The sequence below is a fragment of the Halosubterraneus shenae genome, assembly GCF_050510935.1.
Lineage (GTDB): Archaea > Halobacteriota > Halobacteria > Halobacteriales > Haloferacaceae > JBDGPU01.
Genome location: NZ_JBNLVO010000001.1, coordinates 619153 through 672447, shown reverse-complemented (window position 1 = coordinate 672447; position 53295 = coordinate 619153). Strand labels below are relative to the sequence as shown.

Annotated in this window: 63 protein-coding genes, 3 tRNA genes and 1 pseudogene (2 of these 67 cut by a window edge); 19 read left to right on the top strand and 48 right to left on the bottom strand. The window is 66.9% G+C overall.

Annotated features, from left to right (window positions below; translation table 11 throughout):
- A protein-coding gene (locus ACQE3M_RS03190; RefSeq protein ID WP_430504018.1) for a sensor histidine kinase crosses the window boundary here: on the top strand, positions 1-1165 show its 3' portion. It extends 422 nt beyond the left edge of the window; only the last 1165 of its 1587 coding nucleotides appear in the window; its start codon lies beyond the left edge, outside the window; it ends in the stop codon at positions 1163-1165.
- Between the two features lie 129 nt (positions 1166-1294).
- On the opposite strand, the gene secY is transcribed toward ACQE3M_RS03190, so the two are convergent.
- Genes secY through ACQE3M_RS03065 form a run of 25 tightly spaced genes read right to left on the bottom strand, consistent with a single transcriptional unit; the run spans position 1295 to position 15694 of the window.
- Positions 1295-2761, bottom strand: coding sequence for a preprotein translocase subunit SecY (secY, locus tag ACQE3M_RS03185; RefSeq protein WP_430504017.1), 1467 nt, complete (start codon positions 2759-2761; stop codon positions 1295-1297).
- Positions 2762-2763: 2 nt separating this feature from the next.
- Positions 2764-3258, bottom strand: coding sequence for an uL15m family ribosomal protein (locus ACQE3M_RS03180; RefSeq protein ID WP_430504016.1), 495 nt, complete (start codon positions 3256-3258; stop codon positions 2764-2766).
- Positions 3255-3719 (bottom strand): 50S ribosomal protein L30, encoded by a 465-nt coding sequence (gene rpmD, locus ACQE3M_RS03175; protein ID WP_430504015.1) that lies wholly within the window; start codon positions 3717-3719, stop codon positions 3255-3257. Before rpmD ends, ACQE3M_RS03180 begins: the two co-directional genes overlap by 4 nt.
- Positions 3719-4363: a 30S ribosomal protein S5 gene (locus tag ACQE3M_RS03170; RefSeq protein WP_430504014.1), complete on the bottom strand. Its 645-nt coding sequence runs from the start codon at positions 4361-4363 to the stop codon at positions 3719-3721. The genes rpmD and ACQE3M_RS03170 overlap by 1 nt, the downstream gene beginning before the upstream one ends.
- Positions 4356-4913: a 50S ribosomal protein L18 gene (locus tag ACQE3M_RS03165; RefSeq protein WP_430504013.1), complete on the bottom strand. Its 558-nt coding sequence runs from the start codon at positions 4911-4913 to the stop codon at positions 4356-4358. Before ACQE3M_RS03165 ends, ACQE3M_RS03170 begins: the two co-directional genes overlap by 8 nt.
- A complete protein-coding gene (locus tag ACQE3M_RS03160) occupies positions 4913-5374 on the bottom strand; it encodes a 50S ribosomal protein L19e (RefSeq protein ID WP_430504012.1) in 462 nt (153 codons plus the stop codon). Before ACQE3M_RS03160 ends, ACQE3M_RS03165 begins: the two co-directional genes overlap by 1 nt.
- A complete protein-coding gene (locus ACQE3M_RS03155; protein ID WP_430504011.1) occupies positions 5371-6075 on the bottom strand; it encodes a 50S ribosomal protein L32e in 705 nt (234 codons plus the stop codon). The genes ACQE3M_RS03160 and ACQE3M_RS03155 overlap by 4 nt, the downstream gene beginning before the upstream one ends.
- Positions 6076-6612, bottom strand: coding sequence for a 50S ribosomal protein L6 (locus ACQE3M_RS03150; protein ID WP_430504010.1), 537 nt, complete (start codon positions 6610-6612; stop codon positions 6076-6078).
- Positions 6613-6614: 2 nt separating this feature from the next.
- Complete coding sequence (locus ACQE3M_RS03145) at positions 6615-7007, bottom strand: 30S ribosomal protein S8 (protein WP_430504009.1); 393 nt, start codon at positions 7005-7007, stop codon at positions 6615-6617.
- A gap of 2 nt (positions 7008-7009) precedes the next feature.
- Positions 7010-7186 carry a 30S ribosomal protein S14 gene (locus ACQE3M_RS03140; RefSeq protein ID WP_430504008.1) on the bottom strand — a complete coding sequence of 59 codons (177 nt, stop codon included), beginning with the start codon at positions 7184-7186 and terminating at the stop codon, positions 7010-7012.
- Positions 7183-7707 carry a 50S ribosomal protein L5 gene (locus ACQE3M_RS03135; protein WP_430504007.1) on the bottom strand — a complete coding sequence of 175 codons (525 nt, stop codon included), beginning with the start codon at positions 7705-7707 and terminating at the stop codon, positions 7183-7185. The genes ACQE3M_RS03140 and ACQE3M_RS03135 overlap by 4 nt, the downstream gene beginning before the upstream one ends.
- Positions 7704-8411, bottom strand: coding sequence for a 30S ribosomal protein S4e (locus tag ACQE3M_RS03130; RefSeq protein ID WP_430504006.1), 708 nt, complete (start codon positions 8409-8411; stop codon positions 7704-7706). Before ACQE3M_RS03130 ends, ACQE3M_RS03135 begins: the two co-directional genes overlap by 4 nt.
- Positions 8408-8764, bottom strand: a complete 357-nt coding sequence (gene rplX / locus ACQE3M_RS03125; protein ID WP_430504005.1) for a 50S ribosomal protein L24 — start codon at positions 8762-8764, stop codon at positions 8408-8410. Before rplX ends, ACQE3M_RS03130 begins: the two co-directional genes overlap by 4 nt.
- A 3-nt stretch (positions 8765-8767) precedes the next feature.
- Positions 8768-9166, bottom strand: a complete 399-nt coding sequence (locus ACQE3M_RS03120; RefSeq protein ID WP_430504004.1) for a 50S ribosomal protein L14 — start codon at positions 9164-9166, stop codon at positions 8768-8770.
- On the bottom strand, positions 9166-9510 hold the full coding sequence (locus ACQE3M_RS03115; protein ID WP_430504003.1) for a 30S ribosomal protein S17: 345 nt from the start codon (positions 9508-9510) through the stop codon (positions 9166-9168). The genes ACQE3M_RS03120 and ACQE3M_RS03115 overlap by 1 nt, the downstream gene beginning before the upstream one ends.
- Complete coding sequence (locus ACQE3M_RS03110) at positions 9501-9971, bottom strand: ribonuclease P protein component 1 (protein ID WP_430504002.1); 471 nt, start codon at positions 9969-9971, stop codon at positions 9501-9503. Before ACQE3M_RS03110 ends, ACQE3M_RS03115 begins: the two co-directional genes overlap by 10 nt.
- 2 nt (positions 9972-9973) lie before the next feature.
- Positions 9974-10195 (bottom strand): 50S ribosomal protein L29, encoded by a 222-nt coding sequence (gene rpmC, locus ACQE3M_RS03105; RefSeq protein WP_430504001.1) that lies wholly within the window; start codon positions 10193-10195, stop codon positions 9974-9976.
- Positions 10196-10198: 3 nt separating this feature from the next.
- The gene (locus ACQE3M_RS03100) at positions 10199-11203 is read right to left on the bottom strand and encodes a 30S ribosomal protein S3 (RefSeq protein WP_430504000.1); all 1005 of its coding nucleotides are present in this window, start codon (positions 11201-11203) and stop codon (positions 10199-10201) included.
- On the bottom strand, positions 11203-11670 hold the full coding sequence (locus ACQE3M_RS03095; RefSeq protein WP_430503999.1) for a 50S ribosomal protein L22: 468 nt from the start codon (positions 11668-11670) through the stop codon (positions 11203-11205). Before ACQE3M_RS03095 ends, ACQE3M_RS03100 begins: the two co-directional genes overlap by 1 nt.
- Positions 11671-11673: 3 nt before the next feature.
- Positions 11674-12099 carry a 30S ribosomal protein S19 gene (locus ACQE3M_RS03090; RefSeq protein ID WP_430503998.1) on the bottom strand — a complete coding sequence of 142 codons (426 nt, stop codon included), beginning with the start codon at positions 12097-12099 and terminating at the stop codon, positions 11674-11676.
- The gene (locus tag ACQE3M_RS03085; protein WP_430503997.1) at positions 12096-12818 is read right to left on the bottom strand and encodes a 50S ribosomal protein L2; all 723 of its coding nucleotides are present in this window, start codon (positions 12816-12818) and stop codon (positions 12096-12098) included. Before ACQE3M_RS03085 ends, ACQE3M_RS03090 begins: the two co-directional genes overlap by 4 nt.
- Before the next feature lie 2 nt (positions 12819-12820).
- Positions 12821-13075: a 50S ribosomal protein L23 gene (locus tag ACQE3M_RS03080; protein WP_430503996.1), complete on the bottom strand. Its 255-nt coding sequence runs from the start codon at positions 13073-13075 to the stop codon at positions 12821-12823.
- On the bottom strand, positions 13072-13818 hold the full coding sequence (gene rpl4p / locus ACQE3M_RS03075; RefSeq protein ID WP_430503995.1) for a 50S ribosomal protein L4: 747 nt from the start codon (positions 13816-13818) through the stop codon (positions 13072-13074). The genes ACQE3M_RS03080 and rpl4p overlap by 4 nt, the downstream gene beginning before the upstream one ends.
- Positions 13819-13821: 3 nt before the next feature.
- Positions 13822-14838 (bottom strand): 50S ribosomal protein L3, encoded by a 1017-nt coding sequence (locus ACQE3M_RS03070; RefSeq protein ID WP_430503994.1) that lies wholly within the window; start codon positions 14836-14838, stop codon positions 13822-13824.
- A 4-nt stretch (positions 14839-14842) separates the two neighbouring features.
- Entirely contained in the window at positions 14843-15694 is an 852-nt protein-coding gene (locus ACQE3M_RS03065) for a putative RNA uridine N3 methyltransferase (RefSeq protein WP_430503993.1), read from the bottom strand.
- Positions 15695-16084: 390 nt separating this feature from the next.
- Between ACQE3M_RS03065 and ACQE3M_RS03060 the strand changes: the two genes are divergently transcribed.
- The 3 genes from ACQE3M_RS03060 (at position 16085) to ACQE3M_RS03050 (ending at position 17982) form a co-directional block, all read left to right on the top strand.
- Positions 16085-16155: transfer RNA gene (locus ACQE3M_RS03060), tRNA-Gly, on the top strand.
- Positions 16156-16251: 96 nt separating this feature from the next.
- Entirely contained in the window at positions 16252-16947 is a 696-nt protein-coding gene (locus tag ACQE3M_RS03055) for a DUF4382 domain-containing protein (protein WP_430503992.1), read from the top strand.
- A 964-nt stretch (positions 16948-17911) separates the two neighbouring features.
- Positions 17912-17982, top strand: a tRNA-Gly gene (locus tag ACQE3M_RS03050).
- Positions 17983-18086: 104 nt separating this feature from the next.
- Here ACQE3M_RS03050 and ACQE3M_RS03045 read toward each other — a convergent pair.
- The gene (locus ACQE3M_RS03045) at positions 18087-18419 is read right to left on the bottom strand and encodes a hypothetical protein (RefSeq protein WP_430503991.1); all 333 of its coding nucleotides are present in this window, start codon (positions 18417-18419) and stop codon (positions 18087-18089) included.
- A gap of 153 nt (positions 18420-18572) precedes the next feature.
- Here ACQE3M_RS03045 and cofH point away from each other — a divergent pair, with 153 nt between their 5' ends.
- The 3 genes from cofH (at position 18573) to ACQE3M_RS03030 (ending at position 21061) form a co-directional block, all read left to right on the top strand.
- Positions 18573-19961, top strand: coding sequence for a 7,8-didemethyl-8-hydroxy-5-deazariboflavin synthase subunit CofH (gene cofH / locus ACQE3M_RS03040; RefSeq protein ID WP_430503990.1), 1389 nt, complete (start codon positions 18573-18575; stop codon positions 19959-19961).
- A 151-nt stretch (positions 19962-20112) separates the two neighbouring features.
- A complete protein-coding gene (locus ACQE3M_RS03035; protein WP_430503989.1) occupies positions 20113-20670 on the top strand; it encodes a metal-dependent hydrolase in 558 nt (185 codons plus the stop codon).
- Positions 20671-20794: 124 nt separating this feature from the next.
- On the top strand, positions 20795-21061 hold the full coding sequence (locus tag ACQE3M_RS03030) for a DUF2250 domain-containing protein (RefSeq protein WP_430503988.1): 267 nt from the start codon (positions 20795-20797) through the stop codon (positions 21059-21061).
- Between the two features lie 55 nt (positions 21062-21116).
- On the opposite strand, the gene ACQE3M_RS03025 is transcribed toward ACQE3M_RS03030, so the two are convergent.
- A complete protein-coding gene (locus tag ACQE3M_RS03025; RefSeq protein WP_430503987.1) occupies positions 21117-21800 on the bottom strand; it encodes a pyroglutamyl-peptidase I in 684 nt (227 codons plus the stop codon).
- 131 nt (positions 21801-21931) lie between these two features.
- Here ACQE3M_RS03025 and ACQE3M_RS03020 point away from each other — a divergent pair, with 131 nt between their 5' ends.
- On the top strand, positions 21932-23353 hold the full coding sequence (locus tag ACQE3M_RS03020; RefSeq protein ID WP_430503986.1) for an NAD(P)/FAD-dependent oxidoreductase: 1422 nt from the start codon (positions 21932-21934) through the stop codon (positions 23351-23353).
- A 33-nt stretch (positions 23354-23386) separates the two neighbouring features.
- Here ACQE3M_RS03020 and ACQE3M_RS03015 read toward each other — a convergent pair whose 3' ends face one another.
- Positions 23387-24484 carry an AI-2E family transporter gene (locus ACQE3M_RS03015; protein ID WP_430503985.1) on the bottom strand — a complete coding sequence of 366 codons (1098 nt, stop codon included), beginning with the start codon at positions 24482-24484 and terminating at the stop codon, positions 23387-23389.
- A 297-nt stretch (positions 24485-24781) separates the two neighbouring features.
- A complete protein-coding gene (locus ACQE3M_RS03010) occupies positions 24782-25486 on the bottom strand; it encodes a helix-turn-helix domain-containing protein (protein ID WP_430503984.1) in 705 nt (234 codons plus the stop codon).
- Positions 25487-25640: 154 nt separating this feature from the next.
- Here ACQE3M_RS03010 and ACQE3M_RS03005 point away from each other — a divergent pair, with 154 nt between their 5' ends.
- Positions 25641-26156: a GNAT family N-acetyltransferase gene (locus ACQE3M_RS03005; protein ID WP_430503983.1), complete on the top strand. Its 516-nt coding sequence runs from the start codon at positions 25641-25643 to the stop codon at positions 26154-26156.
- 12 nt (positions 26157-26168) lie between these two features.
- Here the strand turns inward: ACQE3M_RS03005 and ACQE3M_RS03000 are convergent, their stop codons facing one another.
- The 10 genes from ACQE3M_RS03000 to ACQE3M_RS02955 all read right to left on the bottom strand — a co-directional run bounded on the left by ACQE3M_RS03000 (position 26169) and on the right by ACQE3M_RS02955 (position 35630).
- The gene (locus ACQE3M_RS03000; RefSeq protein WP_430503982.1) at positions 26169-26753 is read right to left on the bottom strand and encodes a DUF7978 family protein; all 585 of its coding nucleotides are present in this window, start codon (positions 26751-26753) and stop codon (positions 26169-26171) included.
- 55 nt (positions 26754-26808) lie between these two features.
- Entirely contained in the window at positions 26809-27423 is a 615-nt protein-coding gene (locus tag ACQE3M_RS02995) for a GNAT family N-acetyltransferase (RefSeq protein ID WP_430503981.1), read from the bottom strand.
- 76 nt (positions 27424-27499) lie between these two features.
- On the bottom strand, positions 27500-28420 hold the full coding sequence (locus ACQE3M_RS02990; protein WP_430503980.1) for a DMT family transporter: 921 nt from the start codon (positions 28418-28420) through the stop codon (positions 27500-27502).
- Positions 28421-28483: 63 nt separating this feature from the next.
- Complete coding sequence (locus tag ACQE3M_RS02985) at positions 28484-28975, bottom strand: CBS domain-containing protein (protein WP_430503979.1); 492 nt, start codon at positions 28973-28975, stop codon at positions 28484-28486.
- Positions 28976-29053: 78 nt separating this feature from the next.
- Positions 29054-30355: an ABC transporter ATP-binding protein gene (locus tag ACQE3M_RS02980; protein ID WP_430503978.1), complete on the bottom strand. Its 1302-nt coding sequence runs from the start codon at positions 30353-30355 to the stop codon at positions 29054-29056.
- A complete protein-coding gene (locus tag ACQE3M_RS02975) occupies positions 30348-31574 on the bottom strand; it encodes an ABC transporter ATP-binding protein (protein ID WP_430503977.1) in 1227 nt (408 codons plus the stop codon). Before ACQE3M_RS02975 ends, ACQE3M_RS02980 begins: the two co-directional genes overlap by 8 nt.
- Entirely contained in the window at positions 31574-32590 is a 1017-nt protein-coding gene (locus ACQE3M_RS02970) for an ABC transporter permease (RefSeq protein ID WP_430503976.1), read from the bottom strand. The genes ACQE3M_RS02975 and ACQE3M_RS02970 overlap by 1 nt, the downstream gene beginning before the upstream one ends.
- 58 nt (positions 32591-32648) lie before the next feature.
- A complete protein-coding gene (locus ACQE3M_RS02965) occupies positions 32649-33671 on the bottom strand; it encodes an ABC transporter permease (RefSeq protein ID WP_430503975.1) in 1023 nt (340 codons plus the stop codon).
- A gap of 6 nt (positions 33672-33677) precedes the next feature.
- A complete protein-coding gene (locus ACQE3M_RS02960) occupies positions 33678-35321 on the bottom strand; it encodes an ABC transporter substrate-binding protein (RefSeq protein WP_430503974.1) in 1644 nt (547 codons plus the stop codon).
- 183 nt (positions 35322-35504) lie between these two features.
- Complete coding sequence (locus tag ACQE3M_RS02955) at positions 35505-35630, bottom strand: hypothetical protein (RefSeq protein ID WP_430503973.1); 126 nt, start codon at positions 35628-35630, stop codon at positions 35505-35507.
- Positions 35631-36066: 436 nt separating this feature from the next.
- Here ACQE3M_RS02955 and ACQE3M_RS02950 point away from each other — a divergent pair, with 436 nt between their 5' ends.
- Both ACQE3M_RS02950 and ACQE3M_RS02945 read left to right on the top strand, forming a co-directional pair.
- The gene (locus ACQE3M_RS02950; RefSeq protein WP_430503972.1) at positions 36067-36507 is read left to right on the top strand and encodes a type IV pilin domain-containing protein; all 441 of its coding nucleotides are present in this window, start codon (positions 36067-36069) and stop codon (positions 36505-36507) included.
- 15 nt (positions 36508-36522) lie between these two features.
- Entirely contained in the window at positions 36523-36990 is a 468-nt protein-coding gene (locus ACQE3M_RS02945; protein WP_430503971.1) for a type IV pilin domain-containing protein, read from the top strand.
- Between the two features lie 47 nt (positions 36991-37037).
- On the opposite strand, the pseudogene ACQE3M_RS02940 reads toward ACQE3M_RS02945, so the two are convergent.
- The 7 genes and pseudogenes from ACQE3M_RS02940 to ACQE3M_RS02910 all read right to left on the bottom strand — a co-directional run bounded on the left by ACQE3M_RS02940 (position 37038) and on the right by ACQE3M_RS02910 (position 43054).
- A pseudogene (locus ACQE3M_RS02940) lies at positions 37038-37330 on the bottom strand (type II toxin-antitoxin system HicA family toxin).
- Complete coding sequence (locus ACQE3M_RS02935; RefSeq protein WP_430503970.1) at positions 37327-37626, bottom strand: type II toxin-antitoxin system HicB family antitoxin; 300 nt, start codon at positions 37624-37626, stop codon at positions 37327-37329. Before ACQE3M_RS02935 ends, ACQE3M_RS02940 begins: the two are co-directional and overlap by 4 nt.
- 112 nt (positions 37627-37738) lie before the next feature.
- Positions 37739-37990 (bottom strand): type II toxin-antitoxin system HicA family toxin, encoded by a 252-nt coding sequence (locus ACQE3M_RS02930; RefSeq protein ID WP_430503969.1) that lies wholly within the window; start codon positions 37988-37990, stop codon positions 37739-37741.
- A gap of 9 nt (positions 37991-37999) precedes the next feature.
- The gene (locus ACQE3M_RS02925) at positions 38000-38260 is read right to left on the bottom strand and encodes a type II toxin-antitoxin system HicB family antitoxin (protein ID WP_430503968.1); all 261 of its coding nucleotides are present in this window, start codon (positions 38258-38260) and stop codon (positions 38000-38002) included.
- A gap of 125 nt (positions 38261-38385) precedes the next feature.
- Positions 38386-40638 (bottom strand): NADP-dependent malic enzyme, encoded by a 2253-nt coding sequence (locus ACQE3M_RS02920; protein WP_430503967.1) that lies wholly within the window; start codon positions 40636-40638, stop codon positions 38386-38388.
- 120 nt (positions 40639-40758) lie between these two features.
- Positions 40759-41748: a DUF7544 domain-containing protein gene (locus ACQE3M_RS02915; RefSeq protein ID WP_430503966.1), complete on the bottom strand. Its 990-nt coding sequence runs from the start codon at positions 41746-41748 to the stop codon at positions 40759-40761.
- A gap of 133 nt (positions 41749-41881) precedes the next feature.
- A complete protein-coding gene (locus ACQE3M_RS02910) occupies positions 41882-43054 on the bottom strand; it encodes a M24 family metallopeptidase (protein ID WP_430503965.1) in 1173 nt (390 codons plus the stop codon).
- Positions 43055-43192: 138 nt separating this feature from the next.
- Between ACQE3M_RS02910 and ACQE3M_RS02905 the strand changes: the two genes are divergently transcribed.
- The 5 genes from ACQE3M_RS02905 (at position 43193) to ACQE3M_RS02885 (ending at position 48883) form a co-directional block, all read left to right on the top strand.
- A complete protein-coding gene (locus ACQE3M_RS02905) occupies positions 43193-44812 on the top strand; it encodes a hypothetical protein (protein WP_430503964.1) in 1620 nt (539 codons plus the stop codon).
- Between the two features lie 183 nt (positions 44813-44995).
- Positions 44996-45070: transfer RNA gene (locus ACQE3M_RS02900), tRNA-Val, on the top strand.
- Positions 45071-45354: 284 nt separating this feature from the next.
- On the top strand, positions 45355-46638 hold the full coding sequence (locus ACQE3M_RS02895) for a sodium:calcium antiporter (protein ID WP_430503963.1): 1284 nt from the start codon (positions 45355-45357) through the stop codon (positions 46636-46638).
- Positions 46639-46770: 132 nt separating this feature from the next.
- Positions 46771-48084 carry a histidinol dehydrogenase gene (gene hisD / locus ACQE3M_RS02890; protein WP_430503962.1) on the top strand — a complete coding sequence of 438 codons (1314 nt, stop codon included), beginning with the start codon at positions 46771-46773 and terminating at the stop codon, positions 48082-48084.
- Between the two features lies 1 nt (position 48085).
- On the top strand, positions 48086-48883 hold the full coding sequence (locus ACQE3M_RS02885) for an SDR family NAD(P)-dependent oxidoreductase (RefSeq protein ID WP_430503961.1): 798 nt from the start codon (positions 48086-48088) through the stop codon (positions 48881-48883).
- 183 nt (positions 48884-49066) lie between these two features.
- On the opposite strand, the gene ACQE3M_RS02880 is transcribed toward ACQE3M_RS02885, so the two are convergent.
- Positions 49067-50476 (bottom strand): short-chain fatty acid transporter, encoded by a 1410-nt coding sequence (locus tag ACQE3M_RS02880; RefSeq protein ID WP_430503960.1) that lies wholly within the window; start codon positions 50474-50476, stop codon positions 49067-49069.
- A 168-nt stretch (positions 50477-50644) separates the two neighbouring features.
- A complete protein-coding gene (locus ACQE3M_RS02875) occupies positions 50645-51163 on the bottom strand; it encodes a DUF7522 family protein (RefSeq protein ID WP_430503959.1) in 519 nt (172 codons plus the stop codon).
- Here ACQE3M_RS02875 and ACQE3M_RS02870 point away from each other — a divergent pair, their 5' ends adjacent.
- From ACQE3M_RS02870 to ACQE3M_RS02860, 3 genes are all read left to right on the top strand, one after another.
- Positions 51164-52513 (top strand): amidase, encoded by a 1350-nt coding sequence (locus ACQE3M_RS02870; protein WP_430503958.1) that lies wholly within the window; start codon positions 51164-51166, stop codon positions 52511-52513.
- A gap of 75 nt (positions 52514-52588) precedes the next feature.
- A complete protein-coding gene (locus ACQE3M_RS02865) occupies positions 52589-52765 on the top strand; it encodes a hypothetical protein (protein ID WP_430503957.1) in 177 nt (58 codons plus the stop codon).
- A 159-nt stretch (positions 52766-52924) separates the two neighbouring features.
- On the top strand, positions 52925-53295 hold the 5' end (the start) of the coding sequence (locus ACQE3M_RS02860) for a CBS domain-containing protein (protein WP_430503956.1). Its footprint extends 772 nt past the window's final position; the window shows 371 of its 1143 coding nt (coding positions 1-371); it begins with the start codon at positions 52925-52927; the stop codon falls past the right edge of the window.

Sequence of the window (53295 nt, the reverse complement as noted above, 5' to 3'; positions counted from 1 at the left end):
ACCGTTCGGTGAGGACGAGACCTCCTTCGCGGAACTCGTTACCCGGATTCTCGAGCACGAACTCGAATACAACCGCCAGAAGGTCGAACTCGTCCAGCGCGAAAGCGTCTCGACCGTCCTCAGTCGCGTTCTCCGGCACAACCTTCGCAACGACATGTCCGTGATCCGTGGCCACGTCCTCAGACTCGCAAACCAGCGCGACGACCGGAACCAGTACGTCGACACGGTCCTGAACAAGATCGACAACCTGCTGGACCTGAGCGACACCGCGCGCACGCTGGAATCGGTGGTCGGCACGAGGTTCGACCGCCGGATGTTCGACCTGCACACGGTCGTCGACGAGGGTATCACGGTCGTCGAATCCCGGTATCCGTCGGCATCGTTCGTCGTCGAGGGCGCCGAGAACGCCACGGTTGCCGCGATGCCCAGCCTGCACGTCGCGCTCGAGGAACTGCTCGAAAACGCTGCCAAACACGCACAGGATCCCCAGGTCACTGTGTCGGTCGGAACGGAAGACGGCGACGTGCAGATCCACGTGACCGACAACGGGCCGGGACTGCCCGAGCAGGAGCGGAAGGTCCTCGAGAAGGGGGTCGAACGGGTACTCGTCCACGGGAGCGGGCTCGGGCTCTGGATGGTGTACGAGATCGTGACTGCCCACGACGGCACCCTCGACAGCGACGTCTCCGAGACGGGAACCCGAATGACGATCACGCTCCCCCGAACCTCGGTCCCTGCCGCGGACGGATCGCCCCGGCGACGGGAGGTGCGCGAACTCGGCCGGTTCGAGGCGGTCTTCGAGGGGGCATCCGCCGCGCTCCTGATTCTCGACGACGACGCACGGATTCTGGAAGCTAACTCCAGCGCGGGCGACCTGTACGGGCTGGCGAGCGACGACCTGCTCGGCCGCTCGCTCGACGAGCTGCTTCACGCCGAGCACGACTTCGAGCGCGAGTGGCGGTCGATGTGCTCGGGCGGTCGACGCCGAGGAACGGTCACGATCGTCGCGGCGGACGGACGCGAGCGCGTCGCCGAGTACGCCACGACGGCGAACATCCTCCCCGGCCAGCACCTCGCGGTCATGCGTGACGTCAGCGCCCGGTCGGAGTTCGAGCAGGAATACCTCGAAGGAGGGCGGCGGGAGCGGCAGCAGGAACGCGGATAGGCGACGCTCCGGCTCGGAGCGGATCCGGAAGCGCTTCCGCGGGACAGCGTCCGCTAATCGAGGCTGCTCGGCTACTGAGTCGTGAAAAGAAAGAAGCGCTTCTGCGGAATCGGAGCGGCGAAAGTGCCCTTACTCCGACCCGAACATCTGGCGCATCATCGGGTGCATCTCCATGAGCTGCTCCTCGGCGATCTCCTCGTACAGCTTGTACGTGATGGAGACCGCGAGCAGGAGCCCGGTACCGGAGACGCCACCGACCGTGCCCAGCATGTTGGCCATGACCGCGAGGAACCCGACGAGGGCACCGCCGATGACGGTGACCTGCGGGATGTATCGCTCCATGACCTTCTCGACGACCTGCGGGTTCTGTCGGAACCCGGGGATCTGCATCCCGGAGTTCTGGATCTGCTTGGCCGTCGCCTCGGGGCCCATGTCGGTCGTCTCGACCCAGAAGATCGCGAAGATAGCGCCGCCGACGACCATGACCGTGAGGTCGATCGTCACGCGGATCGCGATCATCCACGGGTCCGCCGCAGCCTCACCGAGGAACCACATCCACTGGGTGGGCTGCTGGATCGGGTTCACGTAGTAGAAGAACCCGGAGACGGGCTGGCCCTGGTTGTACACGCCGAGCCAGCTGGGCATCCCTGCCCACGTCCGATTGAGGATCTGCCCGAAGAACTGGATGTTCGCCTGCAGTGCGCGAACGAGGATCATCGGGAGGACCGACGCGTAGATGAGCTTCACCGGGAAGCGACCACGCGCCCCCTTCACGCGAGCGTGCGAGAGGGGGATCTCCACCCGGACGGACTCCGCGTAGACGACCACGACGAAGATGAAGAACGTCGTGAACGCCGCGAGGAGGTTCCCCGGGGAGAACAGGAGGTTCTGGAGCCCCTGTGACGTGAACACGGAGCCGATCTCTAGGCTCCCGAAGATGATCCCGTACCAGCTGGCGAAGAAGCCGGTCTGGCCCAGCGCCGACCAGCTGAAGAACCCGCCGACGATCTGCTGGCTCACCGACGCGATGATGAACAGTCCGACGCCGGAGCCGACGCCCCACTTGCTCACGATCTCGTCCATGAAGAGGACGAGCACGCCGCCGACGAACACCTGTGCGAAGATGATCGACTGGACGGCGAAGAGGCTCACGCCGAGCGCCGCGGCGACGTTCTGGTCGGCCGGCAGGAAGCCGCCGCCGAACACCATCGGCGCCGCCGTCAGGGCGGTGACGATGAAGACCAGCAGCTTCTGGAGCCCCTGGTAGAGGACCTGGTCACGCGGGTCGTTTGTGTCCAGACCGAGCAGGTTCGCCCCGCCGAGTAGCTGGAGCACGATGGACGCCGTGACGATGGGACCGATACCGACCTGCAGCAGCGACCCTTGCTGGCCGGCGAGGATCGAGCGGAACTGTCCGAAGAAGTCCGAACTCTGTCCCACCGCCAGCCCGAACGGGTTGATGTTGGTGAGGAAGAAGTACACCATCAGGATGCCCGCCGTCCACGCCAGCTTGCGCTTGAAGGGGACGTGCCCCTCCGGGCGCTGGACGGTCGGCATCCGGGTGAGGACCGGTTCGGCGGCGTCCTTCCAGCTCATTGTTACTCCTCGTCAGCCTCGTCGTCCGAAGTATCTTCCCCTTCCGCTTCGGCCTCCTCGGCTCGCTCGGAAAGCTCGGCGGTGCCGCCGGCTTCCTCGATGAGCTCGCGAGCGCCGGCCGTGAACGCGTCGGCGACAATCTCCAGCTCCTGTCGGACCTGGCCGCCACCGAGCACCTTCACGACGTCGGCCTCGTGGCCGTCGTCGACGACGTCACGTGCGTCGAAGACGTACGTGCCGTCATCTTCCTCGGCGACCCCTTCGGCGGCGTACAGCGCGGCGTCCTCGTCGAGCTTCTGGACCTTCACTTCGAGAACGTCCTTCTGGGTCGACTGCGGGCGCTTGAAGCCGTACTTGCCGAGCGGTTCGTAGTTGTGGAACTCGTGTTTCGAACGGCCGGCTGCGCCACGACCGCCGCGGTGACCGGCACCGCGACCGTTCTTGTGGCTGCCGCCGCCGTGCGTTCGCGTTCCACGCTGTTTGCGTTTCTTGCTCATCGCATGTCCTCCAGCAGGGCGTCGATGTCCTCGGTCGTGTGCCGACCGAGCTCACCGCCCTCTTTGGTGGGGTGTTTCACGCCGTCGTGACCGCTCCGCGGCGGGTGCAGACGGACGGCGGGCGAGATGCCCTCGTCCTGCAGCTTCGTCTCCTCGTCGACGAGCGCCTGCGCGAGAGCGTCGAGGTCGTCGTACGACGTGTTCTCGGCGACCCATTCGTCGTCGAGGTCGGCGTCGCCCTCGAGGGGCTCGCCGCGTCGCGCGAGCGTCTGCGCGACCGCCTCGGCGGAGGGCTCACCGAAGGCCACGTAGTCGTTGACCTTCGTGATCATCCCGCTGTAGGCGTCCGTCTCGGGGACGAACGTCGCGTGATTGACGCGACCGATGTTCAGCATCTCCAGGGTGTCCTGGATCTTGCCGTTCATGTCGACTTCACCGCGAACCTGAACGATAGCCTGCATCACTCGCTCACCTCGTCGTAGTGCACTTCGCGGGCGTGCTCGGGCGTCCGAGCCTGCGCCGCGTTCCGCAGTGCGTTGAACGTCGCCTTCGCGAGGTTGACCGTCGTGCGCGTGTTGCCGTTCGAGCTGGTCCAGGCGTCCTGCACGCCAGCCAGTTCGAGGATGTTGCGCACCGTCTCCGCGCCGGCAAGCCCGAGCCCCTGCGGGGCGGGCTTGATCTCGACTTCGACGGAGCCGGCCTTCCCTTCCGCGAGTCGCGTCAGGGAGTTGGTGCCGCCGGGCTGGTCCTCCCAGGACCCGGAGCCGCGGTCGACCTTGATGATGTTCAGCTTCGCCACGTCGATGGCCTTCTCGATGGCGCCACCGACCTGGTCGTCACGGGCCTGCGCGTAGCCGAGGTAGCCGTCGCGGTTCCCGACCGCCACGACACACCGGAACTTGACGCGGCGTCCGGAGTCGGTCATGCGCTGGACCATGTTGATGTCGAGCACTTCGTCTTCGAGCCCCGGCAGGAGCTGGTCGACGATCTCTGCTTCCTTCAGCGGGAGCCCGGATTCGAGCGCCTGCTCCATCGACGTGACGTCTCCATCCTGCACCTGTCGACCGAGCCGCGTTCGGGGCTCCCACCCGTTGTTGTTACTCATAGTCCTCCTGGATAGCTGCGAGCACGTCGTCGAAGTGCTCGGGTAGGTCGGTGGCTGCGAAATCCCCGCTGTAGAGCGGCTCGTCGAGCTGCTCCGCGTACTCGGCGATGTGCTCGCCGCGGTTACGCGACCAGTCCGCGAGCACGCTCTCGCTGTGGGGGATCTGCAGTCCCGCGTCGATTGCGCCTTCCTGTACTGCGAACACCTTGTTGCCAGGCGTCGCCGTGTTGAGCCCAACGTCGAGCACGGCCTCGTCGAGGCCGTTTTCGACGGCGCGGGCGCCCGCGAGGTAGCCCGTCAGGTACGCGCTGGGGAGGTTGCCCGTGGGGGCTTCCCAGTCGTACTCGTCGAGCTCCTCGCTAGAGGCAGCCGCGTGGGTCTCGTCGCCGTCCGAACTGGGAGTAACCAGCTGCGCCCTGACGTGAGCGTTGCTCACCCGAGCGACCAGGCGAGGCTTGCCCGATTTCAACAGGCGCAACCTCTGGTGGTAGTCAGTCCGGACCTCGCGACGGCGCCGCATCGGCACCTTGTATCGTGGTCCTGTTGCCATTAGTCGGTCACCTCAATGTCGTAGGTGGACTCGATGTGGGCCTCGAGCCGCGCGACGTCCTCGAACTCGCCGCCGCTTGCCTTGTCGTACACTTCGCGGTACTGCGAGGCGTCGAGGAGCTCCTCGTCGTCGCGAAGTTCCTTCAGACGGGCCCGCTGTGCGCGGATCCGCTGCATCCAGTCGTCCTTCGAGTCCTCGCGTGCGCCGGAGCTGCCCTTCCGGGTACCGGCGCCCTTGCGGTGGCCGTACGAGCGCTTCTCGGCGCGCTCGCGGGCCTGGCCGCGCGAGTTACCCTGCGTGTCCTTGGCACGGATCGTGCCGTCCTCGATGAGCTCGCGGATGTCCTCTCGCGTGATGGCATCCTCGAGCTCCTCCTGTGCGTCGGGGTCGAGCCAGACGCGGTTCTCGCCAACGTCGAGTTCGTCGGCGGCGAGCCGCTTCTGGGCTTTCAGATCACTCATTGCTCGTCAACCTCCACTTCGATGTAGGTCGGGTTGAGCACGCGGATCCCTTCTTCCTCGGCGACGTCCTCGATGCGCTCGCGCTTGCGACCGCCGACGGACCCGCCGATGCGGACGGCCTGCGAATCGCCGTCGATGCCTTCGAGGTCGTCCGTGTTGTGAACGAGGACCTCTTCGAAGCCCGACGGGTGCAGGTCGCGTGCTTCCTTCGGCGTCCGGAAGCCGGCCTGCACGGTGTCACCCTTGCCCTTGATGCTACGGCGCATCTTCGAGAGGGTACCGCGCGGGCGGCGCCAGGACGTGGAGACGCGCTTCTTCTTGTGGTGGTCCTGTCGATTGAACTGCGGCTTGCCCTCACGCAGCTTCTGCGTGAGCGCACGCGCCGTCTCGTCGTCGAGATCCGGCGTCTTGTCCGCGTGACCGCGGGGCTGCAGTTCGGTTTCGACTTCCTCCTCGGCCGCCTCGGCCTCGGCTTCCTCCGGTGCTTCCTCCTCGATCTCGGCTTCGGCCTCCTCTTCAACCTCGAGGCCGCCAACGTCGGCTTTGATCCGCGCAGCGAGCGCGTTGCCGATGCCGTCGACCTCGGCCAGTTCCGACTGGGAGGCCGCCTTCACGTCTTCGACTGTTTCGTAGCCGGCCTCGCGAAGGGCGTCGCCCTTCGAAGGACCGACACCGCTGATGTCTTCGAGTTCGTCAGCCATTTAGGCACCTCCGAGCGTCGGTTTCTCGACAATGTACACGCCGTCCTGGAAGACGCGCGAGTCCTTGTCGGTCACCTTCGTCAGCTGTTCGATGTCGGCGGCGGTCTGGCCAACGTCCTCGATGGACGGGCCGGTGAGCGTGAGCTCCTCGCCGTCGATCTGTACCTCAGTGTCTCCGCGGATCTGGGCCGTTCGCGGGGCCTTCTCCCCGAGGAAGTTCTCGATGACGACCTCGTCACCCTCCACGGTTACCTGCATCGGGAAGTGAGCGTAGAAGACTTCCATCTCGTACGTCCAGCCCTCGGTAACGCCGTGGATCATGTTGGTGACGTGGCTCTCGAACGTGCCGACGGTCGCGTTCGTCTTCGCGTCCGATTCCTCGGAGGCGATGACGACCGCGTCGTCTTCCACGTCGACGGTCACGTCGGGGTACCAGAGCCGTCGCGTGACGGACCCGTTCGGTCCCTCGATCGTGAGGTCGAGGTGGTCGATCTCGGCGGAGACGTCGTCCGGAATGTCGATTGCTACTCTGTTCATTGTTAGTAGACGTATGCGATCACCTGGCCACCGATGCCCTGTTCGCGGGCCTCGTAGTGGCTCATGACGCCGTGGCTCGTCGTGACGATGAGTGCCCCGTAGTCACGGGCGGGGAGGTATCGCTTCTCCCACTTCTCGAACTCGTCAGCACCGGCGGAGTAGCGCGGGTTGACGGCGCCACATTCGTTGATCGCTCCTTTCAGTTCGACGTCGAAGTAGCCGGATTTGCCGTCGTCGACGAACTCGAAGCTGTCGACGTACCCGCGGTCGTAGAAGACCTCGAGGACGGATCCGATGACGTTCGACGCGGGCTCTACCGTATACGACAAGTGCCCCACGCTCTCGGCGTTATCGATGCCGGCGAGCGCGTTGGCGAGGGGGTCGTTTCCTGCCATAATTAGCTGTACTTCCTGAATCCCATGTCGCGGGCGACCTCGCGGAAACACTGTCGGCAAAGGTTGATGTCGTACTTGCCGACGAGGCCCTGCTTACGCTCGCAGCGCCGGCACTCGACGTTCTGGCCGGTGCGCTTGGTGGCGTGCTCGCCCGTCTGTTCGTTCTCACTCTCGCTCATTCAGCTACCTCCACGTCGAAGTTCGATTCGAGGAACGCGCGTGCGTCCTCGGCGGTCATTCGGTGGTTCGACGGGATCTTCGCGGTGGCCTTGTCGCGCTTGGAGACGCGGTAGCCGGGCCGGACGATCGCCGCCGTCACGTCGAGACCGTAGATACCGATGGTCGGGTCGTATTCCTGGCTCGGGAAGTCGGTGTGGTCCTCGACGCCGAAGCTCAGGTTCCCGGAGTCGTCGAACTGACTCGGGGATATCTCGACCAGGTCGAGCGCCGTCTCGAGGAACGCGTGTGCGTCCTCGCCGCGGAGCGTCACCTTGGCGCCGATCGGGTCACCCTTGCGGATGCCGAACTCGCCGACGGTGCTCTTCGCGGTCGTGCGGACGGACTCCTGCTCGGTGATCTCCTCGATGATCCGCTCGGCTTCCGCCAGCGGCTCACCACCCTGGCCGACGCCCATGTGGACGACCACCTTGTCGAGCTGCGCCTCGCGCATCTCGTGGGTTGCAGTTTCGGCGTCACTCATTCTTCATCACCCGTGAAGTTCTCGTCGATGACGACGACGTACTCCTCGACCGTCTCGAACCCGCCGTCGTCCGCGTCGATGGTGACGGTGTTCGAACCGGAGCCGAGGGTGACGTCGATGTCGTCGATCGTACCGACGCTGCCGGCGTGCTGGCCGGCAACGGCGGTGACGAGGGCGCCCTCTTCGTACGTGAAGTGGGCGACGATCTCCTTCGACTCGTTGTCGACGACGATCGAGTCCTTCGTCGAGTACTGGTCGGCCTCGTCCGCGTCCACGTGGACGGTCGCGCCGTCGTGGAGCGTCAGCTGGAAGTCGCCGCCGGTGACCGTGGTCTTCTCCTCGATCTTGCCGAGGCGGCTGCCTGCTGCGTCCTCGTCGATGGGGGTCAGCGCGAGCCGACCGCCCTCGTCGGGGAACACGCGGTAGTACTCCTCTCGCTCGACGAACGCCAGGATGTCAAACATCCCGATGGGCCGCTGTTCGTCGGAGATCGCGTCGCCGTTAACCAGGACGGAGTCGTGGTTGAGGGCGTATCGCGCTTCCTTGCGGCTGTCCACGTATTCGAGCACGTCACGGAGCAGGATGACGAGCGGGACGCCGGATTCCCCGTGCGGGCCCGCGTCCGCCTTCACCGTGAACGTGTCCGTTTTGCGTTCGACCGGCCAGGAGTTCGGTACTGCCAGTCGTTTCTGATGGTTCGTCATTCGTTGTCCTCCTGGAGCCGCGCCTCACGGCGCTCGTCCTCGAGGTCGAGCTCGGTCACGCGGACGTTGCTCGCTTCGAGCGGACGGGCCACTTCCTCGCCGTCGGCCTTCTCGATGGTGACGTCCTCCACCTCGATGGTGGTGTCCGTCAGGTCGACGTTGACGACTTCGGCTTCCGTGCCGGCAAAGTCGCCGCGAAGGATTTCGACGGTGTCGCCCGCGTTGACGCGGACGTTACGCTGGCCGTACTCGTCGCGGAGCTCCTGCGTGAGTGTCGCGCGAACGGCGTTCTGGCGCTCGTGGAGCGGCGCGGTCTCCGTCTGTTTTCGCTGTTTGCTGGGCTGTTCACTCATGGTTTAGACGATCATGGTTGCGGTGGACGCAATGCTCCCGAACCGTTCGGCGACCTCGCGAGCGATGGGGCCTTTGATCTCCGTGCCCCGCGGCTCCTCGAGGTCGTCGATGACGACGGCCGCGTTGTCCTCGAAGCGGACGCGCGTGCCGTCGGGTCGGCGGATCGGCTTGCGCTGGCGGACGATGACCGCCTCCAGCACCTGCCGCCGCATCTCGGGGGTACCCTTCGTGACCGAGACGGTCACTTTGTCGCCGATGCCGGCCTTGGGGTGCCGGTTCTTCGTGCCGGAGTAGCCGTGGACGCTGACGACCTTGAGCTCGCGTGCGCCGGTGTTGTCGGCGCAGTTGATGAGCGAGCCCTTCTCCAGGCCCTGCGTCACGTCAGCTTTGAGTGCCTCCATCAGGCATCACCCTCCAGCACTTCGACGACGACGTGGGATTTCGTCTTCGAGAGCGGTCGCGTCTCCGCGATCTTCACTTCGTCACCTTCCTCGAGCGAGTCGAGCACGCCAGGCACGTGGGCCGGGATGCGCGACCGACGCTTCATGTACCGGTCGTATTTCGGTACGAAGACGTCGTATTCTCGCTCGACGATGACGGTCTTTGCCATATCCGTCGAGACGACCGTGCCCTCTCGGACCTGACCGCGGACGGATAGCTGCCCGTAGAACGGGCACTTCTCGTAGTCGTAAGCCTCCGGGTTTTCGGGTTCCGAAGGCATTGGTACGTCAATTCCTATCGCCATGTGTAGACACCTCGTTCGGTGCGTTCGGCGGGTCGTGAGAGCAGTCGATCGCCATCCACCGTAACGTAGACCACGTCCTCGCACTCGCCTAGGGAGCGGCTCGCCTCGTCCGTGGCAGCGCCGTTCGCTGCCGTGTCATTGGACGAGGACGGGCCAGACTTGCAGGGGCGGACCCCGGCAGTTTCCAACCCGAGTTCGAACGTGGACCCCGACTCCTTGGCGGAGTCGGCGGCTTCATCTGTGGCTGTGTTCACGGAATCCGCGTCTGGTATCGCAAATTCGAACGTCGTGCCCGCCTTGGGCACGCGTTTGTCCCCCGACTGGGTGCGCACCGTAATGGTACGCTGGCTCTCGCGCACGACGCGCCCCTCGATGCCGACGTAGTCGGCACTGGTGGCGTCGGCCACCCGAATCGGGAGGCCGATGAGTTCGTGTCGCGGGAGCGTGTCGGGGGTAATCATCGTTAGGCTTCTGTCTCGGCTTCGACGTCGCCTTCCTCGCGCTGGATCGTCTTGATCCGCGCGATCGTCTTCTTCAGTTCGTTGACCCGCCCGGGACTCTCGGGCATTCCGCCGGCAGCCTGCTGCGCCTTCGTGTTGAGCAGCTCGGTTTCGAGCTCTTCGAGCTCGGACTGGCGCTCGGCGGCGGTCATGTCCCTGATTTCGTCAGGATAGAGGATGGCCATGGTTTAGTCCTCCGTTTCCGTCTCTTCCGATTCCTCGGCTTCCGCCGATTCCTCGGTTGCTTCGGCCTCCTCTTCTTCGGAGGCGAACTCCATCTCCTCGACGATCTCCTCGGCCTCCTCCTCGATTTCGGCCTCGAGATCCTCTTCGGTCTCGACGTCGCCCTCGGGGGTCGTCGTCTCCGTGACGTCCTCCGGCGCGGTGTCGGTCGCCTCGGAGGCGGTCTCCTCCGTCTCCTCGACGACTTCCTCGACGATCTCCTCGTCGATCTCCTCCTCGATGACGTCTTCGGGGCCCTCGGTGGGCACCTCGACCTCTTCGCCTTCGCCGACGTCCGGAACCTCCTCCGGCTCTTCCTCGAGGAGCGCTTCGACGCCCTCCTCTCCTTCCATCTGCTCGACTTCCGGCGCTTCGACGTCCTCGTGGATCTCGAAGTCGTCGGGGAGCTCCGCACCCGGCGGGATGATCTTCACGTCCACGCCGATGGTGCCCAGCTTCATGACGGCGACGCCCTGACCGTGGTCGACGACGTCCTCGGCCGGCTCACCGTTGTGCTTGATGTAGCCGCGGTTGAACTTCTCGATGCGGGAGCGGGCACCCGTGACCTTGCCGGAGAGGACGATCTCGGCACCGAGGGCGCCGGACTCCATGATCCGGTCGATCGTGGTGTGACCGGCCTTGCGGAAGTACCAGCCACGTTCGAGCGCGTTGGCGAGGCGGTCCGCGACGATCCGGGCGTTGAGGTCCGGCTCGTCGACTTCCTGGACGTCGATCTGCGGATCGTCCATGTCGAACTCCTCTTCGAGCGTGGTGGTGATCTTCCGGATGTTCTTCCCGCCTTTCCCGATGACCATACCGGGCTTCTCCGCCTTGAGCACGATCTGGGTGCCCATCGGCGTCTTGGCGATATCCATCCCGCCGTAGCCGGCGCGACCGAGCTCTTCAGCGAAGAACTCGTCGATCTGGGCGCGCTGCAGCCCGTTCTCGATGAACTGATGTTCGTCTGCCATTATTGTTCTGCCTCGGGTTCTTCGATGATGAGCTCGACGTCACAGAGCGTGGTGTTCCACGGGGAGGCACGGCCGAACGCGCGGGGCTTGCGGCCCTGTCGTTCGCCGACCTTGTGGGGCGCGACGTGCTTGATAACCATCTCGTCGCTCTCGAAGCCCTGTTCGGTCGCGTTGTTCTTGACGTTCGACAGCAGCTTGAGGAAGTCCTCGGAGGCGTTCTCCGGGTAGCGTCCCGCGTCCCAGCCGTCGATGTCGCCGCGGTGGCCGACACCGGTGTTGTGCTGTTTGAACGGGACGGACTGCTCCTCGTCGATGACGGCCTGGAGGTACTCCTCGGCCTCCGTGACCGTCTTGCCTTTGAGCTGCTTGGCGATCGCCTTGCTGTGCTTCAGGCTGATCGGCCGCTCTCGGAGCATCGCTTTCGCGGTGGTCTCCGGGTCGGCCTCGACGCTGTAGTTGATTCCCATGAGTTACTTGAGGGGCACGAACTTCGAGGACCGGGTCGCGCCGATGCCGGCCTGTCCGTGTTCGACGGACGTTCGCGTGAGCTGGAACTCGCCGAGGTAGTGCCCGATCATCTTCGGGTCGACCTCGACGCGCTCGAAGCCCTGGCCGTTGTAGACGGCGAAGGTGAGACCAACGAACTCCGGCAGCACCGGCATGTCGCGCAGGTGCGTCCGGATCGGGTTGTTGGCCGTCCCCTCTTCCGTCCGTTCACGGGCGGTTTCGAGCAGCTTCTGCTGCTCCGGGCCCAGTCCACGGGTGATAGTTCGCCGCTGGCGTGCGGGAAGCAGTTCCGCGACCTCGTCGAGGTCCATCTCCTGCAGCTCGTCGAGCGAGTGACCGCGGTAGGCGAACTCCTTGCCCTCGCGGCCGATGCGGTATTCAGAACTCATTTGTTGCCACCTCGTCCGGTGCTCTTGGATGCGATGTCACCGACCTTCCGTCCCGGCGGGGCGTCCCGCGAGACCGATTTCGGCTTGCCGGGGTGCTGGCGGCCACCGCCACCGAAGGGGTGGTCGACCGCGTTCATCGCGACCCCGCGAACGCGCGGGTACTTCGTGCCGCGCGCCTTCATCTTGTGATGCTTGTTGCCGGCCTTGACGAACGGCTTCTCCGTTCGGCCGCCACCGGCGACCACGCCGATCGTGGCGCGGCACTGCGGGTCCAGTCGTTTGACTTCGCCGCTCGGCAGCTGCACGACCGTGACGTCACGGTCGTGCGTGAGCAGCGTCGCCGAGACGCCGGAGGCACGGGCGAACTTGCCGCCGTCCCCACGGTTGGACTCGACGTTACACACGGGCACGCCCTCCGGGATCTCCGCCAGCGGGAGCGTGTTGCCGGGCTTGATCTCCGCGGAGACGCCGACCTGGATGGTCTCGCCGACCGTGACGCCCTCGGGGGCGAGCACGAGTCGACGGTCGTCATCCTCGAACTGGATCTCGGCGAGCGGCGCCGAGCGGGCGGGGTCGTGCTCGATGCCGACGACCTCGCCGCTGATCGTGTCTTCGTCTTCCGCTTTCTTGTGCGACAGTTCCGCCTTGTAGCGGTGGGACGGGGCTCGGAACGTCGAGCCACCGCGTCCACGCCGCTGTCCCTGAATTCTTCGTCCCATGATCAGAACACCCCGATCCGCGAGGCGATTTCAGTCGCGTCGTCAGCCTCGGAGAGCGTGACGGTCGCCTTCTTGTTGGCTTCCGGCGTGATCTGCGTGTTGACGTCGACGATCTCGACGTCGTAGCGCTCCTCGATGGCGTCACGAACCTCCGTCTTCGACGCGTCGACGTCGACGAGGAACTGGAGCTTGTTCTTGAAGTCCATCTCGTTCATGGCCTTCTCCGTGACGAGGGGGTGCTCGATGATACCGCTCATCGGTCGGCCACCTCCTCGACGGCGCTCTCCGTCCAGACGGTGAGGCGTCCGGGCTGCGCGCCGGGCGCGAGGTCCTCCGCGTTGACCTCGTCGGCCGTCGCGACGTCGGCTCCCGCGAGGTTGCGGGCGGCGCGGGACGGCTCCTCGCTGGTGACGAAGAGGACGGACTTCGGCTGGCTGTACTTCCGGCCACGGGCCTTGCCCTGACCGGCGCGAACGGAGCGCCCCTCGTCGGCGCGCTCGACGTCCTCGTGGAGCCCGGCGGCTTCGAGGAACGCGACGACCTCCTGGGTCTTCACGAGGTCCTCGAAGTCGTCCGAGACCACGACGGGGAGCTCCGCGTCGTCGTCGAACTCGTGACCGCGGTCCGCGACGACCTCGGCATCCGTGGTGGCCGCGATGGCCGACCGGATGGCGAGCTGGCGCTCCTTGTCGTTCAGCTGCTTCGTGCGATCCTTCTCGGCTTTCGGCGGGTGTGCACGGCGACCCGAGACCACGCTCGGCACGCGGCGGGCCTGGCCGTTCTCGCTCGGGATGTGCGCCATGCCGCGGCCCGAGCCTGGCGACTCGGCCGGGGTGCGCAGTCCGGCGAACTCGTCCGCGCCGTAAGCCTGCTTCCGGTTTGCCTGGGCGGCGGTGACAGCGCGCTGGATGAGATCCGGGCGGAACGCGGTGTCGAAGACGTCGGGCAGCTCGAGGCTGCCGTCCGCTTCGCCGTCCAGGTTACGTACTGTTGCCTTCATGAGTTATCCCTGGTTGGATTCGGTCGAAACGTACCGGACCTCGGGGTCGAGGCGCGGCTGGTCTTTCGGTCGGACGGCCGGACGGAAGCGCAGAAGGCGCTGGTCCGGACCGGGCAGCGAGCCCTTGATGAGCGCGTACGACCCGTCGACTTCGCCGTAGTTGACGAAGCCGCCGTCGACGGAGGCGTCGTCGCCTTCGCCGAAGTCGATGAGGCGCTTGTTGAGCTCGGTGCGCTGGTGGTACCCAGTCTGTCCCTGCTGCGGGACGGTCGAGCGCACACGCGAGGGGTTCCACGGGCCGAGGTTACCGATCCGGCGCCGCCAACCCTGACGGGCGTGCTTGCCCTTTCGCTTCTGGACGCCCCATCGCTTGACGGGGCCCTGGGTTCCCTTTCCTTTCGTGATACCCGAGACGTCGGTGTACTCGCCGGCGCGGAAGACGTCGCCGAACTCGTGGGCGCCGCCTTCGTCGACGAGGTCGAGCGCGAACTCGGCGCGTTCCTCGATGGAACCGCCGCCAACGCGCGTCTCCATGACGTCGGGCTCTTTCTTCGGAACGTTCTGGAGCTCCGAGGGGACGGTGTGGGTGATGACGCGAACGTCGTCGACCTTACCGTCGTCCAGGAGGTCCTGGAGTTCCTCGGCGTCCTGTTCGAACGTGCTTTCCGCCGGCAGGTCCAGGGCGCGGTCGAGTTCGTCGTGGAACTCGTGCGTCCAGACCTCGGTGACCGGCTTCTGTCCGTACGGCGTGTCTTCGTAGGCACGCAGGGCGACCGCGTACATCGGCGGTGTCTCCACCACCGTGACGGGGACGGACTCTTCCATCCCCTCGCGCGGCGAATCTGCCTCGTCGTTGACCATGACAACGTGGGTCATGCCGGCTTTGTAGCCAGCGAAACCCTGTAGCGCAGGTGCGCCGTCGTCGTCAGGCCACGAGCGGATGCGAGGCACTTCGCTTTCGGCGCGGACGCGCGGTCCGTAGCCCAGCGAGCCTTTTCGTGGTCGGCTTGGTTGTGGCATGTGTTTACTCCGTGAGTGTGAGGGGGCTGAGCGAGGCGAACATCGCTTCTTCCGTTCGCACCACTTCGCTCCCCTGCCGCGGGATCGTGTTCAGCCAGAGGTCGAACCCCGGATCGGGTTCGACTGGGCCGCCGTCGGCGGCCCGGATTGCGTCGGGCGATAGCCCGAACATCGCCGGAAGCCCTCGTTCCGGCGCACCGAACGCGACGGCCACGCCGTCGCGCTCGTCTGCGTCGGTGGCGAGCTCGCCGAGTCGCGAGACGGAGAGATCCTCCCCGTGTCGCGACGTCGCGATAGCCAGCTCGCTTTGCGCGAGCGCTTCCGATAGGTCCGCTCCCACGACCTGGAAACCGTCCTCCGGCTTCCCGGTGATGCGGGCGCGGACCGGTTCTCTCGAAGAGATCCTGATGGTAACGCGCTCCCCTTCCTCGACCTCCACGTCGGAGGGCACGAGGAGGGAGATCGGGTGTTCCCCCAGCGGGGAATTGACCCGGACGCGGCCTTCAGGTCCGACCTCGGTCACGAGTCCCTGTGTTGACGACTCGTCCCCGGTTGGGGTCGAGCCGGTCTGCCACGAGACGCGGAGCGGCGGAAGCACGCCGGCGTACTCCAGTTCGTCGCGTTCGCCCCAGAGCTCCTTCCGGAGGTCCGGGGGCGTCGCGGCGTACCTGAGTACGGTCCGGACGAACTCGCCGCCCCATCGGCGTTCGCCTTCCCTGTCGGGGAAGACGACGAGCCGGCTCGCCCGAAAGACCGCGGCCGCACGGGCCACGTAGCCGAGCTTGCGAGTTGCCTCGCGTTTGTCCTCGGCTTCTCGGACGAGCGAGGACGGGACACATAGTGTGAAGCCGTCCATGGGTCGCCTCGTCGCTAGACTATCAGGTAATTCCGCACCATCGCGTAAAAGGATAGCGGTCGGTGTTTTGCCCTGTGGAGCGTTCACACGGGCCCTCGTGGCCATTTCCGGCGTTCGTGGACCGGTCCCACGCGCCACGCTCGATCCGCCCGCTCGGGGTCGACGCTGTCGGCGCCGACGAGGGCGATCGTTCAGTGCTGGCTGAGTCGTCCGACTGTCGACAGAATCTCTCCCTCCCATCGCCCGCGCGTGGGCGCACGGTATGTACTATAGAATAGCCGGTCGGCGACGGCTGGAAAACCCATTCGCCGGCGGACCCCGACGGCGGCTGCCGGGCAGAACGGAACACTTAAATCTGAATCGGCGGTTACGAAGTAATGCAACGAGAGCGCACCGGTAGTGTAGTGGTATCACGCGACCTTGCCATGGTCGCAACCCGAGTTCAAATCTCGGCCGGTGCACATTCTCTCCGAACTCACATCGCTCAGCGACGCGTCTCGGTCGCTCCGCCTCACCCGGCCACCATCCATTTTTGAATTGCCTCGGTTGGCTCGGACATGCCCCGACGAGCCCCGACGCTCACCGTCCTCCTGCTGGTCGCGCTCGCCGGCTGCGCCGGTGCCGCGCCGTTCGCGGACGACGGCGCCGACACCGGGACCGTCTCGCTGTACCTCTCCGACGAGGAGAACGCCATCGACGACTTCCGGCACCTGAACGTCACGATCACGAAGGTCGGGCTCAAGCGAGCCGACGGGAACTGGAGCGGCCGCGGGGGCGGCGGCCCGGGCGGCCACGGCGATCACGACCATCGCCACCGGGACCGCTGGGTCGTCACCGACGTGGACAACCGGACGGTCGACCTCACCGAATTGCGGGGGCCGAACGCAACGCTGCTCGCGAACCTCTCCATCGAGAACGGGACGTACGAGAAGGCCTTCGTCCACGTGAGCGCCGTCGACGCAACCCTGGAGAACGGGACACAGGTCGACGTCGAGCTCCCGAGCGGGCGACTGAAGGTCAAAGACGAGTTCCGGGTCGAGGGCGGCACAACCGTCGACTTCGTCGTCGACGTTACGGTGGTCGAGCGCGACGACGGCTACGTGATCGTTCCCCGAGTCAGCGAATCCGGAACCGACGTGCCGGTTTGCCGGGCTGACGGAGAATGTCGGTGCGGTGGGCAGGGCGGGATGAACCACTCGCACGACGGCCACACCCACACGCACGACGTCGGGTGCGACTGTGACGGGTGCTAAACAGGGGTTCGTTGGGAGATTTGCTTTCCGGGGCTGGAGGCTTTCAGTTGACAAGGAGCGCTATTTATAAACGAGGGAGGTAGTCGCCAGCGACACCGCTAAGAATGCGGGAAAAAACCCCAGCCGCTGAATAAATTTGCTTTTAAATGAATTCGGTCAGCGTCGCCGGCGACACCACTCGGCACACCCAGAAAGCCCCAGCCGCTGAGCGCTCGCGCTGCTCGCTGCGCTCCTCACCCGGCTCGCTCACTACGTTCGCTCGCCGGGTTGTGGTGCTAGCTTCGCAGGGCGTCCCGCTCAGCGGCTGCCCCTTTCAGTCCCACCCACCGAGTGGTCGCCGGGGCGTCGCTCACGGCGGTTCTGTGGCTGGCATCATTCCACGGCTGTCCGGCCTGCGGTGCGGGGCGGTTGGCGCGCGCGAGCAACGCGTGCGAGGGAGGCCGGCGCCGAGGCGGTGCGGTACCGGCGCCGGCCGAGGCTGGGGAGGTGCGAGGCTTGCGGTAGCCGTGCGGTGCTGTCGTTGTCGCGGTGCTGTTGCTGTCGCGGTTGCTGTCCTGGCGGACTGAAAGGGCGACGGCCGGTCGCGCCGGAGGGGAGTCGCTCCGACGACCCCTATCCGCGGCGGGCAGTGCGGAGAGCCGCGGATATGTCGCGGAGCGACCGCGAGCGGCCGAGGGCTTTCTGGGCGTTTGCTGTGCTGTCAAGTGTAGCGACGTCTGCACCTGTGCTTCCAGTTTATAAGTAAAAGCGGCCGAGGGTTTCTGGGCGTTTGCGGTGCTGTCCAGCATAGCAGGGCCTGCACCTGTTGCTCCGATTTCCCGCAGGAGGGATCTGATCTAGATGTAAGCGGCTGAGGGAAATATAATAGGACAGACGAACACGTCCCACGCATGCGATTCCCTGTCGCCGTCGGTCGGATGTGACAGGTTTAAGTGTTCGACTCTCCCAGAATGAAATGGAAGGCGCACCGGTAGTGTAGTGGTATCACGCGACCTTGCCATGGTCGCAACCCGAGTTCAAATCTCGGCCGGTGCACATTCTCTCCGATACTCTACTTCCGAGCGACAGCGCTCGGTCCGGTAGTAATCCGCTGCCTCATCGTTCGTCCATCTGCCGATAGAAACGCCGTTTCTGACCTGCTACTCCTCGCGACGCTGTTCGCGCAGCTCCTCGATAGTCGGGTTCGGTTCGTCGGTCACGGTCGGCTCCGGCGCGTCGGGGTCGAGCGTGATCGTCGCGTCGGTCTCGATCTTCGCGAGGCCGTCGGTCTCACACAGCTCGTCGAGGGACGTCTCCGGGATGGCGACGTGCCAGGCGTCGAAGCCGAGCTCGCGCTCGATCTGGCCGCCGAGCTCGTCGACGCGCTCCTTGAGCGATTCCGGCGAGCGCTCGTCGAGCTCGACGACGAGCCCGATGTCCTCGTCGGGGGTCGGGTCCTCGCGAATACGGCGGACTGGCGGCGAGAGGTACATACCCGTCCTCGGCGTCGCACGCGCTTAAAAATCCGGATGACGGCGTCCAGGCCTACCCGCGACGACCTCGGCCGGCGGCGTTCCTGCCCCCACGAGGCCCTCGGACTGACGCTACCAGCCCGTTTTTGGTGCTGGAGGGTGCACCATCAGGGGATGAGTTCCGCGCGCGACCTGCCGGACGAGTTCGACTTCGAACAGGTCCCCGAGACCGACCAGTCGTTCGAGAACGCACTGGCGAACGCGCGCGACGGGAAACGGCTCACGGTCGCGGACGGCATCGAGCTGATCACGACCGGCACGGACGTCGAGGGGATCGACTCCGTCCGGAAGGAGCAGGTCCTCGAGATCGCCGACCGGCGCCGGGCCGAGGAGGTCGGCGACGAGGTGACGTTCGTCGCGAACCTCAACAACAACGTCACGACCGCGTGCAACACGGGCTGTCTGTTCTGCAACTTCAAGGACACCGCGCACGCGTTCGAGGCCGATAGCGACGTGGAGCATCCGGGCTTCACGAAGACGCCGGCCGAGTCCCGCGAGGTCGTCGAGGACGCGCTCGACAGGGGGATCTACGAGGTGTGCTCCGTCTCCGGGCTCCACCCCGCGTTCGCGCTCAACGAGGAGCACCACGAGATCCTCGCCGCCCACGACGACCCGGAAAGCGAGGTGAACTACAAACCGCCGGAGGTGTACGCCACGGACCCCGGCACCTACGTCGAGCAGATGGCGGCGATGAGCGTCGGCGACGTCCACCTCCACTCGATGACCCCGGAGGAGGCGTACCACGCCCGCCGCGGCACGGACTGGGACTACGAGTCGGTCTACCGCGAACTCGCGGACGCCGGCCTCGACAGCGCGCCCGGCACCGCCGCGGAGATCCTCGTCGACGAGGTCCGCGACGTCATCTGCCCGGGGAAGATCCGGACGGACGACTGGGTTGCCGCGATGGAGGGCGCGATGGCGGCCGGGCTCGACACGACCGCGACGATCATGTACGGCCACGTCGAGAACGCGGCCCACCGCGTGCAGCACCTGCAGGTCGTCCGCGACCTCCAGGACCGGACCGGCGGCATCACGGAGTTCGTCCCGCTCTCGTTCATCCACGAGAACACGCCTCTCTACAGGCACGGCGTCGTCGAGGACGGCGCCAGCGACGCGGAAGACGAGCTAATGATCGCCGTCTCCCGGCTCTTCTTAGACAATATCGACCACATCCAGGCCTCGTGGGTCAAGGAGGGCGACGCGCAGGGGCTCAAGCTGCTCAACTGCGGCGCCGACGACTTCATGGGCACCATCCTCTCGGAGGAGATCACGAAACGCGCCGGCGGCGAGTACGGCGAGTACCGCAGCTTCGCCGACTACGTCGACATGATCACCGCCATCGGCCGGACGCCCGTCGAGCGGTCCACGGACTACCGACAGCGACGCCGCATCGACCCCGACGACCCGCCGTTCGGGCCGGAGCTCGGCCCGCGTGCGGACGGGACCCCCCTCATCTCGGATCCCGGTGGCGACCGTACCGACGCGGCCCATGCCGACGACTGACCGTCCCGGCCCGTGCCGACGACTGACCGTCCCGGCCCGTGCCGACGACTGACCGCCCCGGCCCGGGCCGACGACTGAAGGTCCGCGACCCTGCAGTCCGCTGACGGAGGACTGAAGCCGCTCGGGTCGTAAGATCCGGTGACTACGCGCGATGATGTCGCCAACTCACATCGTAGCCGGGCCGGTGCTGGCGATCCCGGTGCTGGTCTTCGCCCCGGAACTCGCCGTCGTCGCGGCGGTCGCGGCGATCTGCGGCGGCATCCTGCCGGACCTGGACCTCCTCGCTGGCGAGCACCGGAAGACGCTCCACTTCCCGCTGCTGTACTGGATCCCGACGGTCCCCGCCGTCGTCGCGGCGGTCCTCGCGCCCGCCCCGGCGACGGTCGGCGCGGCGCTGTTCTTCCTCGCGGCGGCGATCCACTCCATCGTCGACGTGTTCGGCGGCGGCTACGCGCTGAAGCCGTGGGAAGTGCGGTCTAAACGCGGGGTCTACTTCCACCGAGGGCAGCGCTGGCTTCGCCCGAAACGCTGGATCCGGTACGACGGGTCCCCGGAGGACGTCGGGATGGCCGTCCTCCTCGCGATTCCCGGCCTGCGGTGGTACGCCGACCCCGTGCCGACCCTCGTCGCCGGCGCGCTCGTCGTCGCCGTCGTCTACGCGGCCCTCCGGAAGCGCCTCCCGCCATACCTCGAGCCCATCGTGAACTAGGGACCCGGCACCACCCGAGCGACGGCCGGAATCCCCGCTTTTCCCGGACCAGTAGCCGTGATTGGGTAGATTCCAATCCAAAACAGACGATAGATATTAGTTGCTTGGTAACGTTTGACAAGGCATGGCCCGAAGTGGCATAGACGACCTCAACAGCACCGACGAGCGGTTACTGACGTACCTGGCAGCGGACGGTCCCGACTATCCCGCCCTCATCGCGAGCAACACGGGTCTCTACGTCGGGAACGTCGAGCGACGGGTCGAGACACTTCGGGAGGAAGGGCTCGTAGAGGACGTCAGCGGCGAGGTCATCTATCGGATCACGGCCGACGGCCGGAACGTCCTCGCGGACGACGGCGCCAGCCAGCCGCTGACCGACGGCGGCGAGTAGGGCGGCGAAGAGGGCGACGGGGAGTAGCGCCGCGGGCAACGCGACCACTGGCGACCTACTCCTCGTGTTCGAGCGTCGTTTCGACGACCTGCTCGACGGCATCGACCTGCAGAGCGACGGCCATGCTCGGACTGACGCCGCCGCCACGGTGGGCGTTGTCCTCGACGGCGTCGCCCGCGGCCATCGCCGGCGTCAGCGGGAGGTGGACGAAGCCCGCGGGGACGCCGTCGGCCGCGTCGTCGCTGTCGGCGTCACGCACCAGGTCGCCGCGCTCCGCCAGCAGCCGGTGGGTCGTGTAGAGGTGGTCGTTACAGCAGTGCGTGCCCGCGGTGTTCGAGACGCGCGCCGGGATCCCGGCGTCGAGCAAGGTCTGGACGGCCTCGACAACGGGCAGGGTCGCGAGGTACGCGTCGGGGCCCGCGGCGTCGACGCGCTCGTTCTCGGGGTCGGCCTCGGCGTTGTCGGGAACGGTGACGGCGTCGGCGACGTTGATCCCGACGCGCTCGACGGCGACGCTCGCGCGGCCGCCGGCGAGACCCATTCCGACGACTGCGTCGGGATCGTGTTCGTCGACGAGGCTCGCGAGCTCCTCGCGGAGCGCGTCGAACTCGACAGGGAGCACGCGGCCGACGACGTCGTGGCCGGCGACGGTCCGGCCGTCGAGGCGCTCCGCGACCATCGCGGAGGGGTTCTCGTCGTGGTCGCCGAACGGCTCGTAGCCGGTACAGAGGACGGTCATACGGGAGGGTCGCTGGCGACGCACAAAACGGACGGGAAAGCGGCACGGGTGCCCGGGAGCAGGGCCGGTCGCTCGTCGCGACCGCCGCCGACTCCACAACGCACTTAGGGGGAGTTACCCACTGTCGAGACATGTACGCAGTCGTCGGCGGCGGCATCGCCGGACTCGCGACCGCCTACCGCCTCCAGCAGCACGGTCACGACGTGCAGGTGTTCGAGGCGACCGACGACGTCGGCGGGCTCGCGGCGCTGTACGAGACGAGCGGCGACCGGCTCGAGAAGTTCTACCACCACCTCTCGAAGTCCGAGGAGACCATCGTCGAACTCGCCGAGGAGCTCGGCGTCGGTGACCGCGTCGAGTGGCGCATCGGCGAGAACGCCTACTACGTCGACGGCGTCGTCCACCCCCTCGACAAGCCCTGGGAGATCGCGGCGTACCCGCACATGAGCTTCTACGACAAGTTCCGGCTCACGATGTTGACCCAGGAGGTCGACGTGCGCGGCGGGATCCCCTCGTTCGACACCTACGAGGACCTCACCGACTTCGAGGACGTGCCGATCCGGGACTTCCTCGTCGAGCACACGACCCGCGGCGTCTACGAGAACTTCTTCGAACCCCTGCTCGACGCGAAGTTCGGCGACCGCGTGGAGGACGTCTCCGCGGCGTGGCTGCTCGGCCGCATCAAGTTCCGCGGCGAGCGCGACCTCCTCCGCGGGGAGGTCCTCGGCTACTTCGACGGCTCCTTCGGCGTCCTGCTGGACGCGCTCGTCGAGGCCGTCGGCCGCGAGAACATCACGACCGGCGCGCGCGTGGAGAACGTCGGGTTCGCGGAGCCGGAGCCGACCGTTGCGGTCGACGGCGACGTCGCCGTCGACGACGACGTGGCTGCCCACGGTGAGGATCTGGCGTCTCACGAAAGCCAGCCACCCTCCCGCGGCCCAGTCGAGTCCGTCACCGTCGAGACCGACGAGGGGCGCGAGACCCACGACGCCGACGGCGTCGTCGTCGCGGCGATGCCGAACGTGCTGGAGGACCTGACGGGCTACACCTGCGACGTCGACTTCCAGGGCGCAGTCTGTGCGGTCGTCACGATGACCGAGCCGCTGACGGACACCTACTGGCTCAACGTCGCGGACGAGGCCCCCTTCGGCGCGCTCATCGAGCACACGAACTTCGTCCCGCCGGAGCGCTACGGCGGCGACCACCTGCTGTACGTCGCCAGCTACGTCCAGTCGCCCGAGGAGTGGATCTGGCAGGCCGACGACGACGAACTCGAGACGAGCTGGCTCGACGGCATCGCCGACCTGTTCCCGGACTTCTCGCCCGAGGAGCACGTCGAGGACTTCCGGGTCGCCCGGAACCCCCGCGCTGCGCCCGTCTACGAGCGCGGCTACCTCGACATGGTGATCCCCTACGACCTCGCGGCCGACGTCGCCGAGGGCGTCTACTACGCCGGGATGGCGAGCCGCGCGCAGTACCCCGAGCGCTCGCTCAACGGCGGCGTCGTCGCCGGCTTCGAGGCGGCGGACCGGATCGCCGAGAAGCGCGACTGAGGCCGCTCCCGGTGGGCTGGCACCGAGAGCCGTTTAAAAGTCCCCGAGTCGCATCTGGTCCTGATGAAGCCCCTCCGCTTCCTCGGCGCCGAGGAGCCGCGGCAGGGCCGTGTCCGCGAAGGTGAGCCCGACGACGAGCACGATAGGGGCGAAGAAGATCCCGTAGAAGCCTAAGACGACGGGCCCGAGCGTGTACGCCAGCATCAACAGGCCGACGTGGGTGTTCTCCCCACTGAGCAGCGGGCGGAGCAGGAGGTCCGGAACCGTGTCGACGACCACGACGGCGACGATGAGGAACCCGAGGACGTATACGAGCATGGACGTCTGGCCGGCGAGGATCACCGGCACCGCGGCGATGAGGGTCAGCGGGACGTAGACGATCTTCATCCCCACGACCGGGATCAGGCTCGCGATCCCCGTGAGCGTCCCCATGAGCGCCGGGTACGGCACCTGGGCCGCGGCCGGGGCGAAGGCGTTGTAGCCCCGGAACGTGCCGATCGCGAGCAGCGAGATGGCGATGACGTTCAGCAGGTTGCCGAAGAGCACCGCCTCCAGCTCGGAATCGACCGCCTCCAGGTACTCGCGGATGATCGCCTCGTCGTCGAAGCGGAGGAGCCACTCGCGGATGCGTCCCCCGTCGATGAGCAGGTAGTAGGTGACGATGACGACGATGAACATGTTGAGGAAGAAGCTCGAGAACAGGGTCGTCAGGAAGGTCGCGTGTTCGCTGGCGAACTCGATGAACGGCGCCAGCTCGCCGGCCCTGTAGGCCTGGTAGAACCCCTGGATCGTGAACGAGGGGACGTCGTCGATCCCGCCGAACCACTCGAGGTTCTCGGCGGCTACGTCGATGAGCGAGTACTGGGCGATGAACCGCCGGGATTCGATGGCCAGCAGGACGACGGCGTAGCTCACGAGGATCAAAAGCGGGATGGCGAGCGATCCCAGGACGATCGAGGCGCGCACCCGCGCCGGGAGCCGGAGCTTCCGGAGCCACTTGTAGTATCGGCGAGTCGAGTAGTAGAGGAAGATGGAGACCGTGAGCGGCGCGATGAACTGATACGCCATCGCGCCGAGCACGATGGCGACGAGGATCCCGAAGATGGCGACGACCAGTCGTTTTTCGTTCATGTGCGAACGTTCTCGAGAGCGGGATGTAAAAGATACGGGCCGGTCGTCGTCCGGCCATTCATGCGTCTTTCGGAGCGTAGAGCGGTCGGAGGCACCGGATGTCGGTTCGAGGTCACCCGCGAGGACGCCCCGACTCTCTTTATAAGCACGACCGCACGGCGGCTGGGGCTTCCAGGGTGGTACGAGCGGCATCGTCGGCGACGACGGCCCGCGTTATTTAAAAGCGAACGCTCGATGAGGAGAGAGGCGAAAAGACGGCACCGCAAACACCGAGAACGACAACAGCCGATACAACCCTTACAAGTCGCGCAGCGTGTCGAGGCAGTCGTTGATATCGCGCGTCGACGTTGCGAGCGAGAAGCCGTCGACGCGGGCGAGCTCGGCGGCGTGGTCCCAGAGATCCTCCTCCTCGATGCCGTGGAGGACCACGGCGTTCGGCGTCGGCGTGACGACGCGAAGGGCGACGAGCGGCGACTCACCGCGCGTCACGTCCGTGAACACGAGCGCGCGGTTGGTCGACTGGCCGTAAAGCCGGTAGAACTCCTCGCTGGAGAGCCGGGTGATCGCCTGGATGGAGTTGATCACCGTGTGGCCGTAGATGCGGTCGCGGTCGCCGCGGTGGATCTCCGTGGCGTCCATCGCGTCGTAGAACTCCTCCAGAGAGACCGGCGTCGGGTACTCCCGAAGGTCGTGGACGATGTCGCTCTCGAAGCCGGCCGAGAGCACGCGGGCGTACTGCCGGAGGCGGTCGCCGCCGCGGGCCTCGTCGATGTCCAGCAGCGCCGCGACCGTCCGCTGGACGACGCCGATCCCCGGGCTCTCCCGGCGCCCACTCTCGTAGTCGGACACGACCGACGAGGAGACGCCGAGCTGCTCGGCCAGCTCCGTCTGCGAGACGTCGAAGTCCGTCCGCCACTTCCGGAGCGTAGCCCCCGGGTCGTCGCTCAAGGTGATCTCGCCCGCGATCCGCCGGGCCAGCTCTTCCCGTGCGCTGTCGTTCATTCGCTAAGAGCGTCCGCCCGAGACGGGCAAAAGGGTATCGAAACCCGGGTTCGGCAACTGTCGATATCGCTGAGCGACCGCCTCGGCGGTGCCCGATCCAACGGCGACTGCCCGGAGTCGCAACGCTCAGGGCCCCTACCAGCCAACGCGACGTATGGAGATCAGAGCGTACGATCCCGACGACGCCGACGGGCTCTGGGCCTGCAAGCGGGCCTTCGAGCTCGGTCTCGGCACCGGCACCGGCGGCGAGGAGAAGGCCGAGAAGTACGAGGGCAAGCTCACCGAGTCGTACCGCGCGGAGTGGTTCGACTGGGTCGACCGCTGTACCGACGAGGACCCGCGCTGTATCACCGTCGCCGTCGACGAGACCGGCGAGGCCGAGGGTGACGAGAACGACGACGAGGTCGTCGGCTACGTGTTCGTCCTCCCGGAGTCGATGGGGTTCATCTGGGACTCGGCCGTCCTCAACGAGATCTACGTCGACCCCGACTACCGCGGCGAGGGCGTCGGCGACGACCTGATGGACGCCGCGCTCGAGGTCGCCGCGGACCAGGACCTGCCGCTCGACCGGATCGTCCTCGACGTCGACCCCGAGAACGCGCGCGCGAAGGCGTTCTACGACCGGTACGGCTTCGAGCACTGGGGCGAACTCGTCGCGCGCGAGCTCTAGCTTCCGACGTCGCTACTCACCGCCGAGGTCCGCGGCGACCGCGGCGACTGCGCCGCCCAGGCCGCCACAGACGACCGGGTAGAGGATCCCGGCGAGGGCGACGCCGGTGATCGGGTCGGGTTCGATGGCGCCGTCGCCGACGGCGTACGAGAAGACGAGGAGCCCGACCACGGCCAGCGGCAGGTAGCCGAGGACCACGGCCGCGCCGTCGACGGCGCCCGTCGTCGGGTCGGTGGCGTCGTCGGCACTTCCGGCGAGCCGGGCGACGGCGAAGCCCGCCGCGAACAGCGCGAGCACGGGCACGAAGTAGAGAAGCGTCAACGTCCCGTCGTCGCCGGCGGCGATGAAGTTCTCCGAGCGCGGCCCGCCGAGCCCCGGGATCCGCGTCCTGACGAGGTGCGCATTATAAAAGAGCCAGCCGACGCCCTGCCAGATCGGGACGGGCTCGCCGCCAAAGAGGTCGGCGAGGAAGTTGAAGCCGCGGAGCTGTTCCTCGACGGCGTCGCCCTGGCTCACGTACGTGACGAGGTAGCCGAGCGCGTACGCGACGATTCCGGCGACGACTCCAGGGGCGATCCGATCACGGAGGGCTGGCATAGATACCCAAGGGCACGTCGGCCGAACTCAAAGAAAGTATCGGACGGTGTTGCCGTTAGTCCAGGACGTCCGTCCCGCCGTCTGTCGCCTCGCGCCACTCCCGCTGACTGATGGTGTACCGCACCTCGTCGTGGACGCTGCCGTCCTGGTACTCCAGGTGGTTCCGGAGGACGCCCTCGCGCCGACCGCCGAACCGGTCGACGTACTTCTCGATGGCCCGCGCCGACTGCTCGTTGTCGGGGTGGTGCGAGACGGCGACGAGCTCCAGGTCGAGACGGTCGAAGGCGATCTCACACAGCGCGGCGGCGCGCTCGCCCGAGTAGCCGCGGCCCCAGAACCGCTTCCGGAGCCAGAGACCGAGGACCGCAGTCCGTCTGTCCCAGTCGATGCCGATACCGGTGCAGCCCGCGATCTCGCCGGCGCCGTCCTCGCCGGGTTTCGGGCGGATCACGTAGCCGGCCGCCTCCGCGTCCTCCCACTTCGACTTCCCGCGCTCGAGAAACTCCTGCGTCTCCTTGACGGTCTCGTGCGGGCTCCAGGTGACGTATTCGGTCACCTCGTCGATCCCGGGGTCGGCCGAGCAGATCTCGTAGCACTCGTGGACGTCGACCGTTTCGGGCCAACGTGGGCGCAACCGGAGTCGCTCCGTCTCGATCGTCTCGGGGAACATACTCCCCCTGTCGCGGGCGACTTTATAAAAGATACCTCGGCCGTGGGAACGGTTCGCGTGGTGCCGGAGGGACGCGTCAGTTCCGGGCGCGATACCGTCGCAGCTCCTCGCGGATCGCCTCGCGCTTGAGGAGGACGAACCCCGTGAAGATGCACAGGAAGCCGGCGACCGTCGGGACGCCGATGCCCTCCCCGAGGAACAGCCAGCCGGAAAGCGCCGCGAAGACCGGCGCGACGTAGGAGACGAGGTTGATCTCGACCGGGCCGAGCCGGTCGAGCAGGGTGAAGTAGATGAGGAAGCCGAGGGCGCTGGCCGCGAGCGCGAGGTACGCCAGCGCCAGAACGGCTTCCGTCGTCCAGACGACGTCGCCAACGGACTCGCCGAGCCCGACGGCGAGCACGTGCATGAGCAGCGCGCCGCCGAGCATCGACCAGGCCTCCATCGACTCGATCGGCATCTCCTCGTCGACGACGCGGGTCAGGACCGACCCGAGCGCGAACGCCGCCGCCGCGAGGAGGACGAGGAGCTTCGCGCCGGTCCCGCCGGCGAGGAGGTTGTTCGGGTCCGGCTGCGCCAGGACTGTCACGCCGACGAGCCCGAGCAGCAGCCCGGCGATGCCGACGAGCGTGAGGCGCTCCGTCGGGAGGAACGCCCGGGCGAACGCCGAGGTGAGGACCGGCGAGAAGCTCACGAAGACGGCGGCGACGGCGCTCGTCACGGCCGGGTCGGTCTCGCCGATAAAGAGGAGGGCGTGATAGGCAGCGATTATCAGGACGGATCCGATGGCGACGAGGCTCCACTCGCCGCGGGTCCGGGGGATCGGGTCGTCGAGGACGTACGCGGCGTAGCCGAGCATGAACACGCCGGCGATGTCGTAGCGGAGAGCGGCGAACAGCACCGGCGGGAAGTAGGCCAGCCCGGCCTTGATCGCCATGAACGCCGACCCCCAGACGGCGGCCAGCACGAGGAACAGTGCGAGGTTTCGATAGCGGCTCACAGCGACACTGCGACGCGGTGGCCCCTTACGGTTTCGAAAGCCGGAACGACCCCGCGGCCCCGCTCACTCCAGCCGTTTCTCGTGGAACGCCCGGATCACGTCCTGGCGGGCGATCAGGCCGACGAGGCGCCCGTCGTCGTCGACGACCGGCACGCGATTGATGTTCGGCTCCCCGGAGAGGTGTTCCAGCACGACCTCGACGTCGTCGTCCGGTTCGACGGTAATGAGATCGGTCGACATGATCTCCGAGACGGGCTTGCCCGAGTTGCGCACGAAGTCGACGCCAACGTCGATGTTCTCCCACGGTACGTCGATCTGATAGGTAAGCGTGTCGACGAACGGCGGCAGCCCGACGGGGATCCACAGCACCTTCTCCTCCGGTTCGAAGAGGTCGACGAGGTCTGACTCCGTGACGACGCCGAGCACGAACCGGTCGTCGTCGACGACGGGAAACCCGGAGAACTCGACGCGCGCAAACCGTTTGAGCGCGTGCGCCACGTCGTCGTCGGGCGAGAGCGTCTTTACGTCGGTCGTCATGAGGTCCCGCGCTTGCATACCCTGACAGATGCGGCCGGGAAGTGTAGTCGTTGCGGCGGGAGCGTCGCGACCCCGTGGGACGGCCCCGTGCTCTCCCTACTCGCGCTCCCACTCCTCGACGGCGGCCTCCACCTCGGCCGGCTGCCGCTTCAGGTGGCAGGCGGCAGGATGGTTGCCGTCGGGCAACTGCGGGTTTACGGTCTCACAGACCGACTCGTAGCGGTCGCGGAGCAGGTCCGCGGCCTCCTCGCGGTCGCCGGCGGCGAGCGTCTCGAACGCCGTCGTCAGCAGCTCCTCGTCGCGGTCGGGGAGATCCGCGGGCAGGAACTCCTCGTGCATCGCCCGCGCGAACGCCGCTGCATCCTCCCGCTCGGGGTCGCCGGCCTGCTGCCAGAGGAAGCCGAGGTCCAGCTCGTCGCGTTCGATCTGCGTCCGAACGTCCGCGATCTCGCGGTAGACCGCCTGTGGGAGGTCGAGGTCCGCGGGCGGGATCACCTTCGGACAGCGCGTCCGGAAGGAACAGCCCGAGGGCGGGTCTCGCGGCGAGGGCACGTCGCCGCGGAGCGTCTTCACGTCGCGCTCGCGCTCGGCCGTGTCGGCTCGCGGGACGCTTTCCAGCAACGCCTGCGTGTAGGGGTGTTGCGGGTCCTCGAAGATCTCCGCGACCGGACCAACCTCGACGATCTCCCCGAGGTACATCACAGCGACCCGGTCGCAGATGTGCCGGACGACGCTCAGGTCGTGCGCGATGAACAGGTAGGTGAGATCGCGCTGCTCCTGCATGTCGGCGAGCAGGTTCAGCACCTGCGCCTGGACGCTCACGTCGAGCGCGGAGACGGGCTCGTCGAGGACGATGAACTCAGGCTCCAGCGCGAGCGCCCGGGCGAAGCCGATCCGCTGGCGCTGACCGCCGGAGAACTCGTGGGGATACCGGTCGACCTGGTCGGCGGAGAGCCCCACTTCCTCCAGCAGCGACTTCGCGCGCTCGCGACGCGCCTCGGGTGTGTCGACCTCGTGGATCTCCAGCGGCTCGCGGATGATCTCGCCGGCGGTCATCCGCGGGTCCAGGCTGGAGAAGGGATCCTGGAACATCACCTGCGCGCGGCGGCGGAACCGCTGGAGCGCGTCGCCGGAGAGCTCGAACACCTCCTCGCCGTCGAAGACGACGCTGCCGGCAGTCGGCTCGCGGAGTCGCATCAGCGTCTCCGCCGTCGTCGACTTCCCGCAGCCGGACTCGCCGACGATGCCCAGCGTCTCGCCCTCGTGGACGTCGAAGGAGACGCCGTCGACGGCGCGGACCGCCGTCGGCTCCTTCCGGAGCAGCTTGTCGAGGACGGTGTCGTCCTCGTAGTAGTGCTTCTCGAGGTCCCGCACCTGCACCAGGGCGTCGTCAGTCATCGCTCGTCACCTCCCCGGCGGCGTCAGCGTCAGCGCCTCCCGACGCGACCGACCCGTCGCCCCCCTCGAAGTAGCCGTCGGGGAGCGCGTCCGCCTCGGCGTACTCGCGCTCCGCGAGGACGCACCGCGCGCCGTGGGTGTCACTCACCGTGAACTCGGCGGGGTGTTCGAGACAGTCGGTCATCGCCTTCGGACACCGGTCGGCGAAGTAGCAGCGGTCGGGCATGTTGGCGTCGATGAGGTCGGGGACGTTGCCGGCGATCGGTTCGAGGCGCTCGCCCGGCTCCTCGAGGTCCGGGATCGATCCGATGAGCCCCTGCGTGTAGGGGTGGACGGGCCGGTCGAACACGTCCCCAAGCGTGCCGCGCTCGACGATCTCGCCGGCGTACATCACGCCGACCTCGTCGGCCATCCGGGCGATGACGCCGAGGTTGTGCGTGATCAGGACGATGCTCATCCCGAGGTCGTCCTGCAGCTCCTTCAGCAGGTCGAGGATCTGTGCCTGGATGGTGACGTCCAGCGAGGTGGTCGGCTCGTCGGCGACGAGCACGTCCGGGTCGGCCGCCAGCGCCTGCGCGATCATCGCGCGCTGGAGCATCCCGCCGGAGAACTGGTTCGGGTACTCGTCCGCGCGCTCGACGGGGTCGGGGATGCCGACGCGTTCGAGCAACTCGATCGCGCGCTCGTAGCTCTCGGGGTCGACGTAGCTGCGGCCGGGCACGACGCTGTCGAGCAGGTAGTTCCCGAGACTGTAGTCGTCCGTCCGGGCGCGCGTCGACCGCGGCCGGTTGCTCGCGCGGCGCTGCACCTCGGCCGCCTCGGCGATCTGCTCGCCGACGGTGATCGAGGGGTTGAAGCTGCTCATCGGATCCTGGAAGATCATGCTGAACGAGGAGCCGCGGAGGCCCTGCCGCTCGCTTTCGGGCAGGCGGCGCACGTCGACGAAGTCGCCGTCGACGAGTTCGGGGTTCTCGTCGCGGTAGCCGTCCGCGAGGTCGGCATTGCGGTACCAGATCTGCCCCTCAGTCACGCGGCCGGGCGACTCGACGAGGTCGATGAGCGAGAGCCCGGTGACGGACTTGCCGCTGCCGGACTCGCCGACCACGCCGAAGACGTCGCCCTCGCCGACGGTGAAGGAGACGTCCTCGACGGCGTTGACCTGGCCCTCCTCCGTGAAGAAGCGCGTCGAGAGGTTCTCGACGCGGAGCAGGTCCGCCATCAGGCACCCCCCTCCCCACCGATACCGGGGTCGAGTGCGTCACGCAGCCAGTCGCCGATCAGGTTGATGCCGACGACGGCCGTAACGATGGCCAGCCCCGGCATCGTCGCGATCCACCACGACGAGGAGAGGTACTGCCGCCCCTGGGCGATGTCGAAGCCCCACGAGAGCTGGGCCCCGGAGAAGCCGAGGAACGATAGCGCCGACTCCAGCAGGATGACCGCCGCGATCTGGATCGTCGCCAGCACGAGGATCGGCGTCGCGCTGTTCGGCAGGATGTGCCGGAGGATGATGTGGCGGTCGCTCGCGCCCATCGAGCGGGACGCCTTCACGTACTCCTCGCCGCGGACGGAGAGGGCCTCGCCCCGGGCGACCCGGGCGAACCACACCCAGTTCACCAGCGCGACGACGACGATCACCGTTCCCGGCAAGACGACGTCGTCGGGCATGCTCTCCGGGGCGATCCCGAGGACGACGAAGGGGTCAGGTATCTCAAAGGAGGCCTGTCCCCAGAGGCCGATCAGCGCGATCGCGAGCACGAGCGAGGGGAACGCCAGCATGACGTCCGCCATGCGCATCAGCGCGTCGTCGACGCGGCCGCCGTAGTAGCCGGCGGTGACGCCGACGGCGACGCCGATGACGACGGCCATCCCCGTCCCGAGCAGCCCGACGAGCAGCGACGTGCGCGCGCCGAACATCGTTCGGGAGAGCACGTCACGGCCGAGCGAGTCGGTCCCGAGTGGGTGGGAGGCGGTCGCGTTGACCGTCACCTCCTTCTCGACGATCTTCACCTCGCCGTCGACCGTTTCCTGGGTCGTCTGGTTCTCCGTCGCGCTGAAGCCGAGCGGCGGGAGCTGGGCCCGGTCGAGGTCCTGGTCGGTCGGACTGTGCGGCGCCAGCAACGGCGCGAAGATCGCCATCACGAGGATCAACAGGACCAGGACGATGCCGACCTTGGCCAGCAGGCTATCCGACAGTTCGCTGCGGAGATTGCGGAGCGTTCGTGGGGAGATCATGCAGACACCTCGAGAGAGATCGAACGGGGACGGCCCGACAACTGCGCTCGCCCATCGCTCATTCGTACACCACCTGCGGGTTGAGGTAGCCGTACAGCGCGTCGACGGCGATGTTGATGACGACGAACCCGGTGCCGATGACGATGAGACTGCCCTGGATCAGCGGCCAGTCGCGGACGTTGATCGAGTTGATGACGAGCGTCCCGAGCCCCGGCCAGGAGAACACCGCCTCGGTAATCACGGCGCCGCCGATGAGCGTGCCGAGCTGCAGGCCGAGCACGGTGATGACCGGGATGAGGGTGTTCCGGAGCGCGTGCTTGAACTGGACCAGCGTCTCCGGGAGCCCCTTCGCGCGCGACGCCCGGATGTAGGGCTGGCCGAGCTCCTCGATCATCCCGCTGCGGGTCAGCCGCGTGATGAGCGCCGTGAAGTACGTGCCGAGCGTGATGGCGGGCAACGTGATGTGCCAGAGCCAGCTCCCCATCGCGTCGAGGAACTCGCCGACGTTCATCGGCGCGGCGACCCCGCCCTCCAGCGTCACCAGGAACGAGAACGTCTGGAGGAAGCCGATCGGTCGCCGGCTGGTCGGGAAGATGCCGAACTGCACGGATAAGACCAAGATTAGCATGATCCCGAGCCAGAAGTTCGGCGTCGAGATGCCGACCAGCGAGAACAGCGTCGCGAAGTAGTCGGCCGGCTGGTGGCGCCGCGTCGCGCTGACGACGCCGAGCGGGATGGAGATGACGACGGCGACGAGCGTCGCCGCCACCGCGAGCTCGACGGTCGCGGGCACCCGGGCGAGCACGATCTCGCTCGCCTCCGTACCGCGGAGATACGAGTAGCCCATGTCGCCCTGGAGCAGGCCGAACAGGTAGTCGAGGTACTGGACGTACAGCGGCTGGTTCAGCCCGAGCTCCCGCGCGATCTGGTCGCGAAGCTCCTGGCTGGCGTCGAGGGGGGCGACGAACGTCACCGGATCCCCCGGCGTGATGAACCGTAGCAGGAACACGACCGTGACGACGCCCCAGACGACGAAGATGCCCTGCAGTGTGCGTTTAAATAGAAAGCGCCCGAAGGACATCGCGTCCTACTCCTCGCCGGGCAGGTTCTGCGCTTCGTTCACGAGCGAGTCGACCTGCTCGTCCTCCTTGTAGCTGGTGAGGGCGCCGTCGCTCGTCAGCAGCGGGATGATCGTCTGGCTCGCGTCGAACGTCGTGTTCCCCCAGCCGAGCAGGTAGAAGTGGGGCTTGTCCTCGATGTTGCCCGTCGTCACCTCGCCGGCCAGCGACGCGAAGTCGCGCTGCTTGACGTCACAGGAGACGTTCGACAGCTCGTCGATCTGGCTGGCGACCGCCTGCGCGATCTGGACGTCGCGGAGGTATCGCCCGACGGGCGTGTGCAGCGTGATCTCGGCGCCGGCGTAGCCGGACGCCTCGACCAGCGACTCCGCCTCCGCCTGGTCCTGCGGGTACGGGTCGACGTCCTCGTTGTAGCCGACGTACCCCTCGAGGGTGGGCTGGCCCGTCGCGTCCGCGAAGCCCTGCAGGACGTTCTCGATGATGGAGTCCAGGTCGATCGCGTAGTTCATCGCCTGCCGGAACTCGACGCTGTCGAACGGCTCGACGTCGTAGCGCATCGCGTTGAAGATCACGCGCGTACTGGCGACGGCGGCGATCTCGGTGCTGTCCTCGTCGCGGATACGGCTGATCTCCTGGGGCGGCACGTTGACGATGAGGTCCGTCTCGCCGGCCAGGAGCTGTGACACGCGCGTGCTGGCCTCGGCGGCCGCGCGGATGGTGAGCTCCTCGAGGTCCGGGGCGTCGCCCCAGTAGTCGTCGTTGCGCTCGAAGGCAACCTCGACGTCCTGCTCGTAGTTCGCGAGCTGGAACGGCCCGGTGCCGTTCACGTGGGAGTTGATGTAGTTCGAGTCGTTGTTCTCGATCCAGTCCTGTTCGACGACGTCACAGTAGGACGCGAACAGGTTGAACACGACCGGGTTGATCCCGTCGGAGTAGACGTGGACCGCGCCGTCCTTGACCTCCGCGCCGGTGACGCCCGCGAGCTGGTCGCTCTGGGGGCTCGTGAGGTCGCCGACGTCCTCGTCGACGATCCGGTTGATGCTGTAGGCGACGTCGGACACCGTCAGCCCGTCGCCGTTGTGGAACTGCACGTCGCCGCGGATCTCGAATTTGATCTCGCCCTCGGAGACGCGCGTGTAGTCGGTCGCGAGCTCGTCGATGATCCGGCCCTGTGCGTCGCGGGCGAGGGTGCCGTCGTACGCCTGCGTGATGATGTTGTCCGTCGGCGTCTCGCGGTGGTCGTGCGGGTCGAGCCCCGAGTCCATCTGCGACTGCGTGATGGTCGCGCTCGGGTCGCCGTCCGTCGGCGAGATCGCCGAGGCCTGGATGCGCTCGTCGCGGCGGGCCTCCCAGTCGATCCGGGTCGCCTTCCCGTAGATGCTGTACTGGCGGTTCAGGAAGATCCACGGCGCGCGCCGGTGGAGCAGCAGGTTCGCCCGCTGGAGGTGCTCCTCGCGAGTTTCGGGCTCCGGGAGCTCCTCAGTTTCCTCGGGCGTGTCAGTCTCGGTCCCGTCCATCGGCGGTTCGGTCGTCCCCTCGCCGCCCCCGCTGTCGTCGGAGGCACATCCGGCCAGTCCGACCGTGGCAGCCGCGCTACCGGCGAACTTCAGGTAGCTCCGCCGGCCCATCTCGTCGTTGTTATTCGTCGGCATGAACCGAACATACACAGACGAGGATAAATAAGCGTCGCTCCGCGTGGTTTTCCACGCTCCGTGGCACGATAATCCAACCAACAGCCGCCAGCAACGATGTCTGCACACCGGATTCGGGGCGTCGGCCGTAGAGACGGTCGCCGTCGGCCGGCCGCCTGTCTGGCGTTCGCGGTCGTCGCCCGGTCAGGACAGCGTCAGCCCGCCCGCCATCCCGAGGGCAATGCCCACGAGCAGGAGCTGGACGCCCGCGGAGACGAGCAGCAGCAGGAGCTTCCCGAACCGCGTCGTCCCGGTTCGCTCGGTTGCCATACCCGAACGCGCGAAGCGACTTATAAAAAGCTACGCCGCAACGTATCGCTATTGATAATAGCTGGAACATATTCGCCACCGAGACGGGGTCGAACCCGACGACCTCGCGGCTTTGCACTGTCCTCGCACGCCGGAATAAATGACAGAGTGCGGAATCCGAATGCAATATCCCATCAAGTTCTCCAAAAATAAATAGATAATGTGTGTGATTGTTTGATATATTCTCTCTGTAGCTGTCAACAACTTTCAATGACGGGGTGAGAGGCCTGTAATTTATAAACCAGGCCGACGTTGAAACCGCTAACCAGTCAGAGGTACGCGAATGAGGCGGGATACGGCGCTCGGTTCGAATTCGTGATGTCTTACCGACGTCGAGGGCAACCGCGCGCTGGCCCCCGTATTCAACTCGTTCGTGCCGCTGATTGGAACCACAACAATGCAAATCAAAAACCTATTCGAGGACGACCGCGCCGTCTCGCCGGTCATCGGAGTCATTCTGATGGTCGCGATTACGGTCATCCTGGCAGCAGTGATCGGCACATTCGTGCTGGGACTGGGCGACAGTCTGAGTGAAACGAGTCCGCAGGCAACGTACGATTGGAGTCAGTCTGGAGACGGGCCAATTGAACTCACACTTGAACACACTGGCGGTGACTCCATTGATGGAGAGCGCGTGTCGCTGGCCGGTGCTGGTTCCAACTCGACTCTCGGGACTGTGTGGCAGTCTGGGGACGCCATCTCTGCCGGCGACTCTGTCGTCATCAATAACGATTCGTTCAGTGGCACTCCAGTCTCCACAGGAGCTGAATTCCGTGTCGTGTGGTCGTCCGCAGAGGGCGGTAGTTCCTCTGTCCTGACTGAGTACGAAGTCAACTAACACCTCCACTTATTTATGGATATTAAAAACCTATTCAGCGACGACCGCGCAGTCTCGCCGGTCATCGGCGTGATCCTCATGGTGGCCATTACGGTCATCCTGGCCGCCGTCATCGGAACGTTCGTGCTGGGGTTGGGCGACAGCCTGAGCCAAACGAGTCCACAGGCGACGTACGACTGGAGCCAGACGGAGAACGACACCAGCTCAGGCAATTACACCGCGACTGTCGAGCACACCGGCGGTGACTCGATCTCGAAAAGCACGATCTCCGTAAACGTCGATAATAGTTCGTTCACCGGCACCGCTGATGCCGCGAATTGGGGTGGCGATGATACAGTCACGGCTGGCGACACGTTGACTGTAGGTGGCTTCGGAAGTATGCCGGGGTCTGCACTGGCCGCCGGTGACTCAGTCTCAGTCGTTTGGCAGTCAGAGTCCGGGGGCAGTTCCACTGTCTTGACTGAATACGAAGTCAACGCGTAACCTGGCTTTCACTTTATATTTTGAACGCGTAGAGTGTAGTAACGCCGTTACTCCACCGAGTGTGCTGGCACACCCAACAGCGGCCGGTACGTCGTCCACCGATTCTCGTCGATCCACGCACAGAAGGCGTCGAAATCCTGCGCACCGCACTGCTCGGCGATGCTCCGGAGTGTCCCGGTTGCAATCTCGCCATGGAGAGGGACCGTGACGTGCCGTACCTCTCCAGTCTCGGGGTGTTCGTACCGGAGCTTCAGGTGACTCCCGGTGCGGTCTACGGGGTAGAAACCGTTTCGATGAGGACGCTGGCAACATCCTCGCCGGAAAACTGCCGCCGCGTCATTCCTCGTCCGCGTCGTACCACGGTGTGTCGGGGCCGCCGGCCTCGTCCGGAACCGTGTCAGGATCGATTCCCCACTCGCGGAGATCGTCGTCAGTCACGGGTTCGCCGGCCTCCCCTTTACGTAAGACGACGGCTTCGTCGAGCATCTCCAGCGCCTCCTCGCGGGTTTCGCCCTGCGTGGTCACGCCGGTTTCCTCGTCGGTGACGATCCACACGTCGCCGTCCACTGACAGCTCCAGAGTGATGTGGGTCGGCGGCATGGGACCGTCACCATTCCCGCCCGTCTCCGTGCTCATACGTGCGATTGCTACGTAGAACGGCAAAAGCGTTCGGTCGGTCGCGCAGTTCTCACAGACGTCCGCCACCTCGGCGGCGACGAGAGCGTCCGCAGTATTCGTCGACAAGCGGTTAGCAGTGCTCATCGATCCACTGACACCACGCATCGAAATCGTTCGCACCGCATTGTTCGGCGATCGACCGATACGTGTCCTGCGAGATGTGGTCACTATCCGTCAGCGGAACTGATACGACCCGAACCTCGTCCGTTTCGGGGTTCTCGTATCGGAGTTTGACGTGGCTCCCCTCACGGCTGACTGGTCGGTAGCGCATCGCCCGGAGGGCCGTCACTATCTCACGGCCGTCAAAATCGGCGTAGCCCATCGAGGGAGCTTACTTGACCCACGGCGGCTCGCCTGCATCCTCTACCGTGTCGGGGTCAACGCCGATATCTTTGAGGAAGGCTTCCTCGTCGTCGATCGGCTCGCCGCCTCCAGTGTAAAGTGTTAACGCATCGGCGAGCCGCGACAGCGCAGCTGGCTTCGACTTCCCGGACGCAGCGACGCCTGATTCGATGTCCCGCGCCGTCACGAGGTCGTCCTCGTACGTGAACTCGACGCCGTCGGCGTGGTCGTTGCCCGATGTAGTCGCCATCACCTGTACTAACGCTCGGAACGGATGAAAAGTGTTCGGTCGGTCGCACTGTTCTCGCCACCGTCCGCCAGCTAGTTGACATCGTTCTCGCCTTCAAGAGTGGCGGAGCCGCGGTCCGATACCGCCTACTCCTGAGCGTCGACGACCGCAACCCCCGCCAGGTTCACGATGTCCTTCACCTCGTCGCCTCGCTGGAGGACGTGGACGGGCTTGTCCATACCGACGAGCATCGGGCCGATGGCCTCGGCGCCGCCGAGGCGCTGGAGGAGCTTGTAGCCGATGTTGCCGGACTCGAGGTTCGGGAAGATGAGGACGTTCGCGGGGTCGTCCAGCTCCGAGAAGCTGTAGGTATCGTTGAGGATGTCCTCGACGACGGCGGTGTCGGCCTGCATCTCGCCGTCGACGGGGAAGTCGACCTCGGGATCGTCGTGGAGGCTTTCGACGGCGCGGCGCGGCTTGCGCGTGCCGGGGTTGTCCACGCTGCCGAAGTTCGAGTACGACAGCATCGCGGCTCGCGGCTCGACGTTGAAGCGCCGGGCGAGCTTCGCGGTGTGTTTGGTGACCTCCGCGAGGACCTCCTCGTCCGGGTCCTGGTTGACGGTCGCGTCCGCGACAAAGATGACCCGGTTCTGGAACGTGAGCATGTAGACGCCGGCGACGTACTCCGCGTCGTCAGCGGTGCCGACGACCTCCAGCGGCGGGCGCAGCGCCGAAGGGTAGTTGTGCGTGAGGCCGGTGAGCATGGCGTCGGCGTCGCCGCGCTCGACCATCACGCTCCCAAGGTAGTTCGTGTTACCCCGGACGAGGTCCGTGGCCTCGCTGGGCGTGACGCCGTGGCGCTTCCGGATGTCGTGGAGGCGCTCGGCGTACGGCTCGACGTCGCGCTCATGCGGGTCGACGATCTCCGGCTCGAAGGAGAGGCCGAGTTCGTCGGCCGTGCGCTGGATCGAGCCGGAATCGCCGAGCAGGACGGGCTCCGCGATCCCCTGCTCCTGCATCTGGTAGGCCGCGCGGATCATCTTCTCGTCGGTGCCCTCGGCGAGGGCGATCCGCTTCGGGTTGCTCTTCGCCTTGTTGAGGACGACGCGCATCATCTCGCGGGACTTGCCGAGCCGCGCCTCGAGACGCTCGCGGTACTCGGCGGTGTCGACATCTGTTCGGGCCGCGCCGGAGTCCATCGCCGCCTGCGCGACCGCCGGCGCGATCTCGAAGAGCACGCGGGGGTCGAGCGGCTTCGGGATGACGTAGTCGGGACCGAACTGGAGGGGCTCGTCGCCGTAGGCCTTCACGACCGCGTCCGGCACGTCCTGCTGCGCCAGCTCCGCGAGCGCGGACGCCGCGGCGCGTTTCATCTCTTCGTTGATCTCCGTCGCACGTACGTCGAGCGCGCCGCGGAAGAGGAACGGGAACCCGAGGACGTTGTTCACCTGGTTCGGGTAGTCGGACCGGCCCGTCGCCATGATGACGTCGTCGTCGCGGGCGGCCTTCGCGTCCTCGTAGGTGATCTCGGGGTCGGGGTTCGCCATCGCGAAGACGATGGGGTTGTCGGCCATCGACCGGACCATCTCCTGGGAGACGATCCCGCCGACGGAAAGGCCGACGAACACGTCGGCGCCAGCCATCGCGTCCGCGAGGTCGCCCGCGGAGGTGTCCTGCGCGAACTCCTGTTTGTACTCGTTGACGTCGCCGGCCTCGGCGCGCTCCTCGGTGATGATCCCGGAGGAGTCACACAAGGTGATGTTCTCCTGCTTCGCGCCGAGCGAGACGTAGAACCGCGCAGTCGCCAGCGCGGAGGCGCCGGCACCGGAGAAGACGATGTCGAGCTCCTCGAGGTCCTTGTCCGCGATTTCGACGGCGTTGAGCAGGGCCGCGCCGGAGATGATCGCCGTGCCGTGCTGGTCGTCGTGGAAGACGGGGATGTCCATCTCCTCGCGGAGGCGACGCTCGATCTCGAAGCACTCGGGCGCCTTGATGTCCTCGAGGTTGATCCCGCCGAACGTCGGCTCCATCGCGGAGACGGTCTCGACGAACGCGTCGACGTCGGTGTGCTCGAGCTCGATGTCGAACACGTCGATGTCCGCGAAGCGCTTGAAGAGGACGCCCTTCCCCTCCATCACCGGCTTCGACGCCTGCGGACCGATGTCGCCGAGGCCGAGGACGGCCGACCCGTTGGAGACGACGCCGACGAGGTTCCCCTTCGCCGTGTACTCGAACGCCTTCGACGGGTCCTCGTCGATGTCGAGACACGGCGCCGCCACGCCGGGCGAGTAGGCGAGGCTCAGGTCCCGCTGCGTGTTCGTCGGCTTCGTCGTCGCGATCTCGATCTTCCCGGGCGGCTCCTCCCGGTGATACTCTCGTGCGTCGTCGTCCAGTCCCATGTACAACGGTTCCGTGGACCCGCGGCAAAAAGGTATCCGAAAGCGTCGACTTTGCCTTTCGACGGGCGTCGAAGTCGGGCCGAGGATGTGACGACGGCCGGCGCTCACGACGTTCCAGCCTCACTCGGCAGCGACTTCGCTTTCGGGCACCGAGAAGACGGCGTCGGCCAGGAGGTCGAGGTCCGGGTCGCTCCGCGCGAGAACCCGGAGCTCGTACGTCCGGAGGAACGTCGTCGTGACGAGGTTCACCGGCAGGAAGACCGCGAGCAACGCGAGCAGCACGACGACGCCGAGGACGGCGACGGCGGTCATCCCGGCGGTCGTCCCGAGCAGCGCACCGGTCCCGCCCAGCGCGCCCGCGACGACGACGCCAGCCAGCGCCCCGAGCGCGACGATGACCCCGCCGACGAGCAGGAAGACGAGCCCCTGCGCGATGGCGACGGCAATGGCGAGCACGAGGTGGACCAGCAGAAACGCCAGGTACTGGACCCACTCCTCGCGCAGGACGGGCCAGAACCGACGCCACCCCGCGATCGGGCCGGCGTCCTCGATGACCATCACCGGGAGGACGAACTCGCGCGTGAACCGGTCGACGAGCGTCGCGAGCAGCACCATCCCGGCGGCGACCAGTCCCGCAGCGCCGAGCAGCACCGGACTCCAGCCGGCGACGGGCAGCCGGCCCGTAAGCGCGCCGGCGGCGACCGCGACGATCGGCCCCACGAGCACCGCGAGGACGAGGAGCTGGAACCCGAGCAACTGAAGCGCCTGTCCCAGGCGATCCCGGAGCGGACCCCAGACTCGGGCCGCATCAGTTCGGAGGGCGTCGTAGAAGACGAACCGAAAGCCCAGGCTGAGCCAGCTGAGCAGGAGAACGACGGCGACGATGACCACCCCCCAGCGGGGGTCCAGCGAGACCTCCGGCAACTGGGAGAGCGCGTCGCGGGGGACGTTGCCGGAGGTCGTCGGCGGGTTGAAGTTCATCGACGGCCCGCCGCCCATCAGGGCCGCGACCAGTGCGAGGACCGTCCATCGGCGGAGGCTGAAGGGGAGGAGGAAGCCCCGTGTGGCGTCGACCGCGTCGTCGATAGCGGTGACTGCGTACCACGACATGCCACACTGGTTTCACCGCCCGGTATAAATAGTCACCCCCGACGTGGGACGAATTGGCGCGAACCCGGGGCCGTGTTGTCACCAACCTGAGCCGTGCTGTCACCCAGACCTGAGCCGTGCTGTCACCCCTGCCTCAGAGGACGGTCGGCGCGTGTCGATCCAGGGTCAGTTCCGGCACGGCGCCGACGGCGTCGACTTCGAGCGTCGGCCACTGGCCGGTCTTCGTCAGGTTCTCGATGCGGTCCGCCGTGACGAGGTAGGTGTCCTCGCTCTTCGCCCCCCGGACCCAGGGGTTCCACGCGTAACCCATCGGCGCGCGGACCGGATCCGTCGCGTCCGGCGTTGCAACCCACTCGCGCGTGTCGTAGCCCGCCGCGCCGCCCTGCGGATGGTCCCGCCACTCCTCGGCGAAGTCGACGGCGGCGTACGCGTCCTGGATCGCCCCGAAGACGTCGCCGGCGGCGTCCGGGTCGGTAGCCGCATCCCCGGAGCCAGCGAGCTCGCCGCGCGCGGCCGCCTGCGTGGCCGAGAGCGCGGTGGTCTCGATCCGTGCCGCCGCGCGATGCCGCTCCTTCAGCCACTCGGGGGCGTCGAAGACGACGGTCCGCGTGAGCGAGGCGAAGAGCCCGCCGCGCTCGCCGACGACGGAGACGACGGCGTAGTCGCCGAGCTCCTCGTCGCCGGGCGTCGGGCGTCCGTAGTTCGCCGCGCGGTCGCCGCCGCCGACGAGGATGACGGGGGTCTCGACGTCCCGCGAGGACAGCGAGATCCGGATCGCGGCCGCGACCTCGTACTCGGGGTCGTCCGACTGGAGCTGTCGGCAGACCGTCTCGACGGCCGCGGCGGTCTCCCGGCCGAGCTCCCGGTAGCGCTCGACGTCCTCCGCCGTGAGCGGCTGGCGGAGTCGGCTCCCGTCGACCGATTCGAACCCCGTGACGTCGAAGTCGGCCGCGGCCGGTTCGGGGGAGCGCGCCGCGACCGCCTCGGCCAGTGACTCCTCGTACCACGCCGTCTCCTCGACGGCGACGTCGACGTCGGTGTCGGTGTCGGTCCCATCGTCGCCGCCAGTGGTACCCCCCGGCAGCTCCTCCTCGCGAAGTCGGTCCGCGTCGCCGGCGGTCGTCACGACACGGAACTCGCCGTCGTAGCCCGCGGCGGCGACGCCGACGCTGGCGCTGCGGTCGACGACGTTCGAGCCGCCGGTGAGCCAGGCGAACCCGTTCGGGCGCGCGAACCAGACCGCCTCCAGGTCGCGAGCCGCGAGGTACTCGTCGAGGCGCTCGGCGCGGGCGGAGGGATCGACCATACAGGAGGCTCTCGCCGGAGGGACTTGAAAAGAATGTCCGCGGACTGTTCTCATCCAGCGGGTTCGTTCGGTGGTTTCTATTCAAAAGGATCGCAACAGTGGCAGGGGTTTTTGTAGTCGGCTGGAAGCACGACAGTCATGACTGACTCCATCGCCGCCGTGGGCAGGGACTATCTCCGTCGGCCGCTGGCCCTCCCAACTGTGGCTGGAACTCTGCTCGCACCCGTCGCTTTCGTCGTCCTGCTACCTATCGTGCGGGGTTTTGGTGAGGCTCTGATCCCGGCTGTCTTGTTGGTTTTCGCCCTCGTCGGCCAGACTTCCCGACTCTTCTCGGCCCCCGCAACCGGCCTCGTTCGAGCCTTACTCGACGGTGAGAACCCCCGGTCCGCGCTGGATAGCGCCGGTACACGAGCCCCGGAGCGGATGACAGCCGCGGCAGTCGAGCGGCTAGTCGTGATTCCCGTAACCGTCGTCGTCGGCAGCGCGGTCGTCCTCGTCGCGCTGGCCGTCGCGACAGCAATCGGCGCTGGGCTCTCAGAGCTGGGTATCGTCGCGCCCCAAGAAGGGCTGGTCGTAACCATACTCGGAGCGATCGCCGTATTGATGGTCGGTGCTGGCGTGGGCGCCGTATTTCGAATCGGGAGCGCACTCGAGAACGTGTCAGTAGCTCGTCGCCCGGCGGCTGGTCTGGTCGTGGCCACGGCGAACCCGTGGACGGCCCTCCGGCTCGTTGGACTCCGAACCGCGCCATGGGTGGTGATTCTTTCGGCGGCGGTCGTCCAGTTTCTGCTCGACGACGTCTCACCGTCCCCGGACGCGATCTTTGCGCTCTTTCTCGCAGTGACGGTGGTGTCGACAGCGCTCGCGATCGGGCTGGAGCGACGGGTGGAACTGGAGTCGGCTATGCCGATTCCGTCACTTCGGTCGTTCGTGCCCGATCGGCGAGTCCTCGCCGTCGCTGCGCTCGTCCTGCTGATCGTGTCCGTCTCGACGTTCGCGGTTCGGGTGGCTGACGCTCGTCCCTCGCCGACGACCGCTGAACCAGTTGAGGACGCCAACGCGGCCACCATCGTTGCCGACGCGAACTTCGCACTGCGGCACGTCGATCACTTCCAGAACAAATCCGTCCGGGAGTACAACAATTCGAGTGGCCGGATGGAGCCAAGGGTTCACTACGACGTCGGTGCGAACCCGAGCGATCGCGAGTTCCGACTTCACGCTGACGCTCCTGACTCGGCCACTTCAGCGGCTCCGGAAGCGTACTACGCCGACGGCACCGTCGCAGTGAGAAACCGCTGGCACGTCGCTGATACGTCACTAAATCTCTTTTATAGACAATCCGGGAACTGGACAATCGCCGCAGTCCCGTTTCAAGGTGTTAGCCCTCGGAACCGGGATACCATCGTTGGCAGGTTTCCGGACTCCAGAATGAGCGTCGACGAGAAGGATCTGCGCGTGCTCGCCCGGAGCGACGACACCGTCACTGTCGGAGTCGAAGATCCCGAGCGACTTGCACCCATCTACGGACAATCCGCCGAAAACATCTCGACCGACAGTCACGTACGCCTCGTCGTCGACGCGAACACTGGTCGCCCGGTACGTCTCTCGCTCCTTTACGACGTCACGACGGCGGAGGACCGCCATCGGCGCCACATCGTCGTCGAGTATCGCGAATGGGGGAGCCACGACGTCGATCGACCGGCTGCCATCGGCGACCAGCGGCCGCTCGAACTGTTCTGGGACGCGATGGCCTACTGAGCGACGACGGCCCGTCCTAATTCGCAATCAGCTGAAGTAACTTTTCACGCTGGACTCTCACTGTGGACCGACACCGTTCCGTCCCCGTATTTGTGCCTGACGGAACAGCGATCGGGGACCGCGATTCGAAAGCTTCAATTGTTTACCCCGGATACACGTAATTGCGTCAAGGAAGCCCCACTCGGGTTGGTAGTCTAGTCCGGTTATGACACCTCCTTGACATGGAGGAGGCCGGCGGTTCAAATCCGCCCCAACCCACTTTCTCTCTGCGTTCTCACGTTCGTTAGGCCGGCGTCCGTGCCGAGTTTACGAGGCACGGGCTCGGAAGGCGCAGCCCGCGAGCACCGCGAGCGGAACGACCATGGTTCACAATCCGCCCCAACCCACTTTCTCGCTGCGTTCTCACGGTGCTGAGACCGGTAGCTGTGCCTCGATTCGTGACCGGTACAGCCACGGGGCGTCGCGTTGCTGGCTTCGGATAAGACGCCAAACGGGTTCGTCCGGCGGAACCCCTTTGACAGTGCCGATTAATAAGGAGGACAATGGGCAAACTCCGGCATCCGTTGACAGCGGTCGCGCTCGTCGTCGCGATCACGGTTCCGTGGCTACTCGTTCGACTGACCGACGCAGTTGACGCCCTGTCGACGGTGGCCGTCATCGCGACGAGCGGGGTCGCCGTCCTCGGCGCGGCGTTCATCCTCACGTGGGCCGCCGAGACCGCCGAGGCCGACGTGCCGCGGGCGTTCGCGCTCGCGGTGCTCGCCATCATCGCCGTCACCCCGGAGTACGCCGTCGACGCGCTGTACGCCTGGGAGGCCGGGGCAGCGCCGGGGACCCCGGCGTCGATGGCGGCCGCGGACCTCGCCGTCGCGAACATGACCGGCGCGAACCGGATCCTCATCGGGCTGGGGTGGGCCGGCATCGCGCTGTACGCGGTCTACCGTGCCAGACAGACGAGCAAGACGGCGGTCACCGAGCGGGAGGGGTTCCTGGCCGACGCCGTCGAGCTCGACCCCCGGATCAGCATCGAGCTGCTCTTCCTCGGCGTCGCGACGGTCTACGCCTTCCTCATCCCGGTCAACGGCGGCATCGACGCCGTCGACGCGATCTTCCTCGTCGGCCTCTACTGCACCTACATCTTCGTGATCATCCGGGGCGAGCCCACCGAACACGAGCACATCGGGGTCCCGGGCTACCTGCAGGGGCTCGCGAAACCGCGGCGGATCGCGGCGATCCTCCTCCTGTTCCTCTACTCCGGCGCGATCATCCTGCTCGCGGTCAAGCCGTTCGCGAAGGGGCTGGAGGTCCTCGGGCCGCGGCTCGGCGTCTCCTCCTTCTTCATGATACAGTGGGTCGCCCCGCTGGCGAGCGAGAGCCCCGAGTTCATCGCGACGGCCTACCTCGTGAACAAGGCGCGGACGACGGCCTCGTTCAACGCGCTCATCTCCTCGAAGCTGAACCAGTGGACGCTGCTCATCGGCACGCTCGTGGTGGTGTACAGCATCTCGCTGGGTCACTACGACATGCTCTCGTTCAGCCAGAAGCAGGCGGGCGAGATCTGGCTGACCGCGGCCCAGAGCTTCTTCGCGGTTACCCTGCTCATCAACTTCACCATCAGCGTCCGGGAGGCCCTCTTGCTGCTCGGGCTGTTCCTCGCGCAGTTTTACCCGACCTTCCAGAGCTACGAGGGGCTGCTCGCCTACAGCGCGCTCTACCTCCTCCTCGGGCTCGCCGTGCTCGTGAAGCGCCGCCGCCAGCTCCCCGTCCTCGTCCGGACGGCCCGACGGGAGGCGACGGCCAGCGGCGAGGGGACGTCCGAGCACTGACGGCTCCCGCGGTCCGACCACGAGGCGTTTCCGCCCGCGACCCTCCCCCGATTCCCGACCACCCGCGACGAACCACCGGCGAGAATCTTCCCCGAGCGCAGCCTTTTATAAATACCGCGGGTAGTTCCTTGTATGTCAATCCCTGGCACCTATCTCAAGGAGGCGGCCGACGTCTCGCTCGACGTCCCGCAGGAGGTCACGGACGCAGTCCACGACGTGCTAGCCAACGTTCGCGCGGACGGCGACGACGCCGTGCGGAAGTTCACGCGCCGCTGGGACGACGTCGACCGTGAGAACCTGCGCGTCGAGGACGCGGAGATCGAGGCCGCCCGCGAGGACCTGACCGCCGAGGAACGGGAGACGATCGACCACACGATCGCGAACGTTCGCCGGTTCCACGAGGAGCAGCGCGAGCACATCCAGTCGTTCGAGAAGGAGTTCCAGGACGGCGTCCGCCTCGGGCAGCGGATCGTGCCCATCGAGACCGCGGGCGTCTACGTCCCCGGGGGGCGCCATCCCCTCGTCGCGGCGCCCGCGATGTCCATCGTCCCCGCGAAGATCGCCGGCGTCGACCGCGTCGTTGCCTGCGCGCCCCCGCAGGCCGACGGGACGATCCAGTCCGCCCAGCTGTACGCCATGGACAGTGCCGGCGCCGACGAGATCTACGTCGCCGGCGGCGCCCAGGCCATCGGCGCGATGGCGTACGGTACGGAGACGATCCCGAGCGTCGACAAGGTCGCGGGGCCGGGCAACGTGTTCACGACGGAGGCGAAACGGCAGGTGTACGGCCAGGTCGGCATCGACTTCCTCGCCGGCCCGACGGAAGTCCTCATCGTCGCCGACGAGACGGTCGACCCCGCCCTCGTCGCGACCGACCTGCTCGCGCAGGCCGAACACGACCCGAACTCGCGACCGGTGCTCGTCGACCTCGACGAGGACCACGCCCGCGAGGTGATGGACGAGGTCGAGGCCCAGCTCCCGGGCCTCCGCACGGAGGACGTCGCCCGCGAGAGCTGGAGCGAGAACGGCGAGGTCGTCGTCGTCCCCGACCGCGACGCCGCCGTCGACGCCGCCAACGAGTACGCGATGGAGCACCTCCAGCTGATGGTCGCGGACCCCCGCGAGCTCGTCGACGACCTTCGAAACTACGGCTCGCTGTTCATCGGCGAGCACTCGCCGGTCGTCTTCGGCGACAAGGCCGTCGGCACGAACCACAGCCTGCCGACGCTGGAGGTCTCCCGGTACAGCGGCGGCATCTGGGTCGGGACGTACCTGAAGACGCTCACGCACCAGGAGGCGACCGCGGACGGCGCCGCCGAGGTGGCGGAGTGGGCCGCGCGCATCTGCGAGCTCGAGGGGACCCACGCCCACCAGCTCTCCGCGGAGGCGCGGCTTCCGGGTGGTCGGGGCGACGCCGGCGCGGATGAGGAAGACGTGGAGGACTGAGATGACGCCGACAGATCCCGAGGATCTGGCCGACCGCACCGCGTTCGTCACCGGCGGCAGCCAGGGGATCGGCCGGGAGATCGCCCGCACGCTCGCCCGCGAGGGGGCGAACGTCGCCGTCGCGGCCCGGAGCGACGCCATCCACGACGTGGCCGCCGAGATCGACGATCGCGGCGGCGACGCGCTGGCAGTCCGGACCGACGTGACCGACGAGGAGTCAGTGCGATCCGCCATCGAGTCGACGGTCGAGGCGTTCGGCGGCCTCGACGTGCTCGTCAACAACGCCGGTATCGCGGGGCCGACCGCGCCGGTCGAGGACGTCACGGTCGCGGAGTGGGAGGAGACGATGGACGTCAACGTCACCGGGATGTTCCGGACGACGAAACACGCCGCCGAGCACCTGCGCGAGAGCGACGCGGGGCGGGTCGTGAACATCTCCTCGATCAGCGGCAAGCGCCCGCTGGAGAACCGGACACCGTACACGGCCTCGAAGATGGCCGTCATCGGCTTCACGCGGACGCTCGCCTTCGAGCTCGGCGACGACGGCGTCACCGTCAACGCGGTCTGCCCGGGCGCGACGAAGGGGCCGCGCATCGAGGCCGTCATCGAGGAGCAGGCCGCGGAGCTGGGCGTCTCCTACGAGGAGGCGAAGCGGCGGGTGTTCACCGACGACGCGGCGCTCGGCGAGCTCGTCGAGCCCGACGACGTCGCCGACATGGTCGCGTACCTCGCCAGCGACGCCGCCGACCACATCACTGCACAGGACGTCAACGTCACGGCAGGAAGCGTCTGGTACTGAACGGCGCCGTCGCAGCGGCGCCGTCGCAGCGACGCCGTCGGAGCGGTGTCGTCGCAGTGGCGCCCTCGGAATGGAGCAGGTCGACCCTGGCGGGTGCTCCTTTTAAATAGTCTTCTGGACTCCGTACCCGTCGACGACGACGATAAAAGAAGCGAGTGCCGCGAAAACCGCTTCGCGACCGGTTCAGTACGGCAGGAAGTACAGGCCGATGGCGAACACGGGCGTGAGGACGATCATGACGATCATCGTGTACCCGAGGATGTCGCGGGCCCGCACCTTCGTCAGGCCGAGCAGCGGGATGGCCCAGAACGGCTGGAACATGTTCGTCCACATGTCGCCGGTGCCGTACGCGATGATGGCCTTCCCCGGCGGGACGCCGAGTTCGACGGCGGCGCTGCCGATGATGCCGCCGATGATGCCCCACTCACCGCCCCCGCTCGGGACGAACAGGTTCATCACGCCGCCGAGGAGCCATGCGATGACGGGGAACGTCGCCGGCGTCGCGACGTCGAGTAAGGCTTCGGCGATGAGCTTCGAGAGACCGGAGCCGCTGATGATGCCGAGGATGCCGGCGTAGAAGGGGAACTGCAGGATGATGCCGGCCGCGCCCTCGGTCGCGTCGCGGATGGCCTCCATGTACGCCCGCGGCGTCTTGTGGAGGAAGAGCCCGAGCGCGATGAAGATGAAGTTAAAGAGGTTGAGGTCGAGCGCCTCGCCGATGGTTCCCACCTGTGCGAGGTAGTCGACGATGTACACGAGCATGCCGAGCCCGAGGACGAACGCGACCAGGCGACTGTCGTTGATGCGGTCGGCGGGGTTCTTCCCATCGGCGCCGCCGTCGGTCTGCGGTTCGGGGTCGGTCGGCTCCGAGAGCGCCTCGACCTCCTCCTCCTCGAGCAGGCTGGGTGCGTACTCCTCGATGCCGGTCGCGTTCGCCTCCTCCGGCGCGAGGAAGTACAGCGTGATCGTGACCGTCGCGAGCACGAGGACGGCCAGGCCGAACGCGTAGGGCGTGAAGACCGATTCGGACAGCGGCACGACGCCGATGACGTCGACGAACGGGTGGTCCTCCGTCGCGGACAGGAGCCCGGCGCTGGAGGAGGGGCCGACGTGCCAGATGACCTGACTCGTGTAGCCGGCCGCACAGAGGATGGGGTAGTGGAACGTCTTGCCGCGCTTGTGGCCCGCGCGGGCGACGAAGATGGCGAAGATGGCGCCGACGATGAGGCCGACGCCCCAGTGGAAGTAGCCGGCGACCATCGCCACGACGCCGGTCGCGGCGGCCGCCTGCGCGTTGGTGTCCGGCCACGACGCGAGCCTGTCGAGGTAGCTGCTAACGAGGTCCGAGTCGGCGACGGCGTACCCCGTCACCAGGATGAGAACCATCTGCATTGCGAAGGTCAGCAGCGTCCAGAAGCCACCGTACCAGTTCCGGATGTTCTCGACCGGACCGTCCGGCGTCGCGACGTTGGCCGCGATGTACGCGATGATGGTGAGCAACACCGCGAACAGGAACGGGTTCGGTATCCACTTCTCCGACCAGTTGGCCATCTGCTGGCCGAACGCTTGTACTCGACTGCGGGACGTTGCCATAGGACAAGGAGTACGGTTTTCCGAAATAAGTATTTGGATAGTGGAACGTTTCGGGGGATCCGTTGCTGCGAACCGAAAATAGCGGCCTCAGCCCGTCATCTGCCACCGAGAATCCCACCTCTGAAAAAGTTCTTCCATTGATAGGTTCTCGGGCGGAGGGTATTCCGGTCACTCCGAAACGTTGGCCCGCTCGGCGACGCGCTCGACGAGGTCCACCACGTCCCGCGTACGATAGGTTCCTTCCCGGTCGAGGGCGACGACGACTCCTGTAACCTCAGTGAGTGGGATCGAGATATCGATCATCTCGTCGTAGACCCTGGCGGTCGCGTGCAGCCGTTCCTCCTGCCGCTGCTCGTGGGCGGCGAAGGCGATGGCTTCCAGCCGGAGATCCTCGACGATCGCGTCGACCTGTTCCGGCTCGTACTTCTCGGTCGCCCAGTCGCTTCGATACACGTGCCCAACCCCCTCCTGCTCGTAGTAACTCACGCCGACGAGACAGACCTCGGTAAACTCGTCTTGCAGCGCCCCTGATACCTGCTCCGCGAGCTGTTCCATAGCCGACAGCTCGACAGCCTCCTCCCTGAAGCTTGTGGCGGGGCCGTGTACGTGGCCCCACCGGAGAGCCCCGAGGCTCGACGCGCTGCCGCAGAGCGAACCTATATCTCTCCGAATCACCGTGATTCGCACATGCACACGAGCAGGGCCAGTCTCGCGGCCACCGTGCGGGCGCTTCGATACGGTAACGAGTCGCCCTCGACGCTCCGCGACCGCTTCCGGCAGCGCGTCGAGGCCGTCGAGTCCGACGTGCAGGCCTTCGTCCCCGAGGAGCACCGCTGGGCGCGCGTGGCCGACCGCGTCGACGCGCTCGACACGGGGCCGACCCCTCGCGGCTTCGGCACCGACGCCGTCGCCGGCGACGACGCGACGGCGCCGCTGGCGGGCGTGCCCGTCGGCGTCAAGGACATCTTCAACGTCGCCGGCGTGCCGACGCGGGCCGGGTCGACACTACCGGCGTCGGCGTTCGAGGGCCCCGAATCGACCGCCTGGCAGCGCCTGGCGGCGGCCGGCGCGGTCGCGTTCGGCAAGACGGTGACGACCGAGTTCGCCTACTTCGCCACGGGCCCGACCGCCAACCCGCACGACACCGACCGGACGCCGGGCGGGTCCTCCAGCGGGTCGGCAGCCGCCGTCGCCGCCGGGGAGGTCCCGCTCGCGCTCGGGACCCAGACCGTCGGCTCCGTGATCCGCCCCGCCGCCTTCTGCGGCGTCGTCGGCGTCAAACCCTCGTTCGGCCGGATCCCCATCGAGGGGGTCGTCCCCGTCTCGCCCTCGCTGGACCACGTCGGGTTCTTCACGCAGGACGTCGACGGCGCCCGACTCGCCGCCGACGTGCTCTGTGACGACTGGGCGCCGGTGCCGACGCCCACGGAGCGCCCGACGCTCGGCGTGCCGGGCGAGGCGTACGTCGAGCAGGCCGAGACCGTCGGCGTCGAACGGTTCGAGCGCCAGCTCGACGCGCTCGCCGAGGCCGGCTACGAGATCGTGCGGACCGACACTCTCGCGGACGTCGACGACGTCAACGAGAGCCACCGCCGGCTGATGGCGGCGGAGATGGCGCTGGTCCACCACGAGAACGGCTGGCTCCCCGAGCACGAGGACGAATACGCGCCGGAGACGATCGAGATGATCGAGGGCGGCGTCGACGTCGACGCCACGACCATCGGCGACGACCGCGCGCGCCGGCTGGACCTGCGCGAGCGCCTGCACGCCGAGATGGACCGGCGCGGCGTCGACGTCTGGGTCAGCCCGGCTGCGCCGGGGCCCGCACCGGAGGGGCTCGACGACACGGGCGACCCGACCATGAACCTCCCGTGGACGAACTCGGGGCTGCCGACGGTCACGCTCCCGGTCGACGAGACGGCCGAGGGGCTCCCGCTCGGGCTCCAGTGCAGCGCCCGCTTCGGGGCCGACGAGGCGCTGCTCGGCTGGGCCGAACTGCTGGCCGACGACCTCGGGCTCCTGACGGCGTCGTACTGACCCTCCTGAGCGCAGGGGGCCAACCGCGGTCGGTGACCAGCTACATGCCAGTCGACGCCGAAGCCGGCGTCACAAATGGCCGAAGTCCTGGTCCACACGCGGGACGACGAGGTCGAGGAGTACAGCGCCGACGGGATCGAAATGACCGACCGCTATCGCCGAACGACGACGCACGAACAGGGTGAACGGATCGTCCGTCACATCCCCCACGAGCGCGTCTACGAGATTCGGGACCGGGTTAGCCCGTCGTAGCCGACGCCCCCGCCGCCTCGACCCGGTGACGGCCGCGGTCTCGTGGACGCCAGCGCGGTCGCGCGTTCGTTCAGCGATCCGTACCTGTTTCTTCTGTTGCGTGGTAACACTTCCGCCCACACTTTCAATACCAGCCCCCGACAATTTCGCAATTGGACCATGAACATTGCTGATATCGCGGTGCCGGAATATATCGAGGTCGACGCGGGCGAGCGACTTGCCAAGGTCCGCTCTCTCTTCGAGCGCGAGAACCCGAAAGGGATCATTGTCACCGAGGACGGCGAGTACGCCGGCGTCGTCGGTGAGAAGCAGCTGATCCGGTCACGCATGGAGGACGACACGAAAGTGTCGGCCGTGATGACCCCGGCACCCGGGATCGACCGCCACGAGGACATCCGCGAGGCGGCGCGGTTGCTCATCGAGGGTGGCGTCAAGATCGCCCCGGTGTACGAGGGCGAGAAGCTCTACGGGATCATCACCGGCGACGCCATCCTCCGGGCCGTCATCGACAGCCTGGACGCCAACACCGT

Coding starts and splice junctions, on each gene's coding strand:
- secY (WP_430504017.1), bottom strand. CDS start 2,761: ATGAGCTGGAAGGACGCCGCCGAACCGGTCCTCACCCGGATGCCGACC.
- ACQE3M_RS03180 (WP_430504016.1), bottom strand. CDS start 3,258: ATGAGCAAGAAACGCAAACAGCGTGGAACGCGAACGCACGGCGGCGGC.
- rpmD (WP_430504015.1), bottom strand. CDS start 3,719: ATGCAGGCTATCGTTCAGGTTCGCGGTGAAGTCGACATGAACGGCAAG.
- ACQE3M_RS03170 (WP_430504014.1), bottom strand. CDS start 4,363: ATGAGTAACAACAACGGGTGGGAGCCCCGAACGCGGCTCGGTCGACAG.
- ACQE3M_RS03165 (WP_430504013.1), bottom strand. CDS start 4,913: ATGGCAACAGGACCACGATACAAGGTGCCGATGCGGCGCCGTCGCGAG.
- ACQE3M_RS03160 (WP_430504012.1), bottom strand. CDS start 5,374: ATGAGTGATCTGAAAGCCCAGAAGCGGCTCGCCGCCGACGAACTCGAC.
- ACQE3M_RS03155 (WP_430504011.1), bottom strand. CDS start 6,075: ATGGCTGACGAACTCGAAGACATCAGCGGTGTCGGTCCTTCGAAGGGC.
- ACQE3M_RS03150 (WP_430504010.1), bottom strand. CDS start 6,612: ATGAACAGAGTAGCAATCGACATTCCGGACGACGTCTCCGCCGAGATC.
- ACQE3M_RS03145 (WP_430504009.1), bottom strand. CDS start 7,007: ATGGCAGGAAACGACCCCCTCGCCAACGCGCTCGCCGGCATCGATAAC.
- ACQE3M_RS03140 (WP_430504008.1), bottom strand. CDS start 7,186: ATGAGCGAGAGTGAGAACGAACAGACGGGCGAGCACGCCACCAAGCGC.
- ACQE3M_RS03135 (WP_430504007.1), bottom strand. CDS start 7,707: ATGAGTGACGCCGAAACTGCAACCCACGAGATGCGCGAGGCGCAGCTC.
- ACQE3M_RS03130 (WP_430504006.1), bottom strand. CDS start 8,411: ATGACGAACCATCAGAAACGACTGGCAGTACCGAACTCCTGGCCGGTC.
- rplX (WP_430504005.1), bottom strand. CDS start 8,764: ATGAGTGAACAGCCCAGCAAACAGCGAAAACAGACGGAGACCGCGCCG.
- ACQE3M_RS03120 (WP_430504004.1), bottom strand. CDS start 9,166: ATGGAGGCACTCAAAGCTGACGTGACGCAGGGCCTGGAGAAGGGCTCG.
- ACQE3M_RS03115 (WP_430504003.1), bottom strand. CDS start 9,510: ATGGCGATAGGAATTGACGTACCAATGCCTTCGGAACCCGAAAACCCG.
- ACQE3M_RS03110 (WP_430504002.1), bottom strand. CDS start 9,971: ATGATTACCCCCGACACGCTCCCGCGACACGAACTCATCGGCCTCCCG.
- rpmC (WP_430504001.1), bottom strand. CDS start 10,195: ATGGCCATCCTCTATCCTGACGAAATCAGGGACATGACCGCCGCCGAG.
- ACQE3M_RS03100 (WP_430504000.1), bottom strand. CDS start 11,203: ATGGCAGACGAACATCAGTTCATCGAGAACGGGCTGCAGCGCGCCCAG.
- ACQE3M_RS03095 (WP_430503999.1), bottom strand. CDS start 11,670: ATGGGAATCAACTACAGCGTCGAGGCCGACCCGGAGACCACCGCGAAA.
- ACQE3M_RS03090 (WP_430503998.1), bottom strand. CDS start 12,099: ATGAGTTCTGAATACCGCATCGGCCGCGAGGGCAAGGAGTTCGCCTAC.
- ACQE3M_RS03085 (WP_430503997.1), bottom strand. CDS start 12,818: ATGGGACGAAGAATTCAGGGACAGCGGCGTGGACGCGGTGGCTCGACG.
- ACQE3M_RS03080 (WP_430503996.1), bottom strand. CDS start 13,075: ATGAGCGGTATCATCGAGCACCCCCTCGTCACGGAGAAGGCCATGAAC.
- rpl4p (WP_430503995.1), bottom strand. CDS start 13,818: ATGAAGGCAACAGTACGTAACCTGGACGGCGAAGCGGACGGCAGCCTC.
- ACQE3M_RS03070 (WP_430503994.1), bottom strand. CDS start 14,838: ATGCCACAACCAAGCCGACCACGAAAAGGCTCGCTGGGCTACGGACCG.
- ACQE3M_RS03065 (WP_430503993.1), bottom strand. CDS start 15,694: ATGGACGGCTTCACACTATGTGTCCCGTCCTCGCTCGTCCGAGAAGCC.
- ACQE3M_RS03055 (WP_430503992.1), top strand. CDS start 16,252: ATGCCCCGACGAGCCCCGACGCTCACCGTCCTCCTGCTGGTCGCGCTC.
- ACQE3M_RS03045 (WP_430503991.1), bottom strand. CDS start 18,419: ATGTACCTCTCGCCGCCAGTCCGCCGTATTCGCGAGGACCCGACCCCC.
- cofH (WP_430503990.1), top strand. CDS start 18,573: ATGAGTTCCGCGCGCGACCTGCCGGACGAGTTCGACTTCGAACAGGTC.
- ACQE3M_RS03035 (WP_430503989.1), top strand. CDS start 20,113: ATGATGTCGCCAACTCACATCGTAGCCGGGCCGGTGCTGGCGATCCCG.
- ACQE3M_RS03030 (WP_430503988.1), top strand. CDS start 20,795: ATGGCCCGAAGTGGCATAGACGACCTCAACAGCACCGACGAGCGGTTA.
- ACQE3M_RS03025 (WP_430503987.1), bottom strand. CDS start 21,800: ATGACCGTCCTCTGTACCGGCTACGAGCCGTTCGGCGACCACGACGAG.
- ACQE3M_RS03020 (WP_430503986.1), top strand. CDS start 21,932: ATGTACGCAGTCGTCGGCGGCGGCATCGCCGGACTCGCGACCGCCTAC.
- ACQE3M_RS03015 (WP_430503985.1), bottom strand. CDS start 24,484: ATGAACGAAAAACGACTGGTCGTCGCCATCTTCGGGATCCTCGTCGCC.
- ACQE3M_RS03010 (WP_430503984.1), bottom strand. CDS start 25,486: ATGAACGACAGCGCACGGGAAGAGCTGGCCCGGCGGATCGCGGGCGAG.
- ACQE3M_RS03005 (WP_430503983.1), top strand. CDS start 25,641: ATGGAGATCAGAGCGTACGATCCCGACGACGCCGACGGGCTCTGGGCC.
- ACQE3M_RS03000 (WP_430503982.1), bottom strand. CDS start 26,753: ATGCCAGCCCTCCGTGATCGGATCGCCCCTGGAGTCGTCGCCGGAATC.
- ACQE3M_RS02995 (WP_430503981.1), bottom strand. CDS start 27,423: ATGTTCCCCGAGACGATCGAGACGGAGCGACTCCGGTTGCGCCCACGT.
- ACQE3M_RS02985 (WP_430503979.1), bottom strand. CDS start 28,975: ATGCAAGCGCGGGACCTCATGACGACCGACGTAAAGACGCTCTCGCCC.
- ACQE3M_RS02980 (WP_430503978.1), bottom strand. CDS start 30,355: ATGACTGACGACGCCCTGGTGCAGGTGCGGGACCTCGAGAAGCACTAC.
- ACQE3M_RS02975 (WP_430503977.1), bottom strand. CDS start 31,574: ATGGCGGACCTGCTCCGCGTCGAGAACCTCTCGACGCGCTTCTTCACG.
- ACQE3M_RS02970 (WP_430503976.1), bottom strand. CDS start 32,590: ATGATCTCCCCACGAACGCTCCGCAATCTCCGCAGCGAACTGTCGGAT.
- ACQE3M_RS02965 (WP_430503975.1), bottom strand. CDS start 33,671: ATGTCCTTCGGGCGCTTTCTATTTAAACGCACACTGCAGGGCATCTTC.
- ACQE3M_RS02960 (WP_430503974.1), bottom strand. CDS start 35,321: ATGCCGACGAATAACAACGACGAGATGGGCCGGCGGAGCTACCTGAAG.
- ACQE3M_RS02955 (WP_430503973.1), bottom strand. CDS start 35,630: ATGGCAACCGAGCGAACCGGGACGACGCGGTTCGGGAAGCTCCTGCTG.
- ACQE3M_RS02950 (WP_430503972.1), top strand. CDS start 36,067: ATGCAAATCAAAAACCTATTCGAGGACGACCGCGCCGTCTCGCCGGTC.
- ACQE3M_RS02945 (WP_430503971.1), top strand. CDS start 36,523: ATGGATATTAAAAACCTATTCAGCGACGACCGCGCAGTCTCGCCGGTC.
- ACQE3M_RS02935 (WP_430503970.1), bottom strand. CDS start 37,626: ATGAGCACGGAGACGGGCGGGAATGGTGACGGTCCCATGCCGCCGACC.
- ACQE3M_RS02930 (WP_430503969.1), bottom strand. CDS start 37,990: ATGGGCTACGCCGATTTTGACGGCCGTGAGATAGTGACGGCCCTCCGG.
- ACQE3M_RS02925 (WP_430503968.1), bottom strand. CDS start 38,260: ATGGCGACTACATCGGGCAACGACCACGCCGACGGCGTCGAGTTCACG.
- ACQE3M_RS02920 (WP_430503967.1), bottom strand. CDS start 40,638: ATGGGACTGGACGACGACGCACGAGAGTATCACCGGGAGGAGCCGCCC.
- ACQE3M_RS02915 (WP_430503966.1), bottom strand. CDS start 41,748: ATGTCGTGGTACGCAGTCACCGCTATCGACGACGCGGTCGACGCCACA.
- ACQE3M_RS02910 (WP_430503965.1), bottom strand. CDS start 43,054: ATGGTCGATCCCTCCGCCCGCGCCGAGCGCCTCGACGAGTACCTCGCG.
- ACQE3M_RS02905 (WP_430503964.1), top strand. CDS start 43,193: ATGACTGACTCCATCGCCGCCGTGGGCAGGGACTATCTCCGTCGGCCG.
- ACQE3M_RS02895 (WP_430503963.1), top strand. CDS start 45,355: ATGGGCAAACTCCGGCATCCGTTGACAGCGGTCGCGCTCGTCGTCGCG.
- hisD (WP_430503962.1), top strand. CDS start 46,771: ATGTCAATCCCTGGCACCTATCTCAAGGAGGCGGCCGACGTCTCGCTC.
- ACQE3M_RS02885 (WP_430503961.1), top strand. CDS start 48,086: ATGACGCCGACAGATCCCGAGGATCTGGCCGACCGCACCGCGTTCGTC.
- ACQE3M_RS02880 (WP_430503960.1), bottom strand. CDS start 50,476: ATGGCAACGTCCCGCAGTCGAGTACAAGCGTTCGGCCAGCAGATGGCC.
- ACQE3M_RS02870 (WP_430503958.1), top strand. CDS start 51,164: ATGCACACGAGCAGGGCCAGTCTCGCGGCCACCGTGCGGGCGCTTCGA.
- ACQE3M_RS02865 (WP_430503957.1), top strand. CDS start 52,589: ATGGCCGAAGTCCTGGTCCACACGCGGGACGACGAGGTCGAGGAGTAC.